Annotated in this window: 42 protein-coding genes; 18 read left to right on the top strand and 24 right to left on the bottom strand. The window is 73.4% G+C overall.

What is annotated here, in order from left to right:
• Nucleotides 1–280: 280 nt before the first annotated feature.
• Both GCU56_RS22350 and GCU56_RS22345 read left to right on the top strand, forming a co-directional pair.
• A complete protein-coding gene (locus GCU56_RS22350; RefSeq protein WP_163483904.1) occupies nucleotides 281–2,503 on the top strand; it encodes a carbon starvation CstA family protein in 2,223 nt (740 codons plus the stop codon).
• Nucleotides 2,500–2,694: a CstA-like transporter-associated (seleno)protein gene (locus GCU56_RS22345; protein ID WP_163483906.1), complete on the top strand. Its 195-nt coding sequence runs from the start codon at nucleotides 2,500–2,502 to the stop codon at nucleotides 2,692–2,694. The genes GCU56_RS22350 and GCU56_RS22345 overlap by 4 nt, the downstream gene beginning before the upstream one ends.
• A 45-nt stretch (nucleotides 2,695–2,739) precedes the next feature.
• Here GCU56_RS22345 and GCU56_RS22340 read toward each other — a convergent pair whose 3' ends face one another.
• Entirely contained in the window at nucleotides 2,740–4,458 is a 1,719-nt protein-coding gene (locus GCU56_RS22340; RefSeq protein ID WP_163483908.1) for an AMP-binding protein, read from the bottom strand.
• 145 nt (nucleotides 4,459–4,603) lie between these two features.
• Between GCU56_RS22340 and GCU56_RS22335 the strand changes: the two genes are divergently transcribed.
• The 5 genes from GCU56_RS22335 to GCU56_RS22315 all read left to right on the top strand — a co-directional run bounded on the left by GCU56_RS22335 (nucleotide 4,604) and on the right by GCU56_RS22315 (nucleotide 9,457).
• Nucleotides 4,604–5,233, top strand: a complete 630-nt coding sequence (locus GCU56_RS22335; RefSeq protein WP_239522670.1) for a putative quinol monooxygenase — start codon at nucleotides 4,604–4,606, stop codon at nucleotides 5,231–5,233.
• A gap of 220 nt (nucleotides 5,234–5,453) precedes the next feature.
• Entirely contained in the window at nucleotides 5,454–6,479 is a 1,026-nt protein-coding gene (locus GCU56_RS22330; RefSeq protein ID WP_163483910.1) for an iron-siderophore ABC transporter substrate-binding protein, read from the top strand.
• Nucleotides 6,476–7,519 (top strand): iron chelate uptake ABC transporter family permease subunit, encoded by a 1,044-nt coding sequence (locus GCU56_RS22325; protein ID WP_204332575.1) that lies wholly within the window; start codon nucleotides 6,476–6,478, stop codon nucleotides 7,517–7,519. The genes GCU56_RS22330 and GCU56_RS22325 overlap by 4 nt, the downstream gene beginning before the upstream one ends.
• Nucleotides 7,516–8,568, top strand: a complete 1,053-nt coding sequence (locus GCU56_RS22320) for an iron chelate uptake ABC transporter family permease subunit (protein WP_163483912.1) — start codon at nucleotides 7,516–7,518, stop codon at nucleotides 8,566–8,568. The genes GCU56_RS22325 and GCU56_RS22320 overlap by 4 nt, the downstream gene beginning before the upstream one ends.
• A gap of 52 nt (nucleotides 8,569–8,620) precedes the next feature.
• A complete protein-coding gene (locus GCU56_RS22315; protein WP_163483914.1) occupies nucleotides 8,621–9,457 on the top strand; it encodes an ATP-binding cassette domain-containing protein in 837 nt (278 codons plus the stop codon).
• 16 nt (nucleotides 9,458–9,473) lie between these two features.
• Here the strand turns inward: GCU56_RS22315 and GCU56_RS22310 are convergent, their stop codons facing one another.
• Together GCU56_RS22310 and glnA are read right to left on the bottom strand one after the other, a co-directional pair.
• Nucleotides 9,474–10,955 carry an FAD-dependent monooxygenase gene (locus GCU56_RS22310; protein ID WP_163483916.1) on the bottom strand — a complete coding sequence of 494 codons (1,482 nt, stop codon included), beginning with the start codon at nucleotides 10,953–10,955 and terminating at the stop codon, nucleotides 9,474–9,476.
• Between the two features lie 327 nt (nucleotides 10,956–11,282).
• The gene (gene glnA, locus GCU56_RS22305) at nucleotides 11,283–12,716 is read right to left on the bottom strand and encodes a type I glutamate--ammonia ligase (RefSeq protein ID WP_163483918.1); all 1,434 of its coding nucleotides are present in this window, start codon (nucleotides 12,714–12,716) and stop codon (nucleotides 11,283–11,285) included.
• Between the two features lie 183 nt (nucleotides 12,717–12,899).
• On the opposite strand from glnA, the gene GCU56_RS22300 reads away from it, so the two are divergent.
• Together GCU56_RS22300 and GCU56_RS22295 are read left to right on the top strand one after the other, a co-directional pair.
• Entirely contained in the window at nucleotides 12,900–13,319 is a 420-nt protein-coding gene (locus GCU56_RS22300; RefSeq protein ID WP_163483919.1) for an RDD family protein, read from the top strand.
• A 77-nt stretch (nucleotides 13,320–13,396) separates the two neighbouring features.
• Nucleotides 13,397–15,082 carry an MFS transporter gene (locus GCU56_RS22295; RefSeq protein WP_163483921.1) on the top strand — a complete coding sequence of 562 codons (1,686 nt, stop codon included), beginning with the start codon at nucleotides 13,397–13,399 and terminating at the stop codon, nucleotides 15,080–15,082.
• 32 nt (nucleotides 15,083–15,114) lie between these two features.
• Here GCU56_RS22295 and GCU56_RS22290 read toward each other — a convergent pair whose 3' ends face one another.
• The 3 genes from GCU56_RS22290 to GCU56_RS22280 form a co-directional block, all read right to left on the bottom strand.
• Nucleotides 15,115–15,963, bottom strand: a complete 849-nt coding sequence (locus GCU56_RS22290) for a DUF4191 domain-containing protein (RefSeq protein WP_163483923.1) — start codon at nucleotides 15,961–15,963, stop codon at nucleotides 15,115–15,117.
• 53 nt (nucleotides 15,964–16,016) lie between these two features.
• Complete coding sequence (gene lipA, locus GCU56_RS22285; protein ID WP_163483925.1) at nucleotides 16,017–16,991, bottom strand: lipoyl synthase; 975 nt, start codon at nucleotides 16,989–16,991, stop codon at nucleotides 16,017–16,019.
• A gap of 67 nt (nucleotides 16,992–17,058) precedes the next feature.
• Nucleotides 17,059–18,222, bottom strand: a complete 1,164-nt coding sequence (locus tag GCU56_RS22280) for a hypothetical protein (protein WP_163483927.1) — start codon at nucleotides 18,220–18,222, stop codon at nucleotides 17,059–17,061.
• Nucleotides 18,223–18,303: 81 nt separating this feature from the next.
• Here GCU56_RS22280 and GCU56_RS22275 point away from each other — a divergent pair, with 81 nt between their 5' ends.
• On the top strand, nucleotides 18,304–19,233 hold the full coding sequence (locus tag GCU56_RS22275; RefSeq protein WP_163483929.1) for a TIGR03560 family F420-dependent LLM class oxidoreductase: 930 nt from the start codon (nucleotides 18,304–18,306) through the stop codon (nucleotides 19,231–19,233).
• Between the two features lie 215 nt (nucleotides 19,234–19,448).
• The gene (gene leuS, locus GCU56_RS22270) at nucleotides 19,449–22,340 is read left to right on the top strand and encodes a leucine--tRNA ligase (protein ID WP_163483931.1); all 2,892 of its coding nucleotides are present in this window, start codon (nucleotides 19,449–19,451) and stop codon (nucleotides 22,338–22,340) included.
• A 60-nt stretch (nucleotides 22,341–22,400) separates the two neighbouring features.
• Here leuS and lipB read toward each other — a convergent pair whose 3' ends face one another.
• Entirely contained in the window at nucleotides 22,401–23,066 is a 666-nt protein-coding gene (gene lipB / locus GCU56_RS22265) for a lipoyl(octanoyl) transferase LipB (protein WP_163483933.1), read from the bottom strand.
• Nucleotides 23,067–23,137: 71 nt separating this feature from the next.
• The gene (locus GCU56_RS22260) at nucleotides 23,138–23,872 is read right to left on the bottom strand and encodes a Type 1 glutamine amidotransferase-like domain-containing protein (RefSeq protein ID WP_163483935.1); all 735 of its coding nucleotides are present in this window, start codon (nucleotides 23,870–23,872) and stop codon (nucleotides 23,138–23,140) included.
• A 184-nt stretch (nucleotides 23,873–24,056) separates the two neighbouring features.
• Here GCU56_RS22260 and GCU56_RS22255 point away from each other — a divergent pair, with 184 nt between their 5' ends.
• Nucleotides 24,057–25,643 (top strand): serine/threonine-protein kinase, encoded by a 1,587-nt coding sequence (locus tag GCU56_RS22255; RefSeq protein ID WP_163483937.1) that lies wholly within the window; start codon nucleotides 24,057–24,059, stop codon nucleotides 25,641–25,643.
• A gap of 2 nt (nucleotides 25,644–25,645) precedes the next feature.
• Here GCU56_RS22255 and GCU56_RS22250 read toward each other — a convergent pair whose 3' ends face one another.
• From GCU56_RS22250 to lpdA, 3 genes are all read right to left on the bottom strand, one after another.
• Nucleotides 25,646–26,554 (bottom strand): TIGR01777 family oxidoreductase, encoded by a 909-nt coding sequence (locus GCU56_RS22250; protein WP_163483939.1) that lies wholly within the window; start codon nucleotides 26,552–26,554, stop codon nucleotides 25,646–25,648.
• Between the two features lie 76 nt (nucleotides 26,555–26,630).
• On the bottom strand, nucleotides 26,631–28,514 hold the full coding sequence (gene sucB, locus GCU56_RS22245; RefSeq protein WP_163483941.1) for a 2-oxoglutarate dehydrogenase, E2 component, dihydrolipoamide succinyltransferase: 1,884 nt from the start codon (nucleotides 28,512–28,514) through the stop codon (nucleotides 26,631–26,633).
• Between the two features lie 48 nt (nucleotides 28,515–28,562).
• On the bottom strand, nucleotides 28,563–29,942 hold the full coding sequence (gene lpdA, locus GCU56_RS22240; protein ID WP_163483943.1) for a dihydrolipoyl dehydrogenase: 1,380 nt from the start codon (nucleotides 29,940–29,942) through the stop codon (nucleotides 28,563–28,565).
• Between the two features lie 152 nt (nucleotides 29,943–30,094).
• On the opposite strand from lpdA, the gene GCU56_RS22235 reads away from it, so the two are divergent.
• The gene (locus GCU56_RS22235; protein ID WP_163483945.1) at nucleotides 30,095–30,421 is read left to right on the top strand and encodes an oxidoreductase; all 327 of its coding nucleotides are present in this window, start codon (nucleotides 30,095–30,097) and stop codon (nucleotides 30,419–30,421) included.
• A 66-nt stretch (nucleotides 30,422–30,487) separates the two neighbouring features.
• Here the strand turns inward: GCU56_RS22235 and GCU56_RS22230 are convergent, their stop codons facing one another.
• Entirely contained in the window at nucleotides 30,488–31,999 is a 1,512-nt protein-coding gene (locus tag GCU56_RS22230) for a leucyl aminopeptidase (protein WP_163483947.1), read from the bottom strand.
• Nucleotides 32,000–32,143: 144 nt separating this feature from the next.
• Here GCU56_RS22230 and gcvT point away from each other — a divergent pair, with 144 nt between their 5' ends.
• Nucleotides 32,144–33,262, top strand: coding sequence for a glycine cleavage system aminomethyltransferase GcvT (gene gcvT / locus GCU56_RS22225; RefSeq protein WP_163483949.1), 1,119 nt, complete (start codon nucleotides 32,144–32,146; stop codon nucleotides 33,260–33,262).
• Nucleotides 33,263–33,266: 4 nt separating this feature from the next.
• Here the strand turns inward: gcvT and GCU56_RS22220 are convergent, their stop codons facing one another.
• Genes GCU56_RS22220 through GCU56_RS22205 form a run of 4 tightly spaced genes read right to left on the bottom strand, consistent with a single transcriptional unit; the run spans nucleotide 33,267 to nucleotide 35,554 of the window.
• Complete coding sequence (locus GCU56_RS22220; RefSeq protein ID WP_163483951.1) at nucleotides 33,267–34,397, bottom strand: YhjD/YihY/BrkB family envelope integrity protein; 1,131 nt, start codon at nucleotides 34,395–34,397, stop codon at nucleotides 33,267–33,269.
• Between the two features lies 1 nt (nucleotide 34,398).
• The gene (locus GCU56_RS25435) at nucleotides 34,399–34,674 is read right to left on the bottom strand and encodes a DUF4235 domain-containing protein (RefSeq protein WP_163483953.1); all 276 of its coding nucleotides are present in this window, start codon (nucleotides 34,672–34,674) and stop codon (nucleotides 34,399–34,401) included.
• Nucleotides 34,671–35,120: a DUF3618 domain-containing protein gene (locus tag GCU56_RS25430; protein WP_163483955.1), complete on the bottom strand. Its 450-nt coding sequence runs from the start codon at nucleotides 35,118–35,120 to the stop codon at nucleotides 34,671–34,673. Before GCU56_RS25430 ends, GCU56_RS25435 begins: the two co-directional genes overlap by 4 nt.
• Nucleotides 35,117–35,554, bottom strand: coding sequence for a phage holin family protein (locus GCU56_RS22205; protein ID WP_163483957.1), 438 nt, complete (start codon nucleotides 35,552–35,554; stop codon nucleotides 35,117–35,119). The genes GCU56_RS25430 and GCU56_RS22205 overlap by 4 nt, the downstream gene beginning before the upstream one ends.
• 122 nt (nucleotides 35,555–35,676) lie before the next feature.
• Here GCU56_RS22205 and GCU56_RS22200 point away from each other — a divergent pair, with 122 nt between their 5' ends.
• Nucleotides 35,677–35,889, top strand: a complete 213-nt coding sequence (locus GCU56_RS22200; RefSeq protein WP_163483959.1) for a hypothetical protein — start codon at nucleotides 35,677–35,679, stop codon at nucleotides 35,887–35,889.
• Between the two features lie 49 nt (nucleotides 35,890–35,938).
• Here GCU56_RS22200 and GCU56_RS22195 read toward each other — a convergent pair whose 3' ends face one another.
• On the bottom strand, nucleotides 35,939–36,739 hold the full coding sequence (locus tag GCU56_RS22195) for an aldo/keto reductase (protein ID WP_345771986.1): 801 nt from the start codon (nucleotides 36,737–36,739) through the stop codon (nucleotides 35,939–35,941).
• A 255-nt stretch (nucleotides 36,740–36,994) separates the two neighbouring features.
• Nucleotides 36,995–37,603: a DUF3043 domain-containing protein gene (locus GCU56_RS22190; RefSeq protein ID WP_163483960.1), complete on the bottom strand. Its 609-nt coding sequence runs from the start codon at nucleotides 37,601–37,603 to the stop codon at nucleotides 36,995–36,997.
• A gap of 143 nt (nucleotides 37,604–37,746) precedes the next feature.
• On the opposite strand from GCU56_RS22190, the gene GCU56_RS22185 reads away from it, so the two are divergent.
• Nucleotides 37,747–38,103 (top strand): HesB/IscA family protein, encoded by a 357-nt coding sequence (locus GCU56_RS22185; RefSeq protein ID WP_163483962.1) that lies wholly within the window; start codon nucleotides 37,747–37,749, stop codon nucleotides 38,101–38,103.
• Between the two features lie 64 nt (nucleotides 38,104–38,167).
• On the opposite strand, the gene asnB is transcribed toward GCU56_RS22185, so the two are convergent.
• From asnB to GCU56_RS22170, 3 genes are read right to left on the bottom strand one after another with little or no spacing between them, the layout of a single operon-like run.
• Complete coding sequence (gene asnB / locus GCU56_RS22180; protein WP_163483964.1) at nucleotides 38,168–40,117, bottom strand: asparagine synthase (glutamine-hydrolyzing); 1,950 nt, start codon at nucleotides 40,115–40,117, stop codon at nucleotides 38,168–38,170.
• Between the two features lie 57 nt (nucleotides 40,118–40,174).
• Nucleotides 40,175–40,549, bottom strand: a complete 375-nt coding sequence (locus tag GCU56_RS22175) for a DUF3817 domain-containing protein (protein ID WP_163483966.1) — start codon at nucleotides 40,547–40,549, stop codon at nucleotides 40,175–40,177.
• On the bottom strand, nucleotides 40,539–40,904 hold the full coding sequence (locus tag GCU56_RS22170; protein WP_163483968.1) for a metalloprotease: 366 nt from the start codon (nucleotides 40,902–40,904) through the stop codon (nucleotides 40,539–40,541). Before GCU56_RS22170 ends, GCU56_RS22175 begins: the two co-directional genes overlap by 11 nt.
• A gap of 267 nt (nucleotides 40,905–41,171) precedes the next feature.
• Here GCU56_RS22170 and ctaC point away from each other — a divergent pair, with 267 nt between their 5' ends.
• Together ctaC and GCU56_RS22160 are read left to right on the top strand one after the other, a co-directional pair.
• A complete protein-coding gene (gene ctaC, locus GCU56_RS22165) occupies nucleotides 41,172–42,041 on the top strand; it encodes an aa3-type cytochrome oxidase subunit II (RefSeq protein WP_163483970.1) in 870 nt (289 codons plus the stop codon).
• 45 nt (nucleotides 42,042–42,086) lie between these two features.
• Nucleotides 42,087–42,488, top strand: a complete 402-nt coding sequence (locus tag GCU56_RS22160) for an aa3-type cytochrome oxidase subunit IV (protein WP_163483972.1) — start codon at nucleotides 42,087–42,089, stop codon at nucleotides 42,486–42,488.
• 564 nt (nucleotides 42,489–43,052) lie between these two features.
• On the opposite strand, the gene qcrB is transcribed toward GCU56_RS22160, so the two are convergent.
• Genes qcrB through GCU56_RS22145 form a run of 3 tightly spaced genes read right to left on the bottom strand, consistent with a single transcriptional unit; the run spans nucleotide 43,053 to nucleotide 46,047 of the window.
• The gene (gene qcrB, locus GCU56_RS22155; RefSeq protein WP_163483973.1) at nucleotides 43,053–44,717 is read right to left on the bottom strand and encodes a cytochrome bc1 complex cytochrome b subunit; all 1,665 of its coding nucleotides are present in this window, start codon (nucleotides 44,715–44,717) and stop codon (nucleotides 43,053–43,055) included.
• Nucleotides 44,717–45,829, bottom strand: coding sequence for a cytochrome bc1 complex Rieske iron-sulfur subunit (qcrA, locus tag GCU56_RS22150; protein ID WP_163483975.1), 1,113 nt, complete (start codon nucleotides 45,827–45,829; stop codon nucleotides 44,717–44,719). Before qcrA ends, qcrB begins: the two co-directional genes overlap by 1 nt.
• Nucleotides 45,826–46,047, bottom strand: a complete 222-nt coding sequence (locus GCU56_RS22145; RefSeq protein WP_239522733.1) for a hypothetical protein — start codon at nucleotides 46,045–46,047, stop codon at nucleotides 45,826–45,828. The genes qcrA and GCU56_RS22145 overlap by 4 nt, the downstream gene beginning before the upstream one ends.
• Nucleotides 46,048–46,131: the final 84 nt, after the last annotated feature.

The raw sequence follows: 46,131 nt of genomic DNA, 5'->3' as shown, positions 1-46,131 counted from the left end.
GGAGGGCAACGCGCTGACCCGCGACGAGCAGATCGCCAAGCTGGCCCTGGTCGTGGAGACCGCCCAGGAGGTCTGGGGCAACGCCTGAAAGAGGACCCGTCCTCCTCACGCCTCGCACGCTCGGCGGGAGCCTCTGGACGGGGCCGCCCGTCTCCTCACCACCCGCAGGCTGGCGGGGGTGGGGGACCCCTCCGGTGGTGGGCGGGGATCGTTCGCAGCATGATCTCCTCGACCGTGAGCAGCGTCGCTCGGGGCGCTGCCGGCATGCAGGAGGCGCGCGATGTCCACGACCGTCAGCAGGCACGACACCGGCGGCGGGCAGTCCCCGAACGGGGGGACGGCCCGCCGCCCGTCGGTCCGGTCCGTGCTGGTCTGGCTCACGGTGGCGGTGGTCGGCGCGGTCTGCTGGGGCGTGCTGGCCATCGCCCGGGGCGAGACGATCTCCGCGCTCTGGCTGCTGTTCGCGGCGCTGTGCTCGTACGCGATCGCCTACCGCTTCTACTCGCGGTTCATCACCTACAAGGTGCTGCGGGCCGACGACGAGCGGGCGACCCCGGCCGAGCGGCTGGAGAACGGCGTCGACTTCGACGTCACCGACCGCCGGGTCCTCTTCGGGCACCACTTCGCCGCGATCGCCGGCGCCGGCCCGCTCGTCGGCCCCGTCCTCGCGGCGCAGATGGGCTACCTGCCGGGCACGATCTGGATCGTGGTCGGCGTCATCTTCGCCGGCGCCGTCCAGGACATGACCGTCCTGTTCTTCTCGATGCGCCGCAACGGGAAGAGCCTCGGCCAGATGATCCGCGAGGAGATCGGCGTGGTCGGCGGCGTCGCCGCGCTGATCGCCGTCTTCGCGATCATGATCATCATCCTGGCGGTGCTCGCGCTGATCGTGGTCAACGCGCTGGCCGAGTCGCCGTGGGGCGTCTGGTCCATCGGGCTCACCATCCCGATCGCGCTGTTCATGGGCGTGTACCTGCGCCGGCTCCGGCCGGGCAGGGTGCTCGAGGCGACCGGCATCGGCGTCGCGCTGCTCCTGCTGGCCATCGTCTCGGGCGGCTGGATCGAGGACAGCGCGCTCGGCGAGACGCTGACCCTCTCCAAGGAGTGGCTGGTCCTCGCGCTGGTCGTCTACGGCTTCGTCGCCTCGGTGCTGCCGGTCTGGCTGCTGCTCACCCCGCGCGACTACCTCTCGACCTTCATGAAGGTCGGCGTGATCGTGCTGCTGGCGATCAGCCTGATCGTCGCCCGCCCGGTGCTGCAGGCCGACGCGGTGACCGACTTCGCCCGGGAGGGCACCGGCCCGGTGTTCGCCGGCTCGCTGTTCCCGTTCGTGTTCATCACCATCGCCTGCGGTGCACTGTCGGGTTTCCACGCCCTGATCTCGTCCGGGACGACGCCGAAGATGGTCGCCAAGGAGAGCCAGGTCCGGCTCATCGGCTACGGCGGCATGTTGATGGAGTCCTTCGTCGCCGTCAGCGCCCTGATCGCGGCCTGTGTCATCGACCAGGGCCTCTACTTCGCGATGAACAGCCCGGCCGGGGCGACCGGCGGGACGGCGGAGTCCGCCGCCGCCTTCGTGCAGGGTCTCGGGTTCGACACGACGGCCAACCAGCTCGCGCAGGCGTCCGCGGAGGTGCAGGAGGACACCCTGATCTCGCGGACCGGCGGCGCCCCGGCGCTGGCGGTCGGTCTGGCCCAGGTGTTCAGCCAGGCGTTCGGCGGTGGCGGCCAGGCGTTCTGGTACCACTTCGCGATCATGTTCGAGGCGCTGTTCATCCTCACCGCCGTCGACGCCGGCACCCGCGTGGGCCGGTTCATGCTGCAGGACACGGTCGGCAACGTCTGGAAGAAGTTCGGCGACCTGTCGTGGCGGCCGGGCAACATCATCGCCAGCGCCGTCGTCGTCGGCCTGTGGGGCTCGGTGCTCTACATCGGCGTCACCGACCCGCTGGGCGGGGTCAACCAGCTCTTCCCGCTGTTCGGCATCGCCAACCAGCTGCTGGCGGCCATCGCGCTGACGCTGTGCACCGTGCTGCTCATCAAGCACGGGAAGCTCCGCTACGCGTGGGTGCCCGGGATCCCGTTGGTCTGGGACCTCGTCGTCACCATGACCGCGAGCTGGCAGAAGGTCTTCTCCGGCGACCCGCGGGTCGGCTACTTCACCCAGGCGAGCGTGTACCGCGACGCCCAGGACGCCGGGGAGGTCCTGGCACCCGCCACCGATCAGGGGCAGATGGACCAGGTCATCTTCAACTCCACGCTCAACGGCATCCTGCAGGCCGTCTTCGCGCTGCTGACGCTGGTCGTGGCCGCCCACGCCGCGGTGGTGATCATGCGGGCGATCCGGGCGGGGGGCCTGCCGACCACGGAGGAACCGGCTGTGCCGTCGAAGCTCGTCGAGCCTGCCGGGCTCTTCCCGACCGCGGAGGAGAAGCGGGCCATCGCGGAGCACGAGCGGCTGGTCGGTGCCGGGGCGGGTCGCACCGAGGCGGAGGCGAAGTGACCGCCGGCGGGACGGTGGCGCGCGCCTGGCGGGGCGTGCGCTGGTACCTCAAGGAGTTCACCGGCGAGGCCCGCTGGGACGACTACCTGCAGCACTGCGCCGCGCACGGGCACCAGCCGGTCAGCCGGCGGGAGTTCGAACGACGCCGGGCGGATGCGCTGGAACGGATCCCGGCCAGCCGCTGCTGCTGACCCGGGCGCGGCCCGGGTGGGCACCGGGGCCGCGCACCGTGGTCCTCAGCCGCGCAGGCCGGGGAACTGGTCGTCGCGCCACTCACCGGACCGCGGACCCTCCGCGCCGGCCAGTTCCTGCTCCCGGGCCCGGAGCTCCACCCGGCGGATCTTCCCGGAGATGGTCTTGGGCAGGTCGGCGAACTCGATCCGGCGCACCCGCTGGAACGGCGCGAGGTGCTCGCGGGCGTGGCGCAGGATCGCCAGCGCCGTCTCCTCGGTGGGCTCGTGGCCGGGCGCGAGGGCGACGTAGGCCTTGGGCACGGCCAGGCGCACCGGGTCCGGCGCCGGCACCACCGCGGCCTCGGCGACCGCAGGGTGCTCGATGAGCACCGACTCCAGCTCGAACGGGCTGATCTTGTAGTCCGAGGCCTTGAAGACGTCGTCGGTGCGACCGACGTAGGTGATGTAGCCGTCGGCGTCCCGGCCGGCGAGATCCCCGGTGCGGTACAGGCCGCCGGCCATGGCCTCGGCGTCGCGGCCGGGATCCCCCTCGTACCCGGTCATCAGCGGCAGCGGGCGTCCCGACCCGTCCGACGGCGCGAGGTCGAGGCAGATCTCCCCCTCGCCGGGCCCCTCGACCCGGTCGCCGGTGAGCGGGTCGACGAGCACCACCGGGACGCCGGGCAGCGGCCGGCCCATCGAGCCGGGCACCAGGCGGGCCTCCGGGGTGTTGCCGATCTGCGCGGTCGTCTCGGTCTGGCCGTAGCCGTCGCGGACGGTGAGGCCCCAGGCCCGCCGGACCTGCTCGATGACCTCCGGGTTGAGCGGCTCGCCGGCGGCGACGACCTCGCGCAGCGCCCCGGGACCACCGCTGAGGTCGCTGGTGATGAGCATCCGCCAGACCGTCGGCGGGGCGCAGAACGACGTCACCCGGTGCTCCCGCAGCCGCGCGAGGAGCAGCTGCGGGTCCAGCCGGGTGTAGCCGTACAGGAACACCGTGGCCTCGGCGATCCACGGCGCGAAGAAGCAGGACCACGCGTGCTTGGCCCAGCCCGGGGAGGAGACGTTGAGGTGCACGTCACCGGGCTGCAGCCCCAGCCAGTACATCGTGGTGAGGTGCCCGACGGGGTAGGAGACCTGGGTGTGCTCGACCAGCTTGGGCCGGGAGGTGGTGCCGGAGGTGAAGTACAGCAGCAGCGGGTCGCCGGGCGCGGTGCCCGGGTGCGCGGCCGGACCGGCGTCCAGGCCGGCGGCGTCGTGCAGGTCCGCCCAGCCCTCGGCGTGGCCGACGCTGATCCGGGTGTAGTCGCCGGGCACCTGCTCGAACTTCGCCGTGTCGGCCGGGGCGCAGACGACGTGCCGTGCCCGGCCGCGGGTGATCCGGTCGGTGAGGTCGGCGGGGCCCAGGGCGGTGGTGGTCGGCATGATCACCGCGCCGAGCTTGATGACGGCCAGCATCGTCTCCCACAGCTCGACCTGGTTGCCCAGCATGAGCAGCACCCGGTCGCCGCGGCCCACGCCCTGCGCGCCGAGCCAGGCGGCGACCCGGTCGGAGCGCCGGGCCATGTCGTCGAAGCTGCGGGTCGTGGCGGTCCCGTCCTCCCCGACGAGGACGAGCGCCGGCCGGTCGTTGCCGCGGGCGACGGCGTCGAACCAGTCCACCGCCCAGTTGAACCGGTCGCCCAGGTCCGGCCAGTTGAACTCCGCCACCGCGCGGTCGTGCTGCCCGCGCAGGGCGAGCAGGTGGTCGCGGGCGGCCCGGTAGGCCTCGGTGACGGTCATGGGTGCGCAGTCTGCTCCGGACCGCGGCGGGTCGGGGCGAGCGCTGGACCGGGCGACCGTTTTGCCTCCGGCCGGAAGGGCGAGGAACCTGTCCCGAGCGGCGGTGCCACCGGGGTGCCGCCGTCCACGAGACCCCGGGAGAGGCATGGCCGGCATGTACGCCCGTTCGACGACGGTCCACGGCAAGCCAGAGTCGATGGACGACGGGATCGCGTTCGTCCGTGACGAGGCCATGCCGCTGATGCGGCAGATGGACGGCTGTGCCGGTCTGTCCATGCTGGTCAACCGCGAGTCCGGCCACTGCATCGTCACGACGTCCTGGCGGGACGAGGCGGCGATCACCGCCAGCCGGGAGCAGGTCGGGCCGTACCTGGAGCGCACCGCGGAGGCGCTCGGTGGCCGGGCGGAGGTGGAGGAGTGGGAGATCGCCGCCATGCACCGGGTGCACGAGGTGCACCACGGGAGCGCCACCCGCGTCACCTGGCTGCGGACCGCCCCGGAGGCGGTCAACCGGGCCGTGGACGCCGTCCGCCTCTCCCTCATGCCGCGCCTCGACGACCTGCCCGGGTTCTGCAGCGTCAGCGCCATGGTGCGCCGGAACGAGGGCGCGACGGTGTCGGCCGTGGCCTACGACAGCTGGGCGGACCTGGAGGACGCGGGCGAGCAGGCCCGGGAGTTCCGGGAGGAGTTCGGGCCGTCGATGGGTGTCGAGGTCGTCGACACCGCGGTGTTCGAACTGGTCATCGCCCACCTCGGGGTGCCCGAGACGACCTGACCGCGGCGTTCGTCCCGGCGCGGCCCCCGACCTCTCCCGAGGCCGGGGGCCGCGCTGCGTCGGGGCTCGTGACCGGTTCGTGATTGCCTGGCGGGCAAGGACACCCTAAGTTCGGTTAGGCAACCCTCATCTCGCCGTCGGTCTGATCGCGTCAGCACTGCCGACTGCTCGACCACGGCGGCGCTGTCCCCCCGGCGCTGCTCCCGACCGGAAGGACACCATGCGCTCCGCGACACGTCTCCTGGCTCTGTCGACCGCTGCCCTGCTCACCGGCGGGCTGGCCGCCTGCTCGTCATCGGCCTCGGCGGGGGACGAGGCCGAGGGCTCCGCCGACTTCACCCCCGTGACGATCGAGCACGCGCTCGGCTCGACGACGATCGAGTCGAAGCCCGAGCGGGTGGCGACGGTGAACTGGGCCAACCACGAGGTCCCGCTCGCGCTCGGCGTCGTGCCCGTCGGCATGGCCGCCGCCAACTTCGGCGACGACGACGGCGACGGCCTCCTGCCGTGGGTCAGCGACCGGCTCGAGGAGCTCGACGCCGAGGTCCCGGTCCTGTTCGACGAGACCGACGGCATCGACTTCGAGGCCGTCGCCGACACCGATCCCGACGTCATCCTCGCCGGCTACTCGGGCCTGACCCAGGAGGACTACGACACGCTCAGCGAGATCGCGCCGGTCGTGGCCTACCCGGAGGGCCCCTGGGCGACGCCGTGGCGCGAGGTCATCGAGATGAACGCCGCGGGGATGGGGATGGCCGCCGAGGGCGAGGAGCTCGTCGCGAGCATCGAGCAGGACATCGCCGACACGCTCGCCGAGTACCCGCAGCTCGAGGGCACGTCGACCATGTTCATGACGCACGTGGACACGACCGACCTCAGCGAGGTCAGCTTCTACACGCCGTTCGACACCCGGAGCGCCTTCTTCGAGGACCTCGGGCTGACCACCCCCGCGAGCGTCGAGGCGGCCTCGACCGACCCCGAGCAGTTCTCGGGCACGGTGAGCGCCGAGCAGGTGGACGTCTTCGACGACGTGGACGTCATCGTGACCTACGGCGACCAGGCCCTCGTCGACGCGCTGAACGCCGACCCGCTGCTCTCCCAGATCCCCGCCGTCCAGAGCGGCGCGATCGTCCTGCTGCCGGACACCCCGCTGGGCACCGCGGCGAACCCGACCCCGCTGGCCATCTCCTGGGTGCTCGAGGACTACGTCTCGATGCTCGCCGAGGCAGCTGACAAGGGTCGGTGACGACTGCTCCCTCCGTTCCGGCCCCGGACGCCGCCGTCGCGCGGCGCCCGGGGTCGGTCCGGCTGCTCTGGCTCCTGGTGGTCGTGGCGGCTCTGGTCGCGCTCATGGCCGCCTCGGTCGTGGTCGGCTCCCGCGACGTGGGCTGGTCGGACGTCGTCGCCGCCCTCGGCGGGTCGTCGGACACCATCGGCCAGGCCGCCGCCACCAAGCGGATCCCCCGGACGCTCCTCGCGGTCGTCGTCGGCGCGGCGCTGGGCCTCTCCGGCGCGGTCATGCAGGGCGTCACCCGCAACCCGCTGGCCGATCCCGGCGTCCTCGGCATCAACATGGGGGCGTCGCTCGCCGTCGTCGTCGGGATCGCCTGGTTCGGGCTGTTCTCGGCGACCGCCATCGTCTGGACGGCGATCGTCGGCGCCGCCGGCGCGGCGGTGTTCGTCTACGCCGTCGGCTCGCTGGGGCGGGGCGGGGCGACCCCGCTCAAGCTGGCCCTGGCCGGGACGGCGACGTCGGCCGCGCTCGTCTCGTTCATCACCGCCATCGCCCTGCCGCGCGGTGACATCGCCGAGAGTGTCCAGTCGTGGGAGATCGGCGGCGTCGGCGGTGCCACCTTCGACGCCATCGGCACGGTGCTGCCGTTCCTCCTCGTCGGGTTCGCGGTCAGCCTGCTGTCGGCCCGCAGCCTCAACTCGCTCGCGCTGGGCGACGAGCTGGCCGCCGGCCTCGGCGAACGGGTCGTGCTCGCCCGGGGGACCGCGGCGCTCGGCTCGGTCCTGCTCTGCGGCGCCGCCACCGCCGTCGCCGGGCCCATCGGCTTCGTCGGTCTCGTCGTCCCGCACCTGTGCCGGCTCCTGGTCGGCGTGGACCACCGGTGGCTGCTGCCGTTCTCGGCCATCGCCGGTGGCTGCCTGCTGACCGCCTCCGACATCGTCGGGCGCATCGTGGCCCGCCCCAGCGAGCTCGACGTCGGGATCGTCACCGCCCTGATCGGCGCACCGTTCTTCATCTCCATCGTCCGCCGGCAGAAGGTGCGTGAGCTGTGACCGCCGTCGCCGCACCGCGGCCCGCGACCGTCGACGCCGTCGCCCGGGGCAGGACCCGCCGCGCCGCCCGCCGCCGCCTCGTCGTCGCGGTCCTCGCCGTCCTCGTCGTCGCGGCGTTCGCGGCGTCGCTGATGATCGGGCAGACGTTCTACCCGCCCGGGGACGTGCTGCGGGTCGTCCTGGGTCAGGACGTGCCGGGCGCCTCCTTCACCGTCGGCCGGCTGCGGCTGCCGCGGGCGGTCCTCGCGGTCGTGGCGGGACTCTCCTTCGGTCTGGCCGGCGTGACCTTCCAGACGATGCTGCGCAACCCGCTGGCCAGCCCCGACGTCATCGGCATCACCTCCGGGGCCAGCGCGGCGGCCGCCTTCGCCATCGTGTTCCTCGGCTGGAGCGGGACCGCCGTCTCGGTCACCGCGATCGTCGCCGCGCTGGGCGTGGCCGTGCTCATGTACACGCTGGCGTTCACGGACGGCGTGGCGGGCACCCGGCTCATCCTGATCGGCATCGGCATCGCCGCGATGTCCAAGAGCATCACCTCCTACGTCCTCTCGAAGGCCGGGGCGTGGGACTTCGCCGAGGCGCTGCGCTGGCTCACCGGCAGCCTCAACGGCACCACCTGGGGCGCGACCGTCCCGGCCCTGCTCGCGCTGGTCGTGCTCGGGCCCCTGCTGCTCGTGCTGACCCGGGACCTCTCCGGGCTGCAACTGGGCGACGACACCGCCTCCGCGCTGGGGATCCGCGTCGAGCGGACCCGGATCACGGCCATCGTCGGGGCGGTCGGCCTGCTCGCCTTCGCCACGGCCGCGTGCGGTCCGATCGCCTTCGTGTCCTTCCTCGCCGGGCCCATCGCCGCCCGGATCGTGGGGCCGAACGGCTCGCTGCTGGTCCCGGCCGCGCTCGTCGGGGCACTGCTGGTGCTCGTCGCGGACCTCGTGGGCCAGTTCGCCCTCGGCACCCGCTTCCCGGTCGGCGTCGTCACCGGCGTGCTCGGCGCCCCCTACCTGATCTACCTGATCGTCCGCACCAACCGCGCCGGAGGCTCGCTGTGAGCGGCTCTGCTGTCCTGGCGGCTCCGCCGCACACGAGCGAACGGGAAACGCTGTGACCGCCACCCACTCCCTCGCGGCCGAGGCCCTGACGCTCGGGTACGGCGACCGCACGGTCATCGACGAGCTCGACCTCGTGGTGCCGCCCGGCCGGATCACGGCGATCGTCGGAGCCAACGCCTGCGGGAAGTCGACGCTGCTGCGGTCGATGTCGCGGCTGCTCGCCCCCCGCGGCGGGCAGGTGCTCCTCGACGGCAAGGCGGTGCACCGGCTGCCCGCGAAGGAGCTGGCCCGCACGCTGGGCCTGCTGCCGCAGTCCCCGATCGCGCCCGAGGGCATCACCGTCGCCGATCTCGTGGGCCGGGGCCGCCATCCGCACCAGGGCGTCTTCACCCGCTGGCGCAGGGAGGACGACGAGGCGGTCGCGGCCGCCCTGGAGGCGACGCAGACGACGACCCTCGCCGACCGGCCGGTGGACGAGCTGTCGGGTGGCCAGCGCCAGCGGGTCTGGATCGCGATGGCCCTCGCCCAGCAGACCGACCTGCTGCTGCTCGACGAGCCGACCACCTTCCTCGACGTGGCCCACCAGGTCGAGGTCCTCGACCTGCTCACCGACCTCAACCGGGCGCGCGGCACGACCGTGGTCATGGTCCTGCACGACCTCAACATGGCCGCCCGCTACGCCGACCACCTCGTCGCCCTGGCGGCCGGCCGCGTGCACGCCGCCGGCACGCCGGAGGACGTGCTCACCGAGGACCACGTGCGTGCGGTGTTCGGCCTCGACAGCCGCGTCATCGTCGACCCCACCTCGGAGCGGCCGCTGATGCTCCCGATCGGCCGGCACCACATGGCGGCCGCCGCCCCGCGGGACGTCGTCCGACAGGTGGGTTGACCGCGCTCGGACGGGATCAGTGGGCGGGCTCGCCGAACCAGCGGGAGAGGTGGTCGTCCAGGTCCTGCTGGTCGTCGCCGATCCAGGCGACGTGGCCGTCGGGGCGGAGCAGGACGCACGGAGCAGCCAGGTCCGCGGTGGGGTTCGCGAGGTCATCCACCCGGTCCGACCAGCCGCCGGCGGTCAGGCGTCCGGTCCGGTCCAGGAGGAGGCCGCGGCCGCGGTGCAGCAGACCGTAGAGGTGGCCGTGTCCCACCCGGATGTCGCGCAGGCGGCGGCCGAGCAGGTCGGGGCCCGTCCCGAAGTCGTAGCGGATGCCGATCCCGGTGATCTTCTCGATCAGCCGGCGGTTCACCTCCTCGACGTCCATCAGCTCGGTGAGCAGCCTGCGCACGGCCCGCGGGCCCGGGCCGGGGGACAGCAGTTCCAGCTGGGCGCGCGTGTCGTCCAGCACCTCCTCGGCGACCGGACGCCGCTCGGCCTGGTAGGTGTCCAGCAGGGTGCCCGGCGCCCAGCCGCGGACCCGTGCGGCCAGCTTCCAGCCGAGGTTGACGGCGTCCTGGACGCCGAGGTTGAGGCCCTGTCCGCCGATGGGTGGATGGACGTGGGCTGCGTCGCCGGCCAGCAGCACCCGCCCGACCCGGTAGCGGTCGGCCAGCCGGGTGGCGTCCCCGAAGCGGGACGTCCAGCGCGGGGAGTGCACGCCGAAGTCGGTTCCGGCGAGGGCGCGCAACTGTCGCCTGAAGTCCTCGAGGGTGGGCGGTTGCGCGCGATCGCTGACCCCCGCGGCGGGGACCACGACGTGGTAGAGCCCCGGGCCCGCGGGCCTGAGCCACCACCGCCGGTCGGTCTCGCCGACCGCGGCCACCGTGGCGGCGATCTCCTCCGGCGGCACACCGACTGCCAGCTCGCCCATCAGCGTCTCGGTCCGCGTGGGCTCGCCGGGGAAGCCGACGCCGAGCGCCTTGCGGACCGTACTGCGCCCGCCGTCACAGCCCACGAGGTAGCGCGAACGCAGCTGTTCCCCGTCCGCCAGCTCGACGGTCACCCCGTCCTCGTCCTGCACGAGGCCGGCCACCGCACGACCGCGCCGGACGTGCGCACCCAGCTCGACCGCGTGCTCCTCGAGCAGGCGGACGATGACCGGCTGCGGGATGCCGAGCAGGTAGGCGTGCGCCGAGTCGAGGCCCCGGGGCGCGGGTGCGCCGATGGCGGCGAAGAAGCCGCCGGCCGGACGCCGTCGTCCGTGTTCGAGGACGCGCTCCAGCAGTCCGCGCATCGCCATCAGCTCGATGCTGCGGATGTGCAGACCGACGATGCGGGCGAACGGCGGGGGCTCGGCCTCCTTCTCCAGGACGAGCACCCGCACGTCGTGCAGCCGCAGCTCGGCGGCCAGCATCGCACCGGTCGGCCCGCACCCGGCGATGACCACGTCGGTGGGTCCACGCTCGACCGTTCCGGCCGACGACGGCTCGGCGGTGGACTGCAGAGGGTGCATGGGAGTTGCCTCTCGGGAGGGCCTCGTGGGCGAGGCGCTCCCGGCGACACCTACGTCGATCGCCCGACCGTGACGGAACGGGGGAGCACCCACATCGATACGGCGTCCATGGGTCTCACCTCCTCGGGCGGTGTCACGATCAACGGCACGCTACGAGCGCGGCACCGTCCGGTCCAGCGCCTTTCCCGGCCTCGTCATCGGCGACCAGCAGACGGCAACGGGTCCCCACGCGCCGCCGTCGGTGCAGTGTCGGCGACTCGTGGGGACCCGTGGGGGACCGAGCGGGCCGACCTGCGGCATCACCGCAGGTCAGCCCGCTGACGGAACTCAAATGTCGTAGTACATCGCGAACTCGTGCGGGTGCGGGCGCAGGCGGATCGGGTCGATCTCGAACTCCCGCTTGTACTCGATCCACGTCTCGATCAGGTCGGGGGTGAACACCCCGCCGTCGATGAGGTAGTCGTGGTCGACCTCGAGCCGGTCGAGGACGGCGTCCAGCGACGCGGGCACCTTCTCGATGCCCAGGGCCTCCTCGGGCGGCAGCTCGTAGAGGTCCTTGTCGACCGGCGCCGGCGGCTCGATCTTGTTCTTCACGCCGTCCAGGCCGGCCATGAGCATCGCCGAGAAGGCGAGGTAGGGGTTGGCCGACGGGTCGGGCACGCGGAACTCGATGCGCTTGGCCTTCGGGCTGTCACCCGAGATCGGGATACGGGTACAGGCCGAGCGGTTGCGCGCGGAGTAGACGAGGTTGATCGGCGCCTCGTAGCCGGGCACCAGGCGGTGGTAGCTGTTGACGGTCGGGTTGGTGAACGCCAGCAGCGACGGGGCGTGCTTGAGCAGCCCGCCGATGTAGTGCCGGGCCATGTCGGACAGGCCCGCGTAGCCGGTCTCGGCGTGGAACAGCGGCTCGCCGTCCATCCAGAGGCTCTGGTGGCAGTGCATGCCCGAGCCGTTGTCGCCGAACAGCGGCTTGGGCATGAAGGTGACGCTCTTGCCCTCGGCCCAGGCGGTGTTCTTGATGATGTACTTGAACAGCATCAGGCTGTCGGCCGACCGCAGCAGCGTGTCGAACTTGTAGTTGATCTCCGCCTGGCCGCCGGTGCCCACCTCGTGGTGGCCCCGCTCGAGCTCCAGACCGGCCTTGGTCAGGTTGGTCATCATGGTCGAGCGCAGGTCGCTCTGGTGGTCGTAGGGCTCGACCGGGAAGTAGCCCCCCTTGGGCCGGGTCTTGTAGCCCAGGTTGGGGCCGCCGTTCTCGCCGGTGTGGGAGCCGGTGTTCCACGAGCCCTCGACGGCGTCGATGTGGTAGTAGCCCTCGTTGATGCCGGTGCCGTGGCGGATCGAGTCGAAGACGTAGAACTCGGCCTCGGCGCCGAAGTAGGCGGTGTCGGCGATGCCGCTGCTGGCGAGGTACGCCTCGGCCTTCTTCGCCACGTTCCGCGGGTCGCGGCTGTAGGCCTCCCGCGTGATCGGGTCGTGGATGAAGAAGTTGACGTTGAGCGTCTTGTGCCGGCGGAACGGGTCCAGGAAGGCGCTGTTCGCGTCCGGCAGCAGCAGCATGTCCGACTCGTTGATCGCCTGGAAGCCGCGGATCGAGGAGCCGTCGAAGCCGAGCCCGTCGGAGAACGTGTCCTCGCCGAAGGCCGTCGCCGGGATGGTGAAGTGCTGCATGACGCCGGGCAGATCGCAGAAGCGCACGTCGACGTACTCGACGTCGTTGTCGCGGATGTAGGCGGCGACCTCGTCGGGGCTGGTGAACATCGATCCTCCGGGATTGGGCTGACTACCGAACCGCAAGTTACGAGGGGGGAGTTGCCCGCCAGTGTCTCTGGTGTTTCAGACCGGTAACAACGGGCCGGGCGTGTCGCCGTGACTCCCTGCGGGGGCCCGGCGCGAGCCGGCGGGCGGTCGGGGGCGGGGAGTCCTCTCACTACGCTGGCGGTCATGGTCGGGGACGCGCAGCCACCCTCTCAGGAGCGCCGCCGCGGCGCCTCGCTGGGGCTGCCCGCCGACGGACCGGGCTCCCTGGCCACGTTCTCCAGCCGGGCGGTGGCCTTCGTCGTCGACGCCCTCGCCGCGGGGCTGGTCGCCGGCCTGGTCACCGCACCCCGGCTCCCGGGCAACTGGAGCCTGCTGTCCTTCGGCCTGGTCACGGTGGGCACGCTCGTCGCGTTCGGGCAGACCCCGGGCATGCGGCTGCTCGGACTGCGCCTGGCGCACCCTCGAGCAGCTGAGCGACTGGCCCTCTGGCGGGTCCTCGCGCGGACGGCGCTGCTGATGCTGCTGGTGCCGGCCCTCGTGGTGGACGCCGATGGCCGGGGGCTGCACGACCGGCTGACCGGCACCGCCGTCGTCCGGGCCTGACCCCGTCCCGCGGACGCCGGCGGGTACCGCCGAGCCGGCATCGACGCAGGCAGGGCCACGGGCGGTAGCGTCGCCCGATGGCGCACGGACGCGGCCCGGGCCGGCTCGGGAGGGCTGCTGCCGCGTTCACCAGCAACGCCCGGAACCCCGACCTCCGCCGGGCCCAGCTGAGCTTCCTCGGCGCGTGGACGGCCGAGTGGGCGTTCACCGTGGGACTCGGCATCGTGGCCTACCGGGACGGTGGGGCGACCGCCGTCGGGTTGGTCGGCCTGCTGCGGATGGTGCCGTCGGCGATCGTGGCCCCGCTCCTGTCCCCGCTGGCCGACCGGGGGCGCCGGGAGCGCGTCCTGATCCTGGTGTCCACGGTGCGCGGTGTGGCCACCGCCGCAGCAGCGGTCGTGGTCGGCCTGGCCGGTCCGCCGCAGATCGTCTACGCGCTGGCCGTGGTGTCGACGGTGGCGGCCACCCTCTTCCGGCCCGCGCACTCGGCACTGCTCCCGTCGCTGTGCCGCACCGGGTACGAGCTGGCCAGCGCCAACGTGGTCCGTGGGCTGCTGGACTCCGTGGCCACGCTGGCGGGTCCGCTGCTGGCGGCGGTGTTGCTGCAGTTCTCCGGCGTGACCGTCGTGTTCGCCGTCGCCGCGGGCGCCTCCCTGTGGGCGGCGGCGCTGCTGCTGCGGCTGCGGTACGACGCGCCACCGCGCCCGTCCGCCCCGGCGGAGGTGCACCTGGTGGAGGAGGCGGTCGACGGGGTGCGTGCCGTCGCCGGCAACCGCGACCTGGCCCTCATCGTGGGCCTCGCCGCGGCGCAGACGTTCACCCGAGGAGCGCTGACCGTGCTCACCGTGGTGGTCGCCATCGACCTGCTGGGCACCGGCGAACCGGGCGTCGGCACCCTCACCGCCGCCATCGGGGCAGGTGCCGTCCTGGGGTCGCTCGCCGCGTCGCTGCTGGTCGGGACGCGCCGACTGGGCGCGTGGTTCGCCGTCGGGGTGACCTTGTGGGGTCTCCCGGTCACGCTGATCGGCGTCCTCCCGCACGAGGCCGCCGCGTTGGTCCTGCTGGCCTCCGTCGGGGTCGGCAACGCGCTGATCGACGTCGGCGGGTTCACGCTCCTGGGGAGGATGGCGCCCGACGACGTGCTGGCGCGGGTGTTCGGGGTGCTGGAGAGCCTCGTCGCCCTGGCCATGGGGCTCGGGGCGGTGGTCGCGGCCCTGGTGGTCGAGCTGACCGGCGTCCGGCCGGCGCTGGTGGCCGTCGGTCTGGTGTGCCCCCTGGCCGCGGCGGCGTCGTTGCGCCGGCTGCGCCGCATGGACCGGTCCATCGGTGTCCGCGACAGGGACATCGAGCTGTTGCAGGCGGTGACGATGCTGAACGTCCTGCCGCTGCCCGCCATCGAACAGCTCGCCCGCCGCCTCGAGCCGGTCGCGGTGCCGGCCGGCCAGGTCGTGTTCGAGCAGGGCGACATCGGCCACCGCTACTTCGTGATCGAGTCCGGTGCCGCCGACGTCATCGGGGACGGACGAGCCGTCGCGACGCTCGGCCGGGGGGAGGGGTTCGGGGAGGTCGCGCTGCTCCGGAGCATCCGGCGGACCGCCACCGTCCGGGCCACCAGCGACCTGCGGCTCCAGTCGCTGGGCTCCGACCACTTCCTCCCGGTCGTGCTCGGCTACACGCCGAGCGCCCGGGAGGCGGGCACGGTCGTCGACACGATGCTCCACCGCTACTCGCCGCGGGACGACCTCGGGCAACCGGCCGGATAGGCGTCCCGTCGGTCGTCGCCGGTGCCGTCGGACTACCGCCGGCGGACCTGCCGCTGGCTCACCGACATCTGCCGGCCGCCGGGGAGCGGACCGCCCGGCACCGGCATGCGGCCGCCACCGAGGGCCGACAGCCGCTTGCCCAGGGCGTTGAGCTGCCCGCCGTCGAGGTTTCGGGGCAGCTTCATGACGTGCGCGCTGAGCTTGCGCAGCGGGACCTGACCCTCGTCGTCCCCGACGACGATGTCGTAGATGGGAGCGTCGCCGACCACCCGGGAGATCCGCTTCTTCTCCTGCGCGAGCAGCGGCCGGACGCGTCCCGGGGCCCCCTCGGCGACGAGGATCACGCCGGGCCGGCCGAGCACCCGGTGGACGGCGTCGAGCTGGGTGGTGCCGGCGACGCCGGAGGAGACCCGCCAGTCACCGCGCATGCCCTCGAGCACCCACGCAGCGGCACCGGGCTGGCCCTCCACCTGGCGATAGGCCGACCCCTGGGCCCGGCGGCCGAAGACGACCAGCGCGGCGAGCGCACCCAGCAGGACCGCCACCGGGATGAACAGGAACGGGGCTCCGAGCAGGATCGCGATGAGCTCGACGAGCCCGGCCACCACCACGAAGGCGATGAGCATGACCCACGGGAGCCTGGGATCGCTCTTGCGGGTCAGCGAGTAGGCCTGCTTGATCATCCGGACCTGGTTGCCGACCTTCTTCAGCCGGCCCACCTTCGGCTGCCCGTTCTTGTCCAGCTTGGGTGCCTTGCCACCTCCCCCGGTGGCCGTCGCGCCGGAGGCGGTCGACCCGCCCCGGCCGCTCTTGCCTGCACTCGGGCCCCGCCCGGCCTTGCCGGTCGGTGCGGGGGAGTCGGTGGACCTGCTGCGTGCCATGCCTAGAGGATAGGGGCGTCCCGCACCCTCCCCTGCCGACCTGCCGCGGCCGGTCAGATGGAGGGCGTCAGACCGCGCGCCTCGACGGCCTGCTGGTAGAGCCGGCCTGCCCGGTAGGAGCTGCGCACCAGCGGCCCGGCGAGCACCCCGGGGAACCCGATGGCCTCGGCCTCGGCCTGGAGACCGACGAACTCCTCGGGCTTCACCCAGCGGACCACCGGGTGGTGCCGCGGTGAGGGCCGCAGGTACTGGGTGATGGTGAGCAGGTCGCAGCCCGCCTCGCGCAGGGCGCGCATGGTCTCGACCACCTCGGCGGGCTCCTCGCCCATGCCGAGGATCAGGTTGGACTTGGTCACCAGCCCGGCGTCCCGGGCGGCGGTGATCACCGCCAGCGAGCGGTCGAACCGGAAGCCGGGGCGGATCCGCTTGAAGATGCGCGGCACCGTCTCGACGTTGTGCGCGAGCACCTCGGGTCGGGAGGAGAACACCTCGGCGAGCTGGGCCGGGTCGGCGTTGAAGTCGGGGATGAGGAGTTCGACGCCGCAGCCGGGCAGGGCGGCGTGGATCTGGCGGACCGTCTCGGCGTAGAGCCAGGCGCCGCCGTCGGGCAGGTCGTCGCGGGCCACCCCGGTGACCGTGGCGTACCTCAGGCCCATGGTGGCGACGCTCTCGGCGACCCGACGCGGCTCGTCGGCGTCGAAGTCGGCGGGCTTGCCGGTGTCGATCTGGCAGAAGTCGCAGCGCCGGGTGCACTGGTCGCCACCGATGAGGAAGGTCGCCTCCCGGTCCTCCCAGCACTCGTAGATGTTGGGGCAGCCGGCCTCCTCGCAGACCGTGTGCAGCCCCTCGCGCCGGACCAGCGACTTCAGCTCGGTGTACTCCGGGCCGGTGCGCAGCCGCGTCTTGATCCACTCGGGCTTGCGCTCGATCGGGACCTGGCTGTTGCGGACCTCCAGGCGGAGCAGTTTGCGGCCGGCGGGTGCGATCGAGGAGTCCGGGGAGGGGGTCGCGGCCACCGTCTCACTCATGATCGGCCACGGTACTCCGGACGTACGACGGCGCCCGCCCCGTCGGGGCGGGCGCCGTCGGAGGGGGTCAGGACGACGGGTTGCGCTCGTCGTCCGCGTCGGAGCCCACCGCGCCGGTCGCGGTCTGCGGCTGGTCGTTCGGCGAGGCGGTGGCCGTGTCCAGCGCCGGGTCGCTCGAACCGCTCGTGGCGGTGCCGGGGGTGTTGGACCCCGCACCCTCGGAGGGGCCCGGCTGCTGGGCCCACGAGCCCGCGTCGGTGTCGGGCGGGGTGGCGTCGCCCGGGGTGGTCTGGGCGGTGGAGACGGTCTTGCCGGAGTTGCTCGGTGAGCTGGGCACGGGGTCCTCTCGGTAGCTGGGCACGGGACCGTCCCCGGCGGGGGCGGGGGTCCAGAGGTCGTCCTGCTGGCGGCGGCGCAGGACGGCGAAGGCGGCGGCACCGACGGCCAGAGCGGCCAGCAGCCACGGCCAGCGGGCGGCGGACTCCGCCTCGACCGCGGCCGTCACCTTCTTCGCCTTCTTGGCCGAGCGGGCCGCCTTCTTGCCCAGCGCCCTCCGCTTCTTGGCCGCGCGCTTGCGCGCCTCGTCGGTGGTGGCGGTGAGCTCCTCGCGGCGGACCTCGAGCTCGTCCAGGGCGTTGTGCAGCCCCGCGACGATCGAGTCGCGGGTGCTCTCCAGCACCGGGCTGACCGCCTCGCGGGCGGCCAGCACCTTCGGCGTGGCGTACGCGAGCGTGGCGGCCTGGGCGGCGGTCAGCCGGGGGACGACGTCCTTCTCGAGCGCCCGCTGCGCGGCCTCGCGGGCGGTCTCCACCCGCGGGCCGAGGTCGGCCGCGGCGCGGGTGGCCGCTGCCTGTGCCGCGGTCACGGCGGCGGCGACGCGGGGCCCGGCCACCTGGCGGGCGGCCCCCACCCGCGGCCCGAGGGCGTCCCGGGCGGCCTCGACCCGCGGCGCGAGCGCCTCCCGGGCGGCCTCGACGGCCGGCGCTGCGACGGCGACGGCGGCGGCGACCTTCGGCGCCACCGCCAACTGGGCAGCTGCCAGCGCCGGGCCGGTCGCCTCGCGGGCGGCCTCGACGCGCGGTGCGAGCTGTTCCGCCGCCGCCCGACCGGCCTCGGCCACCGCCGTCCCGATGTGGCTGAAGCCCTCGTGCAGCTCCTCGCCGATGATCTGGCCGTGCGTCTTCTTGCGGAACACGAGATGCACCTCCGAGTTGATCGTCTCGGCGGTCATCCTGCCCGCTGGGGACGGCGGGCACACCCCCGGGGCCACCTCCGGACGGCGGTGGGGAACCGGCCCGGATAGCGTCGCCGGGTGGAACTGCGCATCTTCACCGAACCCCAGCAGGGCGCCACCTACGACGAGCTGCTGGCCGTGGCCCGGCGCACCGAGGAGACCGGCTTCGACGCCTTCTTCCGCTCCGACCACTACCTGGCCATGGGCGGGGACGGGCTGCCGGGCCCCACCGACGCGTGGGTCACCCTGGCCGGCCTCGCCCGGGAGACCACCCGGATCCGGCTCGGCACGCTGATGACCGCGGCGACCTTCCGGCTGCCCGGTCCGCTGGCGATCGCGGTCGCCCAGGTCGACCAGATGAGCGGCGGCCGGGTCGAGCTCGGCATCGGCTCGGGCTGGTTCGAGGCCGAGCACGCGGCCTACGGCATCCCCTTCCCGGAGCTGGGGGAGCGGTTCGACCGCTACGAGGAGCAGCTGGCCGTCATCAGCGGGCTCTGGTCGACGCCGGCGGGGGAGACCTTCGACTTCGCCGGGGACCACTACCGCCTGGCCGGCTCCCCGGCGCTGCCGAAGCCGGTGCAGGAGGGCGGCATCCCGATCCTCGTCGGAGGGCGCGGCAAGCGGCGCACCCCGCGCCTCGCCGCCCGCTACGCCGCCGAGTTCAACGTGCCCTTCGCGTCGGTGGAGGACAACGCCCGGCTCTTCTCCGGGGTCCGCCAGGCCTGCGAGGAGGCCGGCCGCGACCCGTCCTCCATCGTCTGCAGCTCGGCGCTCGTGCTCTGCGTCGGCCGGGACGAGGCGGAGCTGTCCCGCCGCGCCGGCGCCATCGGCCGGGAGGTGGGGGAGCTGCGGGAGCACGGCGCCGCGGGCAGCCCGGCCGAGGTCGTCGACGTCCTGGGGCGCTACGCCGAGGCCGGGGCCACGCGGGTGTACCTGCAGGTGCTCGACCTCGCCGACCTCGACCACCTCGATCTGGTGGCCGCCGAGGTGGCGCCCCAGCTGGGGTGACCGCCGTGTGGCCAGGGGCCTCGACCTCGAGCTGAGGTCGAGGCCCGCGGGGATGGCCGGGGCCGGCGCCGCCCCGGAGTAGGATGGGGACGTGACCGGGCGGTTCCTCCTTTCCCGGCCGCGCTGACGCCACCCTCCCGGCCAGCGCGGCGACCCCTCCTGTGCGAGGGGTTTTTTGCTGTCCACCCCCGGTACCCGCGACCCAGGAGCACTACGTGAGCCAGACGGCAAGCCAGGCGAGCACCGAGACCACCGGCGACGGGGTCCCGCCGCACCGCTACACGCCGGAGCTGGCGCAGTCGATCGAGCTCGCCTGGCAGGACCGCTGGGAGGCCGAGGGCACGTTCCACACGCCGAACCCCACCGGGCGCCTGAGCGACGGCTTCGACCGGGTCGCCGACCGGCCCAAGTACTTCGTGATGGACATGTTCCCGTACCCGTCGGGCGCCGGACTGCACGTCGGGCACCCCCTGGGCTACCTGGGCACCGACGTCACCAGCCGGTTCCGCCGCATGGACGGCGAGAACGTGCTGCACCCGATGGGGTACGACGCCTTCGGCCTGCCCGCGGAGCAGTACGCCGTGCAGACCGGGCAGCACCCGCGGGTCACGACCGAGGCCAACATCGCGGCGATCCGTGCGCAGCTGCGCCGGCTGGGGGTCGACCACGACGACCGCCGCAGCTTCGCCACGATCGACCCGGGCTACTACAAGTGGACCCAGTGGATCTTCCTGCAGCTGTTCGGCGCCTGGTTCGACGCCGACGCCGGCAAGGCCCGCCCGATCGAGGAGCTGGTCGCCGAGCTGGACGCCGGCACGCGGCAGCCCGCCCCCGGCACCGTCCCGTCGGGCCTCCCGTGGGCGGAGCTGGACGACGTGTCCCGCCGCCGGGTGGTCGACGCGCACCGCCTGGCCTACCTGCACGAGGCGCCGGTGAACTGGTGCCCGGGCCTGGGCACGGTCCTCTCCAACGAGGAGGTCACCGCCGACGGCCGCTCCGAGCGCGGGAACTTCCCGGTGTTCCGGCGTCCGCTCAAGCAGTGGATGATGCGGATCACCGCCTACGCCGACCGGCTGATCGACGACCTGGACCGGCTGGACTGGAGCGACTCGCTCAAGCTGATGCAGCGCAACTGGATCGGCCGGTCGACCGGTGCGCGGATCCGGTTCGGCTGCGGCGACGCGACCGTCGAGGTGTTCACCACCCGCCCGGACACGCTGTTCGGAGCCACGTACATGGTGCTGGCACCCGAGCACCCGCTGGTGTCCAGGCTGACCGCCGACGCCTGGCCGGCCGGCACCGACCCGCGCTGGACCGGCGGGGCGGCGACCCCCGGTGCGGCGGTGGAGGCCTACCAGCGGCAGGCCTCCCGGCGCTCCGAGCTCGACCGACAGGACGCCGGCCGCGAGAAGACCGGCGTCTGGCTGGGGGTCACCGCCGTGAACCCGGTCGACGGCCGCGAGCTGCCGGTGTTCATCGCCGACTACGTGCTGACCGGCTACGGCACCGGGGCGATCATGGCCGTGCCCGGTGAGGACACCCGCGACTTCGAGTTCGCGGAGGTCTTCGGGTTGCCGGTGGTCCGGACCGTGCAGCCGCCGGAGGACTTCGCGGGCGGGGCCTGGACCGGCGCGGGCCCGATGATCAACTCGGCGAACGACGAGATCTCGCTGAACGGCCTGGACAAGGCGACCGCGATCGCCACGATCACCGACTGGCTGGTCCAGCACGGGCACGGCGAGGCGACCACCACCTACAAGCTGCGCGACTGGCTGTTCAGCCGGCAGCGCTACTGGGGCGAGCCGTTCCCGATCCTCTACGACGAGGACGACCTGCCGGTCGCCGTCCCCGCGTCGATGCTGCCGGTGCTGCTCCCGGAGGTGGACGACTACTCGCCGAAGACGTTCGCCAACGACGACGCCGACTCCGCGCCGGAGCCGCCGCTGTCGCGCGCGACGGAGTGGACGACGGTCGACCTGGACCTGGGCGACGGGCCGAAGCGCTACCGGCGCGAGACCAACACCATGCCCAACTGGGCCGGCTCGTGCTGGTACTACCTGCGCTACCTCGACCCGGGGGACGACGAGCGCATGGTGGACCCGGAACTGGAGCGCTACTGGCTGGGCCCGCGCGAGCCCGGCGACGTCGGCGGCGTCGACCTGTACGTGGGCGGGGTCGAGCACGGCGTCCTGCACCTGCTCTACGCCCGCTTCTGGCACAAGGTGCTGTTCGACCTGGGCCACGTGTCCAGCGAGGAGCCGTTCCGGCGGCTGGTCAACCAGGGCTACATCTCCGCCTACGCCTACACCGACGAGCGTGGCTTCTACGTGCCCGCCGCCGACGTGGTGGAGGAGGACGGGCGGTTCACCTACGAGGGCCGGCCGGTCAACCGCGAGTACGGGAAGATCGGCAAGAGCCTGAAGAACATGGTCACGCCGGACGAGATGATCGGCGCCTTCGGGGCCGACACCTTCCGCGTCTACGAGATGTCGACCGGCCCACTGGACCAGTCCCGGCCGTGGGAGACCAAGGCCGTCGTCGGCTCCCAGCGGCTGCTGCAGCGGATCTGGCGGGTGGTCGTCGACGAGCGGACCGGCGAGGTCCGGGCCGCGGACGACGTCGAGCCCGGCGAGGACACCTCGCGGGCCCTGCACCGGACGATCGCCGGGGTGCGCGACGGCATGGCCACGATGCGCTTCAACATCGCGATCGCCCGGATCACCGAACTGACCAACCACCTGACCCAGACCTACGGCGCGGAGGCCCCGGTGCCCCGTTCGGTGGCCGAGCCGCTGGTGCTGCTGGTGGCCCCGCTGGCCCCGCACGTCGCCGAGGAGATGTGGTCGCGGCTGGGGCACGACTCGTCGCTGGCCTGGACCGCGTTCCCCGTGGCCGACCCGCGCTGGCTCGTCGAGGACACCGTGCAGGTGGCGGTCCAGGTGAACGGCAAGGTGCGGGCGCAGGTCACCGTGCCGGCCGACGCGGACGCCGACGCGCTGGAGGCCGCCGCCCGCGGCGACGAGAAGATCGCCGGGCACCTGGCCGGGAAGACGGTGCGCCGCGTCGTCGCCGTCCCGGGACGGCTGGTCAACTTCGTCCTCGGCTGAGAGGGCCCGCCGGCCGCGCCCCTGGCGAGCGAGCGAGTGGTGGGGCCGGGGCGGCGGCCGTCAGGCCGGGACGGTGTGCGCCGCGGTGAGGACGTCGCGCATCGCGGCCTCGACGGCGTCGATGGCCTCGCCGACGGTGACGTCGCGGCCGAGCTCGGCCGACAGGGAGGTGACCCCGGCGTCGGCGATCCCGCACGGGACGATCGCGCCGAAGGCGCCGAGGTCGGGATCGCAGTTGAGGGCGAACCCGTGCATGGCGACCCCCCGCGCGACCCGCACCCCGATGGCGGCGATCTTCCGCTCGGGACGCAACCGGCTGCCCGGCCCCGGTACGTCGGCGGTCAGCCAGACGCCGCTGCGGCCCTCGACGCGCACGGTGTCGACGCCGAAGCCGGCGCAGACCGCCATGAGCGCGTCCTCCAGCCGACGGACGTGCGCGACGACGTCGACCGGGTCGGGCAGCCCGACGATCGGGTAGCCGACCAGCTGGCCGGGCCCGTGCCAGGTGATCTTGCCGCCGCGGTCGACGTCCACGACCGGCGTGCCGTCCTGCGGCCGCTCGTGCGCCTCGGTGCGCCGCCCAGCGGTGTAGACCGAGGGGTGCTCGAGCAGCAGCAGGGTGTCCGGTCCGGTTCCCGCGACCCGGGCCGCGTGCAGCTCCCGCTGCCGCGCCCAGGCCTCCTCGTAGTCGACGGTGCCCGCCCGGACCACCTGGAGCTCGCTCACGGGGTCCAGCCTAGTGAGAGGACCCCGTCCTCCCCATCCTCCCCAGCTCGGGCGGGACCCGGGACGGGGCCTCAGCGCAGCCGCCGGGGCTCGATGCGGGTCTCCACCGCGGTGCCCTCGGGCCAGGGCTCGACGCGGTAGGCGGCCTTGCCCGGCCGGTCGGCGACCGCCTCCACCAGCTCGGTCCCGCGGTAGACCAGGCCCACGCCGTCGTCGGTGGCGTGCCCGGCGGGGAGCGTGCCGTCGGCCACCAGCTGGTGGTACAGCGGGCGGCGCTGCTCCTCGGAGTCGTAGTGCACGCCGTTGGACGTCGGGATCAGGCCGAGGCCGTTGGTGACCGGGCGCAGGTCGGGTCCGTAGGAGTCGGTGGTGCCGCCGACGTGCCAGCACAGCGACCCCGCGGAGACCCCGCCCAGGACCACCCCGGCCTCCCACACCTCCCGGAACACCTCGTCGAGGCCGTGCACCCGCCACACCGCCAGCAGGTTGGCCACGCTGCCCCCACCCACCCAGACGACGTCCTGCGCCAGCAGGTGGGCGCGCACGTCGGGCACCGTGGGCATCGTGAACAGGCTCAGGTGGCTCACCTGGACGTCGCTGCCGGCGAAGGCGCCGTAGACGCCGGCCAGCCGCGCCGGGTCGTCCCCCGTCGCGGTGCCGAGGTAGCAGAGCCGTGGGCGGACGGGCGCCCCCGCCAGGTCGAACGCGAGGTCGAAGACCGGACCGGGTGCCCAGTCGTAGGGCCCTCGGCCGCGGGAGTCGAAACCGATGCTGGTCGCCACGATGGTCGGCGCGGTGGCGGTCACGGTCAGGCAGCTCCTCGTGGGTCGGGCTGGTGGCCCGGGAGGTCGGCCCGGGCGGGGGAGGGCATGCCCCGAACCTAGGCGGCGGGGCGGGCTGGCACCCGTCCGGCACCCGGACTGTGGACGACGGGTGCGCCTGTGGACGACCGGGGCGGTGACCGGGCCGGGCCGCCTACGGTCCCGACCCATGCCGTCGACCCAGCCCCCCGGCCCCCGGGAGCCCCTCCGCCCGCCGGTCGTGCCGGGGTACCGGTTGGAGGAGCTGCTGGGCCGGGGCGGGTCGGGCGAGGTGTGGCGGGCCGTGCCGCGGGCCGGCGGGGCTCCCGTGGCGGTCAAGGTGCTCGTCGCCGGTGATGCCGAGCGTCAGGCCCGCGAGGCGGCGTTGCTCGGGGAGCTGGACCATCCCCACCTCGTGCGGCTGGTCGAGGTGGTGCACCAGCCCCGTCGCGGCCGACCGCCCCGGGTGGCCCTCGTGCTGGACCTGCTGCCGGGCGGCAGCCTCGCCGCGCTGCTGGCCCGGCGGGGCCGGTTGCGGCCGGGTGAGGTGGTCACCGCGATCGCCCCCGTGGCGGCCGCGCTCGCCCATGCGCACGACCGCGGGGTCGTGCACGGCGACCTCTCGCCCGGCAACGTGGTCTTCACGGCCGAGGGCCGGCCGGTCCTCACCGACCTCGGCGTGGCCCGCGTGCTCGGCGAGGACGCCGCCGGCGAGGTGACGCCGGCCTACGTCGACCCGACCGTCGCCCGCGGCGGCGCCCCGGGGCCGGCCTCCGACGTCTTCGGGCTGGCGGCAGCGGCCTTCCACGCCCTCACCGGTGTGCCTCCGTGGAACGGTGCCACCCCGGCCGACGTCCTGCGGGTCGCCGCCGAGGGCAGCCTCCCCGACCTCGCCGAACTCGCCTCCGGGGCGCCGGACGAGCTGCTGGCCGTCATCGCCCGCGGGCTGTCGCCCCATCCGCACGAGCGGGGGTCGGCCGCCGCGTTCGCCCTGGACCTCCGGCACGCCTGCCGGCCCGAGCCCGTCCGCCTCCCGCTCCACGGGGTGCCCGACGAGGACCTCGGGCGTACCGGGCACGGCCCGCGCACCGAGCTGACCCACCAGGTCCCGGGCCGTCACCGGCCGGCGCCGGACGAGCCGATCGCCCGGCCGGTCCGGGAGCGGGTCCTCGCCGCGGGCCCGGTGCTCCGTCGCTCCGCCGCCGTGGTGGTGGCGCTCGGTCTCCTCGCCACGGTCGTGTGGCTCGGGGGGCGCTGGGGCGACCCGCCGGCCGCCGGGCTGGCCGACCGCGCCGCCAGCTCCACCCGGACGTCGGTACCGTCCCCGCCCGGGCGACCCGAGCCCCCGGAGCAGCAGGCGGGAGCGGCCGTCGACTCGCCGCAGTGGTGGCGGGCCGTGCTGACCGGGCTCTACGCCCGCCGCGCCGAGGCGCTTCGACCCGGCGGTACCGACCGCCTGGACGACGTCCACACCGCCGGCAGCCCGTTGCTGAGCTCCGACCGGGGGACCGTCGCCTCCCTCGTGGCCGCCGGTGAGGACCTGCGCGGGTTCGCCCCGGTCGTGGAGGAGGTGGCGGTCCTCGACGGCGGCGCGAGCGAGGGCCGGGTCACGCTGGCGGTGACCGACACCTGGCCCGCGTACGAGGTCGTCGCGGCGGCGGACCCGGACGGACCGGCACTGCGGACGGTCGAGGCGCGCGGCACCGCGCGGGTGCGACTGACGTTGGTCGGGTCGGGGCAGGCGTGGCTCCTGGACGCAGCGGAGCGGGTGGGATGACCTCAGCCGCGGACGAGCGCCGCCTGGAGCGCGGACTCGAGTTCCGGGTGCGTCCACTCGTACCCGGCGGCTCCCAGCCGGGCGGGGAGCGCTCGCTGGCCGGCCAGCACGCCCGTGCGGCCGAACTCGCCGAGGGCCAGCGACAGCGCGAAGGCGGGAACCGGGAGGACGGCCGGCCGGTGGACGACCTGACCCAGCCGGCGGGTGAACTCGGCGTTGGTCACCGGCGCCGGTCCGGTGAGGTTCACCGGACCCGACACGTCCGCGGTCAACAGGAACCGGATCGCGCCCACCTCGTCGTCGAGGCTGATCCAGGGCCAGTACTGCCGCCCCGGGCCCATCCGCCCGCCCAGACCCAGCCGGAACACCAGGCCGAGGATCTGCATGAGCGGTGCCCCGCGTCCCACGACGAGCCCCGTCCGCAGCTGCGCCACCCGGACGCCGGCATCGGCCGCGGCCGCGGTGGCCCCCTCCCACTCGACGCACAACCGGGCGAGGAAGTCGCTGCCCGGGGCGGCGTCCTCCTCGACGGGGCGGTCGCCGGTGTCGCCGTAGAAACCCACCCCGGAGGCCGACAGCAGCACTCGCGGGCGCCCCGGGTCCTCCGCCGCGGCGTCGGCCAGGGCCTGGCTCACCGTGAGCGTGCTGTCCAGCCGGCTGGTCCTCAACCGGTCCTTGTAGGCGGCGGTCCAGGGCCGCGGCCGGATCGGCGTGCCCGCCAGGTTGACCACCGCGTCGACGTCGCGCAGCAACGCCGGGTCGATCCGCCGGTGCTGGGGGTCCCAGCGGTGCTCGTCGGCCGTGCGCGGCGTGCGCCGGACCAGTCGCAGCACGTCGTGGCCGTCGGCGCGCAGAGCCGGCACCAGCCGTGAGCCGATGAGCCCGGACGAGCCCGTGACCGCGATCCTCATGCTCCTCCTTCGGTCCCCCCGGGGCAGCGGGATGCAGTCGGGCCCCGGCTCGTCGCCGGGGCCCGACCGGGGGACCTCAGGCGAGGCCGACCTCGCCGTGGAACTGGCCGGCCTCCAGGCGCTCCCGCACGGTGGTGAGGAAGCGGGCGGCGTCGGCGCCGTCGACGATGCGGTGGTCGTAGGTGAGGGCCAGGTAGACCATCGACCGCACGGCGATGACCTCGCCGAGGTCCGCGTCCTGGACGACGACCGGACGCTTGACGACCGTGCCGGTGCCCAGGATGGCGACCTGGGGCTGGTTGATGATCGGCGTGTCGAACAGCGCCCCACGGCTGCCGGTGTTGGTCAGCGTGAACGTGCCACCGCCGAGTTCGTCCGGCGTGACCTTGTTGGTCCGGGTGCGCTCGGCCAGGTCGGCGATCTTGCGGGCGATCCCGCCGAGGCTGAGGTCGCCGGCGTCCCGGATGACCGGCACCAGCAGGCCGCGGTCGGTGTCCACCGCGACGCCGAGGTTCTCGCTGTCGTGGTAGGTCACCGTCCCGGCCTCGAGGTCGATCGAGGAGTTGACCGCCGGGTGGGCCTTGAGGGCCTCGACCGCCGCCTTGGCGAAGAACGGGAGGAAGGACAGCTTGACGCCCTCGCGGGCCTCGAAGTCCTTCTTCGCCCGGTCCCGCAGCCGCGCGATCGCCGTCACGTCCGCCTCGACGACCGTGGTCAGCTGCGCGCTGACCGCCAGCGACTCCACCATGCGGCGGGCGATGACGGTGCGCAGCCGGGAGAGCTTCTCGGTGCGGCCCCGCAGCGAGGTGTCGGGCATGGCCGCCGGGGAGGGCCGGGGCGCCGTCCGCCCCGAACCGGACGAAGCGGCCGCCGGGGCGGGCGCCGGCGCGGGCTGTGCCGCCTTCTCCGCCGCCGCGAGCACGTCCTGCTTGCGGATCCGGCCGCCGACGCCGGTACCGGTCACGGAGCCGAGGTCGACGCCGTGGTCGGCGGCCAGCCGGCGCACCAGCGGGGTCACGTAGCTGCCGCCGCCGTCGCCCTGACCGTCGCCGGACGGCTGCTGCGCGGCCGGCGCCTGCGGAGCGACCTGGGGCGGCGGCGCGGACGTCGGCGAGGTGGCGGGCTGGGCGCCGCTCGCGCCGTAGTCGCCACCGGGCTGGGTGGTCGCCGTCGCGGCGGGCTTCGCCTCCGGGGCGGCCTGCGGCGGCTCCTCGGCGGGTGCCTCCTGCTCCGGGGCTGCCTGCTCCGGCGCCTCCTGCTGGGGAGCGGCCGGGGCCGCGCCACCGCCGGCACCGCTGCCGATGACGGCGAGCTGGGCGCCGACGTCGACCGTCTCGTCCTCGTTGACGGTGATCTCGAGGAGGGTGCCGCTGACCGGCGAGGGGATCTCGGTGTCGACCTTGTCGGTGGAGACCTCGAGCAGCGGCTCGTCGGCGGACACCTCGTCGCCGACGGACTTCAGCCACCGGGTGACCGTCCCCTCGGTCACGCTCTCGCCCAGCGCCGGCATGGTCACCGGGGTGCCCTCGCCACCGCCGGATCCGCCGCCGGACCCGCCGTCCGAGTCGCTCCCGGCAGAGGCGGGTGCCGCGGCCGGCTGCTCCTGCGCAGCCGGCTCCTCCTGCGGCTCGGGGCTCGCGTCCTCGACCTGCTGGTCGGGGGTCTGCGCCGTGTCCGCGTCCTCGGCCGAGGCCGGGGGCGAGGCGGCCCCACCGCCGTCGCCGTCCCCACCGATCACCGCGAGCTCGGCGCCGACCTCGACGGTCTCGTCCTCCGAGACCAGGATCTTGGTCAGCACGCCGGCGGCCGGCGACGGGATCTCGGTGTCGACCTTGTCGGTCGACACCTCGAGGAGGGGCTCGTCGGCCTCGACCTGCTCACCCTCCTGCTTGAGCCAGCGGGTGACCGTGCCCTCGGTGACGCTCTCGCCCAGGGCGGGCATGGTGACGGACGTCGGCATCGGGGCAGGACTCCTTCGTGGCGCGGGGTGGGTGAGGGTGGTGCGAGATCAGCCGTGCACGTGCAGGGGCTTGCCGGCCAGCGCGAGGTGCGCCTCGCCGAGGGCCTCGCTCTGGGTGGGGTGCGGGTGGATGAGGCTCGCGACGTCGTCGGCCTCGGCCTCCCAGTTGTAGATCAGCTGCGCCTCGGCGATGAGCTCCCCGACCCGGCTGCCGACCATGTGCACGCCCACGACGGGACCGTCGACGGCCTGGACCAGCTTCACCGCCCCGGCGGTCTTCAGGATCTGGCTGCGACCGTTGCCGCCGAGGTCGTAGACGAGGGTCTTGACCTCCCCGTACCGCTCCTTGGCCTGCGCCTCGGTGAGGCCGACGGAGGCGACCTCGGGCTCCGAGTAGGTGATCCGCGGGACGCCGGCGTAGTCGATCGGTGCCGGCTTGAGCCCGGCCAGCCGCTCGGCGACGAGGATGCCCTCGCCGAACCCGACGTGGGCCAGCTGCAGGGTCGGGATCAGGTCGCCGACGGCGGAGATCGTCGGCACGTTGGTGCGGCAGTACTCGTCGACGAGGACGTAGCCGCGCTCCATGGCGACGCCGGCCTCCTCGTAGCCGAGGCCCTGGCTCACCGGCCCGCGACCGACGGCGACCAGCACCAGCTCCGCCTCGAAGTCCTTGCCGTTCTCCAGCGAGACCGTGACGCCGTTCTCCGTGGTCTGGACGCCGGAGACCCGGCTGCCCAGCGAGAAGTCGATCTTCCGGCGGCGGAAGGCACGCTCCAGGAGCTTGGAGGAGGACTCGTCCTCGAGCGGGACCAGGTGCGGCAGCGCCTCGACGATGGTGACGTCGACACCGAAGGACTTCCAGGCGCTGGCGAACTCGCACCCGATGACGCCGCCACCGAGGATGATCGCCGAGGCCGGTACCCGGTCGAGGTTCAGCGCGTGGTCACTGGTGATGACCTTGGTGCCGTCGACCTCGATGCCGGGCAGGCTGCGGGCGTAGGAGCCGGTGGCCAGCAGGACGTGCTTGCCCTCGTACCGCTGCCCGTCCACCTCGACGGCGGTGGGGGAGACCAGCCGGCCCTCCCCCTCCACGTAGTTGATCTTGCGGCTCTTGATCAGGCCCTGCAGGCCCTTGTAGAGCCGGGAGACGACGCCGTCCTTGTAGGCGTTGACGCCGTCCATGTCGATCCCGGCCAGGGACGTCTTGACGCCGAACTGCTCGCCCTCGCGGGCGCTGTCGGCGACCTCACCGCTGTGCAGCAGGGCCTTGGTGGGGATGCAGCCGCGGTGCAGACAGGTGCCGCCGACCTTGTCGCGCTCGATCAGCACGACCGACAGGCCGAGTTCGGCCCCGCGCAGTGCGGCGGCGTAGCCACCCGAGCCACCACCGAGGATGACCAGGTCGGCGGGCGAGGTGGGTGCGCTCACGAGTGCTCCTCTGGTGCAGTGGTCCCGCCCCGCTCACGCGGTCGGGTGAACGTCCGCGCCCATCCTGCCACTCCGGGAACGGCGTGGCCCGGAGCGCCGTTTCCAGCGCGGACGCCGCGACCCGATGGTGGCCGGCGGGGACGGGAGCGGACATGGGGCTGTGGCGACGACGGCGGCGCGGGACCGCGGACGGCGACGGGCGCGCCACCCTCGACCGCGGGGCCGGTCGCGCCGACCTGGCCCACCTGGAGCAGTTCGTCGCCAGCCGCCGCGGCGTCGAGGGCTTCGTCGAGCCGCGCACCGCCGTCACCGAGACCACGATCGTGCTCGTCGCGGCCGACGGTGAGTGGACCCGCCGCCGCATCGACGGGCCGGACACCGCGCGCCGGCTGTCCCGGGACCTCGGCGTCCCGGTGTACGACGCGCAGGTCACCGGCTATCCGCAGCGGATGCGGGACTGGTCGAAAGACCACAGATGAAGGACCCCGTCCCTCTCACCCCTCGCACGCTCGGGGCGAGCCTCCGGACAGGGCCGCTCCGGCACGTCAGGCGGCGATGAGGTCCTCGATCGTCGCCAGCAGGGTCCGCACCGGCACACCGGTGCCGCCCTTGGGGGTGTAGCCCCACGGTGCCCCGGTGTTGTAGCTCGGGCCGGCGATGTCGATGTGCGCCCACGGCAGGCCGGCCGGCACGAACTCGGCGAGGAAGTGCGCCCCGACGAGCATCCCGCCCATCCGGTCGGCGTTGGCGTTGACCAGGTCGGCGATGGGGGAGTCCAGTCCCTGCCGCAGCTCCGCCGGCATGGGCATGGCCCACATCGACTCGCCGCTGCGCCGGCTCGCGGCCACGACGGCGTCCCGGAGGTCGTCACTGCCCATGACGCCGGCGGTGCGGGAGCCGAGCGCCACCAGCTGCGCGCCGGTGAGCGTCGCCGTCTCCAGCAGGTAGTCGGGGCCGTCCTCGGCGGCGCGAGCCAGGGCGTCGGCCAGGACCACGCGGCCCTCGGCGTCGGTGTTGGTGATCTCGGCCTTCTTGCCGTTGCGGAAGGTCACCACGTCCGCCGGGCGGTAGGCGGTGCCGCTGGGCAGGTTCTCCGCGATCGGCACGGTGGCGGTCACCTCGACCGGCAGGCCGAGCTCGGCGACGAGGCACACGGTGGCGATCACGGCCGCCGCGCCGGCCATGTCGCTCTTCATGTCCTCCATCTTCAGCGCCGGCTTGATCGACAGGCCGCCGCTGTCGAAGGTGATGCCCTTGCCGACGAGCGCGATCTTCTTCTTCGCCTTCTTGCCCGAGTACGTCAGGCGCAGCAGCCGCGGCCCGCGAGCCGAGCCGCCCCCGACGGCCAGGATGCCGCCGTAGTTGCCGGCCGCCAGGGCCGCCTCGTCGAGCACCTCGACCTTGAGGCCGGCCTTCTTCCCCGCCGCCGCACCGCGGTCGGCGAGCTCGGCCGGGAAGAGGTCGTTGGGCGGGGTGTTGACCAGGTCGCGGACCAGGTGCACCGCGCCGGCCACCGCGCGGGCACGCGCGAGGGCGGTCCGCGCGTCGCCGGCGTCGGGGACGACCACCGTGAACTCCCGCGGCGGCACCGGCCGGTGGGCCGGCAGGTCGGACTTGTAGGCGGTGAACTCGTAGGCGCCCAGGAGGCTGCCCTCGCCCACCGCGTGCAGGCGGAGGTCGTCGGGGGCCCCGCCCACCGCGGCGAGCAGGCTCACGACGGACCCCCGGCCGGCCAGCGCGCGGCTGGCCGCCCCCGCGGCGCGGCGCACGGCCTCGGCCGGGTAACCGCCGGCGGCGTCCGGCGCGCCCAGTCCCACCGCGGCGACGACGGGGAACGGTCCCTGGCCGAGCGAGGACAGCCGGGTCACCTCGTCCTCGGCGCCGCGTGCGCCCAGGTCGGCCAGCGCCGGCAGCAGCCGGCCGCCGAGCAGGCGGTCGACCGCCTCGGCCCCGGGGGTGCGCAGCAGGCCGGTCGGGCCCGTGCCGATCCCGACGACGACGGCGTCGGCGGAGAGCTTCTCGAGCGGGCGGTCGCTGGCGGTGATCGTCGTCGGCACCGCTCGATCCTATGAGGACCCCTCTGCCCCCCACCGGTCGCGGGCTCACGGTGGCCCCCTGCGGAGGGGCCGCCCGGGCCCGTCACCGGGCGCGACCTGGTGATCGACCTGCAGGGAGGCCGCCGCCGTCGATAGCGTGAGGGCGTGACCGCGCGCACCTCGCCGCTGCACGAGCGGCACCTCGCGGCCGGCGCCAAGCTGGCCGAGTTCGCCGGGTGGTCGATGCCCCTGGAGTACGCCGGGGGAGGGGTGCTGGCCGAGCACGCCGCCGTCCGGACCGGCGTCGGGCTGTTCGACGTCTCCCACCTGGGGACGGTGACCGTCCGCGGAACCGGCGCCGCCGCCTTCCTCGACTCCTGCCTGACCAACGACCTGTCCCGCATCGGCCCCGGCCGGGCGCAGTACACGCTGGTCTGCCTGCCCGACGGCGACCCACGGGCCGGCGGCGTCGTCGACGACCTGTTCGTCTACCTGCGCGGACCCGACGACGTGCTCCTGGTGCCGAACGCGGCCAACGCCGCCGACGTCGTGACCCGGCTCGCTGACGCCGCCCCCGCGGGGGTGACGGTCACCGACCGGCACGCCGACGTGGCCGTCCTGGCGGTCCAGGGGCCGCGGTCGGCCCAGGTGCTGGCCTTCCTCGGCCTGCCCGGCGAGCTGCCCCACCTGTCCTTCGTGACCGGCACCGGAGGCGGTGACACCGAGGTGACCGTCTGCCGGACCGGCTACACCGGGGAGCACGGCTACGAGTTGCTGGTCGCGGCGGAGCGGGCCGGTGCGGTGTGGGACGTGCTCGTCGACGTGGGCCGCGACGAGGGGCTGCGGCTGTGCGGGCTGGGCGCGCGGGACACGCTGCGCACCGAGATGGGCTATCCACTGCACGGCCACGAGCTCTCGCCGGACATCACCCCGCTGCAGGCCGGCGTGGGGTGGGCCGTGGGTTGGCACAAGCCGGCCTTCTGGGGGCGGGACGCCCTGCGGGCCGAACGGGAGACGGGTCCGGCCCGGTTGCTGCGGGGGCTGCGGGTCTCCGGGCGGGGCATCCCGCGGCCCGGCATGGCGGTGCTGGACCCCGACGGGGCCCGCGTGGGCGAGGTCACCAGCGGCACGTTCTCACCGACCCTGCGCACGGGCATCGCGCTCGCGCTGCTGGACACCGCCGCGGCCGACCCCGAGGACGGCCGGCTGACCGTCGACGTACGCGGGCGGCCGCAGCCCGTGGAGGTGGTGCGGCCGCCCTTCGTCCCGTCGCACGTGCGCTGAGGCCCTACTTCCGCGTCGGGTCCTTGTCCTCCTTGGTCGGCTCCGGCTTGTCGGGCAGGGAGTCGGCGACCACGGCGTCCCGCCGGCCCATCGGCTGGGGGTCGCCCTCGGTGGTGTCCCGGGCGGTCTGGTGCTCGGCCTCGGAGTTGATCTCCGCGCCCAGCAGCACCAGGTAGCAGGTGAGGTACAGCCACAGCATCAGCACGATGACGCCGGCGATCGCGCCGTAGGTCTCGTTGTAGGACCCGAAGTTGTCGACGTAGAAGCTGAAGCCGATGCTGACCACGGCCCAGACGACGGTGACGACGATCGAGCCGAGACTCACCCAGCGCAGCTGCGGCGCGTCGCGGTCGGGGGCCACCCGGTAGAGGACGGCGAGCGCACCGGCGAAGACGCCGAGCAGGAGCAGCCACCGCACCACCTGCGCCAGGATCGTGCCGACGGCGCCGAGCGGGAGGTCCTCCAGCACCGCCGGGACGATGGCGACGAGACCGAAGGTGATCAGCACGAACACGATCGCGCCCAGGGTCAGGCCCAGCGAGGTGGCCTTCATCCGCACGAAGCCGCGGGTCTCGACCTCGTCGTAGGCCAGGTTGACGGCGGTGATCAGGTTGCCCACGCCGCCGGACGCGCTCCACAGCGCGGCGAGGATCGACACGATCAGGCCCACGGTCAGCGCGCCGCCGCTGTTGGTGACGATCGCGTTGAGCTGGTCGCCGATGAGCTCCGAGGCGCTCTCCGGCAGCTGCGCCGACAGCGACTCGATCTGCTCGGCGACCGACTCCGGAGAGGCCACCAGGCCGTAGATCGAGATGGCCGCGATCAACGCCGGGAAGATGGCCAGGAAGGCGAAGAAGGCCACCCCGCCGGCGATGATCGGCATGTTGTCGGCCTTGTTCTCCGCCCACGCCCGCTTGACCACCTGCTTCCAGCCGCGCAGGGGGATGTCCGTCGGCTTCTCCGCGGAGACCCCCGGCAGCGTCTCCTCCGACGGCGTCCCGGGCGGCGAACGGTCGGCGTCGGGGTCGGGACCGCGCTCGGCGGCGGCCTTGGCGGCCGCCCGTCGCGCTGCCTTCTCCTCGACCCGCTCCCGGATCCGGTCGACGGCACTCTCGCGGGGCCGGGTCCCGGCCACGTCAGTCGCCCGGCCAGGTGCCGGTCAGCTTGGTGAAGCCACGCGCACCGGCCCGGTCGATCGCCGCCTTGGTGGCGGCGAAGATCGCGCCCTGCAGGGCGGCCGAGATGATCACCTGGTACATCGGGTACTCGCTCTGCAGCGCGTCGGGTGCATCGTCCTGGTCCGCGACGCGCTTCCACACCTGCTTGAAGACGGCGCCGGACACGGTGCCGGCGAGGAGACCGCCGAGCAGGCCGATCGGCCGGTAGGCGAGCTTGGCGCCCTTGCTGCTCACTTCGTCCTCCTCGACACCCGGCGGGCCTTGGCCTTCTTCGCCTTCTTCGCAGCCGTCCGGGTCGCCTTGCGGGCGGCCTTCTCCGCGGCGGCACGCCGGGCGGCGACGGCCTTGGTCGCGCGCTTGGCATCCCGCTTCGCCTGGCGCTTGGCCTTCCGGCGGTCCTTGGTCCGGCTGCGCCAGACGAGCAGGCCCAGGAGGCCGGCCACGCCCGCTCCCGCACCGATCACCGTCGGGGGGCTCTCGCGGTAGGTCTCCACGGCGGTGTCCTTGGCGCGGGCCGCACCCTCCTTGGCGCGCGAGGGCACGTCGAGGCGGTGCGACAGCTCGTCGACCGTGCGGCCGAGCTGGGCGCGGGTGGCCTCGATGTCGGCCTTGATGGCGTCGGGGTCGTTGGGCGCCGGCTTGTCGGCGCCGTCGGGTCCGGAGCTGATGGGCGTGCTCACCGGCGGGCACTCTCCTTCACGGTGGCGATGTCGGTCTTGGTGCTCGCGATGGCCTCGGTGGGCAGCGGCGGTGTCGCCTTGTCGACGTCCTTCTTGCCCACCAGCGCCAGGACGCCGGCGACGGCGAACAGCACGACGGCCACGATGACCGCGGCGAGCCAGGCCGGCACGGCCAGCGCCAGGGCCAGGACGGCGGCGGCGATGAGCACTGCCAGGCCGAAGAAGGCGAACAGGCCGGCGCCGCCGAACAGGCCGGCGCCGACTCCGAGCCGCTTGGCCTTCTGGGTGACCTCCGCCTGCGCGAGGCGCGCCTCGTCGCGGACCAGCCGGGAGATCTGCTCGGTGAGCTGACCGATCAGCTGCCCGGTCGAGGCGTCCTCGGTCGCGGGGGGTGGAGCGGTCGCGCGGCTCGCGCCCGCGGTGGGGTGTGTCATCGGTCCTCCGGTCGGCACGTGCACGGTCGATGACCTCACATGCCCCCGATGATCGCCGGGGTAACCAGCTCCAGGTCACAGTCGGGGGACGGCCGGTGCGAGGAGGTCACTAGCCTCGCGCCATGGACTGGTACTGGCGGCTGGAGGACCCCTCGGGGGCGGAGGTCGATCCCGCCGCGGTGGGCGTCGAGGTCCCGCGGACCGACAACCAGGGCGACGCCGAGTCGTGGCTCGGCGAGAACTGGCGGCACCTGCTCGAGCGCGGCGTCGCCACGGTCTCGCTCTTCGAGGGGGAGCGGAAGGTCTACGGCCCGATGGGCCTGGCCGCGACCTGAGCGAGGGCCCCCTGCACCCGTCCCGCGGCGCGGGGCAGGGGACCTCCCCTCAGCCGCGCGCGGTCTTGGCCGGGTCACGCTCGACGACGTCGCCGAGCACCTCGTCGATCCGGGCCAGGACGTCGTCGCCGAGGGTGACGCCGGCCGCCTGGACGTTGTCGTGGACCTGCTCGGGCCGGGTGGCGCCGATGATCGCGGCGGCGACGTTGCCGTTCTGCAGCACCCACGCGATCGCCAGCTGGGCCATCGAGAGGCCGAGATCGTCGGCGATCGGGCGCAGCTGCTGCACGCGGGTGAGGACGTCGTCCCGCAGGAACCGCTGGATGAACCGGCCGGCCTCGGGGTCGGTGGCGCGGCTCCCGGCGGGCGGTTGCTGGCCGGGGAGGTACTTGCCGGTGAGCACGCCCTGGGCGATCGGGGAGAACACGATCTGCGACAGCCCCTCCTTCTCGGAGGTGGGCACGACCTCGTCCTCGATCACCCGCCAGAGCATCGAGTACTGCGGCTGGTTGCTGACCAGCTGGATGCCGAGGTCGCGGGCCAGGGCGGCACCGGCGGCGATCTCGTCGGCGCGCCACTCCGAGACGCCGATGTAGAGCGCCTTGCCGGCCCGCACCAGGTCGGCGAAGGCGGTCATCGTCTCCTCCAGCGGCACCGTGGGGTCGTAGCGGTGCGCCTGGTAGAGGTCGACGTGGTCGATCTGCAGCCGGCGGAGGGACGCCGTGCAGCTCTCCATGACGTGCTTGCGGGACAGTCCGCGGTCGTTGTGCCCGGGCCCCGTCGGCCAGTAGACCTTGGTGAAGATCTCCAGGCCCTCGCGGCGCTGGCCGGCCAGCGCGCGGCCGAGCACCGACTCGGCCCGGGTGCCGGCGTAGACGTCGGCGGTGTCGAAGGTGGTGATGCCGCGTCGAGCGCCGCCCGCACGCAGGCCTGGGCGGCGTCCTCCTCGACCTGCCCGCCGTGGGTCAGCCAGTTGCCGTACGCGATCGAGGAGATGGTGAGGCCGGATCGGCCCAGTCGTCTGGATTCCACCCGGCCGACGCTAGCGGCCCCGCCCGGAGGCTCGCCGCGAGCCTGCGAGCGGTGAGGAGGACGGGGTCCTCCCTCAGACCTGGGCGCCCAGTGCCACCTCGGGCTTGGGGAACCGCCACCGCCGGACCATCGTGGACCGGCTGACGCCGTACCAGATCAGCCCACGCATCCGGTGGTCGTCGTCGGGGAAGCGCTCGAGCACCTTCCGCTTGATCCGCCGGCCCAGGACGACGGAGTCGGCGATGATCACCAGGAAGAAGAGGAACCAGAGGAACACCGTGTAGCTCTGCACCTCCGGGACCGGCACGAAGTAGCCGACGAGCACCAGCGCGGCGACCACCAGGAAGAAGCTGCCGGCGTTGCGGCGGGCGTCGACGGTGTCGCGCACCAGCTTGCGGACCGGCCCGCGGTCGCGCACCGGCAGGTGGCTGTCGTCGCCGCGGACGGCGCCCGCGCGCGCGGCGCCCCGCGTGGCCGCCTGCTGCTCGCGCATCCGCTTGTAGGCCTCCTTGCGGGTGGTCGGCGGCGGCGGGGGAGGCCCGGGACGGCGGCCCTGGGCCTCGTACCGCTTCGGCGTGGGCCGGCCCTTGCCGCCGGCCTTCACCAGCGAGGTGGTCACGTCGGTGCCGGCGTCCGGCGCGGTCTCGGCGCGGTCCCGGCGCCCGGGCAGGCGGAGCTTCACAGCGGCGAGTCTACGGGGGCGCCCCGCCGTCCCGGCCCGCGCGCCGGTCCGGGACGTAGACTGGGAACAGGCTCCGCCACGGCGGTGTTCACCCGCTGCAGGGAGTGCCGCAGCGGACGCCCTCGGATGTGGGAGGACAGAACATGACGGTGCAGGACACCACGGCCCCCGGTAGCACCGGTGTGCTGCTCAGCGACCCCGCGGCCTCGAAGGTCAAGGCGCTGCTGGACCAGGAGGGTCGCGACGACCTGCGGCTGCGCATCGCGGTCCAGCCGGGCGGCTGCTCCGGGTTGCGATACCAGCTCTTCTTCGACGAGCGGTTCCTCGACGGCGACCAGACCTACGAGTTCGGTGGGGTCGAGGTCATCGTCGACCGCATGAGCGGCCCCTACCTCGGCGGTGCCGTGATCGACTTCGTCGACACCATCGAGAAGCAGGGGTTCACGATCGACAACCCCAACGCCGGCAGCTCGTGCGCCTGCGGGGACTCGTTCTCCTGATCCTCGCCTGACGCACGACCACAGCGCCCGGCTCCTCCTCGCGGAGGAGCCGGGCGCTGTCGTGTCAGAGCCGGACGGGGTAGACGGTCTCGGGGATCGCCGGCTTGATCCGCTCCTCGACGAAGATGCCGTGCCACACCATGAAGACCAGCACCTCCCAGACCTGACGGGCGATGCGCTTGCTCGGCACCTCGGCCGTCCGGAGCCGGTCGAGCAGGCCCAGCACGTGGTCGCGGTCGAGCCACTCGTCGGTCTGGCTGCCCGCCACGATGTCGCGCGCCCACTCGTGCAGCGGCCCGGCGAGGAAGTCCGCCGTCGGCACGGGGAAGCCCAGCTTGCGCCGGTGCAGGATCGACGGCGGGACGATCTGCTCCATCGCCCGGCGCAGCGCGTACTTGGTGGCGTTCTGCCGGTCACCCGAGCCGCCCACCGGCACGCGCTGGTCCAGCGGGATGGTGCTGGCGAGGGCGAACACCTCGGGGTCCAGGAAGGGCACCCGCAGCTCGAGCGAGTTGGCCATCGTCATCTTGTCGGCCTTGACCAGGATGTCGCCGCGCAGCCAGGTGAACAGGTCCACGTACTGCATGGCCGTGACGTCGTCGTACCCGGCCTCGCGGGTCTGCCGGTAGAGGGCCTCGGTCACGGTGACGTGCGACAGGTCGGTGTCGTGGCCGCGCATCAGCCGGGCCAGCTCCGCACCGGAGAAGTTGCGCGCGTTGCCGTAGTAGCGCTCCTCCAGGGGGATCGACGCGCGGCGCAGCAGGTCCTTGCCGCGCATCCCCTCGGGCAGCCGCTCGGACAGGGCGGCCATCGCCCGCTTGCCGAACGGCGGCACCCGCTCGGCCCAGGCCAGGCTCAGCGGCTCGCGGTAGATCGTGTACCCGCCGAACAGCTCGTCCGCGCCCTCGCCGGAGAGCACCACCTTGACGTGCTTGCGCGCCTCGCGGGCCACGAAGTACAGCGGTACGAGGGCGGGGTCGGCGACCGGGTCGTCGAGGTACCAGACCACCTCCGGGATGGCCTCGGCGAACTGCTCCGCGGTGATCACGACCGGCACGTGGGCCACACCGAGCGCCGCCGCCGACTCCGCGGCGATGTCGACCTCCGACGTCGACTCCCGCTCGAACCCGACCGTGAAGGTCATGAGGTCCGGGTTGTAGCGGTGCGCGAGCGCGGCGATCGCGGTGGAGTCGATGCCACTGGAGAGGAACGACCCCACGGTGACGTCGGCGCGCATGTGCTTGGCCACGGACTCGTCCAGCGCCGCCGCGATCCGGTCGTAGAGCTCCTGCTCCCGTCCGGCCGCCACCGGCTGCGGCCGGAAGGTCGGGTGGAAGTAGCGGGCGGTGTGCAGCTCGCCGTCCACCACGGTGAAGCTCGTACCGCTCTCGATCCGGCGGATGCCGCGGTGCAGCGTCGCCGGCTCGGGCACGTACTGCAGCGTCAGGTAGTGCTGGAGCGAGGCGGGGTCGACCCCGCCGGCGGCGGCGCTGCCGCCGAGCATCTCCAGGACCGCCTTCTTCTCCGAGCTGAAGACCAGGCCGCCGTCGGCCAGCCGGGCGGTGAACAGTGGCTTGATGCCGAAGGGGTCGCGGGCGCCGAACGCCGTCCGCGTGGCGGTGTCCCAGATGACGAAGGAGAACATCCCGCGCAGCCGGCGGACGACGTCCTGGCCCCACAGGTGGTAGCCGGCGACGATCGTCTCGGTGTCCCCGTGGGTGCTCAGCTCGGCGCCGGCGGCGGCGAGCGCCTCCCGGAGCTCCAGGTAGTTGTAGATCTCGCCGTTGAACAGGATCCGGTACCGGTCGCCGGCGTAGGGCAGCGGCTGCGGGCTGCCTTCCAGGTCGATGATCGACAGCCGGTTGAAGCCGAGGACCGCGCGGTCGTCGGACCACACCGCGGTGTCGTCGGGGCCGCGGTGGTGCAGGCAGTGCAGCGCGGACTGCACGCCGTCGACGTGGTCGACGCCGACCCGGTCGGCGTCGGTGGACAGGTAGGCCAGCAGGCCGCACATGAGGCGCAGGTCTCCGGGGTGTCGGCTCGTGTCCCGGCTGCTGGAGCCGGGACGGGGTCAGACGCGCTCGCCGGCGCGGGTCTTGCGGGTCGCGATCCGCTCGGCGACGAAGGACAGGATCGGCACGGTGCCGGCCAGGAGCACGAGCACCGTGCCCCGGAGCGTCCAGCGGGCGCGCACCGCGAGGTCGCAGGCGGTGAGGAAGAAGATGAAGTACAGCCAGCCGTGCGCCGTGCCGATGACGGCGACGGGCTGGTCGAGTCCCGCCGCGTACTTCAGCGGGACGGCGACCAGGATCAGCGCGATCAGCAGGACGCCGACCACCCAGGCCATCACCCGGTAGCGGGTCAGCGCGGCGGGGACGCCCTGGCCGACCCGTCGGGCGAGCGCCCGGGGCAGCCGCGGGGCGGTCGCGGCCGGTTCAGCCGCCACTGGTGCCCCGCCGGCCCAGGGCCTTCTCGTTGAGCTCGGCCAGGTAGGCGTTGTACGCGGCCAGCTCCGGGTCGCCGGTCGTGTCGATCCGGGGCCGCTGGTACAGGACCAGCGAGCTGCCCGGCTCCTCCTCGTCGGGGTCACGGTGCAGCTCCTCGCGGCACATGCGCACGTAGAACCACAGGCCCATGAACCCGTACAGCGGCCACTGCAGCGCGTAGCTCCAGTTGACCGCACCGCCGCCGGCCTCGGCCTTGCTCAACTGCCACCAGCCCAGGAAGAAGGTGGCGACGAACAGCGCCGCCACGAGCAGGTGCATCAGCACCCACCTGGGGGTCAGCAGCCGGGAGATCACGACCTCGACTCTAACCGGCGTCCCGGTCGGTCCGGGGCCGCCGGTGGCGGGTCTCACCGGCCTGCGGACCGTCGCCCGCGCCGCCGTCCGACGGTGCAGGCACGCGACCCGCCGGTCGTGCGTCTCCGGTGGTCGGCCGCCATGCGGGGTCGGCTAGTCTCCCCGCAGACTGTGATCGGCACGGGAGCCGTTCGCCGAACCCCGGCTGGCGGCCCGCCGGGACGACCGTCCGGGACGTCCGGACGGAGGACGAGGAGGCAGCGAGCAGTGGCTCGAGGCAGCAGGCTCGCGCGGGTCCCCGCGCTCGGTCTCCTGGGGGTGGTCGCCCTCACCGGGTGCACCCCGAACAACGAGTTCTGGCGCTGGGGCTGGCCCGACGGCATCACCGACGAGGCCGTCGACATGCGCAACCTGTGGATCTGGTCGGTCATCGCGGCACTGATCGTCGGCATCGGGGTGTGGGCCCTGATCCTGTGGTCGGTCGTCAAGCACCGGAAGCGTGGGGACGAGCTCCCCAAGCAGACGGCGTACAACCTGCCGCTGGAGATCGTCTACACGATCATCCCGTTCCTGATCATCGCCGGGCTGTTCTTCTTCACCGTCGTGGTGCAGAACCGGGTCCAGGACCGCAGCGAGGATCCCGACGTCACCATCGCCGTCAACGCCTTCAAGTGGAACTGGCAGTTCGTCTACCCGGAGACCACCGGGGACGACGGCCAGCCGGTCGACACGATCGGCACCAGCGAGGAGATCCCGATCCTCGTCCTGCCCACCGACCAGGTCGTCCGGTTCGAGGTGGCCTCGGCGGACGTCATCCACTCGTTCTGGGTGCCGGAGTTCCTCTTCAAGCTCGACGTCATCCCCGGCAACGAGAACGGCCGGGACAACGTCTTCGAGGTGACCGTCCGCGAGGAGGGCGCCTTCGTCGGACGCTGCACCGAGCTCTGCGGGACCTACCACGCCTACATGAACTTCGAGGTCCGGGCGGTGTCGCAGGACGACTACGCGGACTACCTCGAGGCACGCGAGTCGGGCCTGGACACCGCCGCCGCCCTCGAGAGCATCGGCCAGCCGGGCGGCCCGCAGTCCACGCAGGCGTGGGACCTCGTCGACGACGCCCAGCGCGCCGATGGCTGACCGGTCCGGCGGGGCAGCAGGAACCACGCACGAGGAGGGACGGCCGTGAAGGTCGAAGCGCTCATCTTCAACATCATCGGTGTCTTCTGCATCGTGATGGCCGCGGTCTACGGGATCTGGTCCCGTGAGCCGATCGGCACCACGGCGCTGGTCCTGTCGGGGGGACTCACCTTCCTCATCGGCGGCTTCTTCTGGTTCGTCTCGCGGCGCATCGACGCCCGCCCGGAGGACCGCAAGGACGCCGACATCGCCGACGGTTCAGGTGAGCTCGGCTTCTTCAGCCCGGGGAGCTACTGGCCCTTCGCCATCGCCCTGTCGGCCGCGCTGATGGGTCTGGCGCTGGCCTTCTTCTACTCGTGGCTGATCCTCATCGCCGGCGCCGCGCTGCTCGTCACCATCGGTGGCCTGCTGTTCGAGTACTACGTCGGGCAGAACGCGCACAGCTGAGCGGCGATCCTCCGCGTTCCCCCACAGGGCCCCTCCCCGCAGCCGCGAGGAGGGGCCCTGTGACGTCCCGCGGGCCGGGGCGGCCCCTCCAGCGTGTGGCGGCCCCCGGTGAGCGCTCCGGGGTACCGCTGCGGCGGCGACGCCCCGGCCGGCGCCGGGTTCCCCACCCACAGCCGCCCCTCGTGGGACCCGGCCACGGGAGACTGCTCGGCCGGACGAGGGCGTGCTGCGTCGAGCCGAGGCTCCCTCCGCCGGACGAGCGGTGGCCCGCATCCCGCCGACGTCCCTGCGACACCGCGTGAGGCCGTCCTGCTGCCCGCCCAGCCGGCCGGTGACGCGCGCACGGGTGGTCGTGCCACGGTCGGTGCCGACACCACCCCCGGCGTCCGCACGTGGCTCCCGCCGCGGTCGAGGACCAGCGACCGCGGGGGAACGGAGCCGGTGGCGGCCCGGGCGCACCCAGCGTCCGACCCGGGGTCACCCGCGTGCGCAGCGGTGCCCCGGACGCAGCAGGGCCCCCGACGGGATCCCGTCGGGGGCCCTGCTGGTGAGCTGCCAGGTGGGTCAGTCGCGCGGCTCCTGCGGCCGCCCGCCCTCCTGAGGCCGACCGGAGGTGGTGAGCTCCCGGCTGGACTCCGCGGCCGCCGGGCCGTGCTCCTCGCGGCGCTGCTCGAGCTCGACCTGCGCCGGCTCCTCGATGGGGCTGAAGAAGCCCCGGATGGCCCGGCGAGCACCGCCGACCTGGTTCATCTTCTTGGGCACCGGAGCACCGCCGTAGGCGAGCTGGCCGTGGCCGTGCGCGTCCACCTCACCCAGGGGCTGGTGGACCTCGATGAACTCGCCGTGCGGCAGGCGCCGGATGACGCCGGTCTCGATGCCGTGCTCGAGCACCTCGCGGTCGTGCTGCTGGAGGCCCAGGCACATCCGGTAGGTGAGCACGTAGGCGATCGGCGGCAGGATGATCACGCCGATCCGGCCGACCCAGGTCATCGCGTTGAGGCTGATGTCGAACTTGTCCGCGATGACGTCGTTGCCGCCCGCGATCATCAGCCAGACGTAGAACGTCAGGGCCATGACCCCGAGCGACGTCCGCACCGGCACGTCCCGCGGCCGCTGCAGCAGGTGGTGCGAGGCGGTGTCGCCGGTGAGCTTGCGCTCGATCATCGGGTACAGCGCGAGGACGGTGAACATCGCGCCGGCGACGACGACCGTGGGCCAGAAGAGCGCCGGGATCGTGTAGTCGCCCGGCAGGTTGATGTCCCAGGCCGGGAAGATGCGCGTCGACCCGTCGAGGAAGCCGATGTACCAGTCCGGCTGCGAGGCCGAGGAGACCTGAGCCGGGTTGTACGGGCCCCAGAGCCACACCGGGTTGATCTGCACGAGGCCGCCGAGGGCGGCGCAGACACCGAACACGATGAAGAACAGGCCGGTCGCCTTGCCGGCGAAGGCCGGGAAGAGCCGGTTGCCGACCACGTTGTGCTCCGTGCGGCCCGGGCCGGGGAACTGGGTGTGCTTCTGCTTGACCAGGACCAGCAGGTGCACCGCGATGAGTGCCAGCAGGATGGCCGGGATCAGCAGCACGTGCACGATGTAGAACCGGCCGATGATGTTCTCGCCGACGAAGTCGCCGTTGAAGACCGCCCAGTGTGCCCAGGTGCCGATGACCGGCACCGACAGCAGGATCGCGCTGATGATGCGGAGCCCGGTGCCCGAGAGCAGGTCGTCGGGGAGCGAGTAGCCGGTGACGCCCATGAGCAGCGCGAGCACCAGCATGACCACACCGATGAGCCAGTTGCTCTCGCGCGGCCGCCGGAAGGCGCCGGTGAAGAAGATGCGCAGCAGGTGCACCACGATCGCGGCGACGAACAGCAGCGCCGCCCAGTGGTGGATCTGCCGCATGAACAGGCCGCCGCGGACGTCGAACGACAGCTGCAGCGCGGAGTCGTAGGCCGCGGACATCTCGACGCCGCGCAGCGGCGCGTAGGAGCCCTCGTACACGACCTCCCGCATCGAGGCGTCGAAGAAGAAGGTCAGGTACGTGCCCGACAGCAGCAGGACGACGAACGCGTAGAGCGCGATCTCGCCCAGCAGGAACGACCAGTGGTCGGGGAAGACCTTGTTCAGGGTCCGGCGGAGCGGTCCAGCGACGATCAGGCGGTCGTCGACCTCGAGCGCGGCCTTGCCCAGCAGCGTGGTCGGGACACCCGGCGCCGTGGCGGTACGAGCCATCAGATGCGCTCCCGGTTCCAGTAGGTGGGGCCCACGGCCTCAGGGTAGTCGTCGCGCGCGACGAAGTAGCCCTCGTCGTCGACCGTGATGGGCAGCTCCGGTAGCGCCCGCGTCGCCGGGCCGAAGACCGGCTTGGCACCCTGCGTGACGTCGAACTGCGACTGGTGGCACGGGCAGAGGATCCGGCTGGTCTCCTGCTCGTACAGCGACACCGGGCACCCGGCGTGCGTGCAGATCTTCGAGTAGGCGACGTAGTCGCCGTAGCCGAAGTCGTCCTGACCCTCGCGGGGGCGGTTGACCGCGACCTGCTCGGGCCGCAGCCGGATCAGCATCGTGGCGGCGTCGGCCTGCCGGTTCCCGCCCGGGACGGCCGGGAACACCGTCTCCAGCGAGCCGGGCTGCTGGTCGCCGGGCCGGATGGGGGTGCCGTCGTCGCGGACGAGGCGGACCCCCGGGCCCCAGTTGGTGGTGCCCAGCGGATCGCCGGTGTTCGGGTTCCGGATGAGGCCGCCCAGCGGCATGATCAGCATCAGCCCGAGGCCGCCGCCCATGAACACCAGCGAACGGGTGATCAGCTTGCGCCGCGCCAGGCCGCTGTTGTGCAGGCCGCCCACGAGGGTGGCGCCGGTGGTGACCCGGTCGAAGTGCGAACCGTCGTGCTTGTCCTGCACCGCGGTCTCGTGCGGGAGCAGCTTCTTGGTGTAGAGCACCAGACCGACGCCGACGAGGACCAGCGAGAGGCCCATCAGGGCGCCCAGCATCGGCGTGAACAGCGCGCTCCAACCGCCCTCGGTGATCTCCCAGTGCCAGTCGGGCAGGAACCAGCCCGAGCCGACGTAGATCACGATGAAGGCGAAGGCGGCGAGGCCGGCCAGGGCGAAGGTGAGCCCGACCTGGCGGACGGCCCGCCGCTCGACCGCGGACCCCGGCTCGGGGCCCGGGTCGACGTGCAGGATCTGCACGCCGTCGTAGGCGGCGCCCAGGCGGTCGAGGTCCTCGCGGGAGATGGCCGCGAGCTGCTCGGGCGTGTAGTCGTCGTCCGGGCCGCCGTGGAGGGGGCCGGGGACGTCCGCGCCACCGGTCGAACCGGGGCGGGTCTCGCGGGTGGTCACGCCTTGCTCCCCATCCAGAAGATCCCGAACAGCAGGACGCCGATGCCGACGACCCAGATGACCAGGCCCTCGGCCACGGGTCCCATGCGGCCGACGCCGGCGCCACCGGGGTCGGCCTGGTTGTCGATGGTCTGCACGTAGTTGATGATCGCGCGCTTCTCGTCCGGGGTGAGCTGGTTGTCCCCGAACACCGGCATGTTCTCGGGGCCGGTCAGCATCAAAAAACGGCGCCGCCTTGCCCGAGGAGAGGGCACCGCCCTGGCCGACGAAGTTGTGGCAGGAGGCGCAGTTGAGCCGGAACA

The sequence above is a fragment of the Geodermatophilus sabuli genome (assembly GCF_010686765.1).
Taxonomy (GTDB): Bacteria; Actinomycetota; Actinomycetes; order Mycobacteriales; family Geodermatophilaceae; genus Geodermatophilus; species Geodermatophilus sabuli_A.
The sequence above is the reverse complement of the archived record's forward strand: the minus strand, read 5'-3'. Positions and strand labels throughout refer to the sequence as shown.

Bases quoted from the DNA above. Each gene is read 5' to 3' on its own strand.
- qcrB (WP_163483973.1), bottom strand. From the start codon at position 44,717: ATGGCTCGTACCGCCACGGCGCCGGGTGTCCCGACCACGCTGCTGGGC.
- GCU56_RS22340 (WP_163483908.1), bottom strand. From the start codon at position 4,458: ATGACCGTCACCGAGGCCTACCGGGCCGCCCGCGACCACCTGCTCGCC.
- GCU56_RS22335 (WP_239522670.1), top strand. From the start codon at position 4,604: ATGGCCGGCATGTACGCCCGTTCGACGACGGTCCACGGCAAGCCAGAG.
- asnB (WP_163483964.1), bottom strand. From the start codon at position 40,117: ATGTGCGGCCTGCTGGCCTACCTGTCCACCGACGCCGACCGGGTCGGC.
- GCU56_RS22205 (WP_163483957.1), bottom strand. From the start codon at position 35,554: ATGACACACCCCACCGCGGGCGCGAGCCGCGCGACCGCTCCACCCCCC.
- GCU56_RS22185 (WP_163483962.1), top strand. From the start codon at position 37,747: ATGACGGTGCAGGACACCACGGCCCCCGGTAGCACCGGTGTGCTGCTC.
- GCU56_RS22255 (WP_163483937.1), top strand. From the start codon at position 24,057: ATGCCGTCGACCCAGCCCCCCGGCCCCCGGGAGCCCCTCCGCCCGCCG.
- GCU56_RS22350 (WP_163483904.1), top strand. From the start codon at position 281: ATGTCCACGACCGTCAGCAGGCACGACACCGGCGGCGGGCAGTCCCCG.
- GCU56_RS22330 (WP_163483910.1), top strand. From the start codon at position 5,454: ATGCGCTCCGCGACACGTCTCCTGGCTCTGTCGACCGCTGCCCTGCTC.
- sucB (WP_163483941.1), bottom strand. From the start codon at position 28,514: ATGCCGACGTCCGTCACCATGCCCGCCCTGGGCGAGAGCGTCACCGAG.
- lipA (WP_163483925.1), bottom strand. From the start codon at position 16,991: ATGAGTGAGACGGTGGCCGCGACCCCCTCCCCGGACTCCTCGATCGCA.
- GCU56_RS22145 (WP_239522733.1), bottom strand. From the start codon at position 46,047: ATGCTGACCGGCCCCGAGAACATGCCGGTGTTCGGGGACAACCAGCTC.
- GCU56_RS22300 (WP_163483919.1), top strand. From the start codon at position 12,900: ATGGTCGGGGACGCGCAGCCACCCTCTCAGGAGCGCCGCCGCGGCGCC.
- GCU56_RS22295 (WP_163483921.1), top strand. From the start codon at position 13,397: ATGGCGCACGGACGCGGCCCGGGCCGGCTCGGGAGGGCTGCTGCCGCG.
- GCU56_RS22250 (WP_163483939.1), bottom strand. From the start codon at position 26,554: ATGAGGATCGCGGTCACGGGCTCGTCCGGGCTCATCGGCTCACGGCTG.
- GCU56_RS22310 (WP_163483916.1), bottom strand. From the start codon at position 10,955: ATGCACCCTCTGCAGTCCACCGCCGAGCCGTCGTCGGCCGGAACGGTC.
- glnA (WP_163483918.1), bottom strand. From the start codon at position 12,716: ATGTTCACCAGCCCCGACGAGGTCGCCGCCTACATCCGCGACAACGAC.
- GCU56_RS22200 (WP_163483959.1), top strand. From the start codon at position 35,677: ATGGACTGGTACTGGCGGCTGGAGGACCCCTCGGGGGCGGAGGTCGAT.
- GCU56_RS22280 (WP_163483927.1), bottom strand. From the start codon at position 18,222: ATGACCGCCGAGACGATCAACTCGGAGGTGCATCTCGTGTTCCGCAAG.
- GCU56_RS22235 (WP_163483945.1), top strand. From the start codon at position 30,095: ATGGGGCTGTGGCGACGACGGCGGCGCGGGACCGCGGACGGCGACGGG.
- GCU56_RS22290 (WP_163483923.1), bottom strand. From the start codon at position 15,963: ATGGCACGCAGCAGGTCCACCGACTCCCCCGCACCGACCGGCAAGGCC.